General features: G+C 45.4%; 42 protein-coding genes and 2 pseudogenes. 20 read left to right on the top strand and 24 right to left on the bottom strand.

Annotated elements, in window-relative coordinates; translation table 11 throughout:
* Positions 1 to 861: pseudogene (locus QZ918_RS20670) on the bottom strand (hypothetical protein); the annotation flags it as partial.
* A gap of 1069 nt (positions 862 to 1930) precedes the next feature.
* Here QZ918_RS20670 and QZ918_RS20665 point away from each other — a divergent pair.
* From QZ918_RS20665 to QZ918_RS20650, 4 genes and pseudogenes are all read left to right on the top strand, one after another.
* Positions 1931 to 2140, top strand: coding sequence for a hypothetical protein (locus QZ918_RS20665; RefSeq protein WP_293157090.1), 210 nt, complete (start codon positions 1931 to 1933; stop codon positions 2138 to 2140).
* Positions 2141 to 2414: 274 nt separating this feature from the next.
* The gene (locus QZ918_RS20660) at positions 2415 to 2987 is read left to right on the top strand and encodes a hypothetical protein (protein ID WP_293338035.1); all 573 of its coding nucleotides are present in this window, start codon (positions 2415 to 2417) and stop codon (positions 2985 to 2987) included.
* Positions 2988 to 3218: 231 nt separating this feature from the next.
* A complete protein-coding gene (locus QZ918_RS20655) occupies positions 3219 to 3935 on the top strand; it encodes a GUN4 domain-containing protein (RefSeq protein ID WP_293338033.1) in 717 nt (238 codons plus the stop codon).
* 236 nt (positions 3936 to 4171) lie between these two features.
* Positions 4172 to 5271: pseudogene (locus QZ918_RS20650) on the top strand (transposase); the annotation flags it as partial.
* Positions 5272 to 5380: 109 nt separating this feature from the next.
* On the opposite strand, the gene QZ918_RS20645 reads toward QZ918_RS20650, so the two are convergent.
* From QZ918_RS20645 to QZ918_RS20635, 3 genes are read right to left on the bottom strand one after another with little or no spacing between them, the layout of a single operon-like run.
* Entirely contained in the window at positions 5381 to 7843 is a 2463-nt protein-coding gene (locus QZ918_RS20645; RefSeq protein WP_293338031.1) for a CHASE2 domain-containing protein, read from the bottom strand.
* 29 nt (positions 7844 to 7872) lie between these two features.
* Positions 7873 to 8802, bottom strand: coding sequence for a DUF1822 family protein (locus QZ918_RS20640; RefSeq protein WP_293338029.1), 930 nt, complete (start codon positions 8800 to 8802; stop codon positions 7873 to 7875).
* Between the two features lie 31 nt (positions 8803 to 8833).
* Entirely contained in the window at positions 8834 to 9478 is a 645-nt protein-coding gene (locus QZ918_RS20635) for a hypothetical protein (RefSeq protein ID WP_293338027.1), read from the bottom strand.
* Between the two features lie 228 nt (positions 9479 to 9706).
* Between QZ918_RS20635 and QZ918_RS20630 the strand changes: the two genes are divergently transcribed.
* Together QZ918_RS20630 and QZ918_RS20625 are read left to right on the top strand one after the other, a co-directional pair.
* Complete coding sequence (locus QZ918_RS20630; RefSeq protein ID WP_293338025.1) at positions 9707 to 9931, top strand: hypothetical protein; 225 nt, start codon at positions 9707 to 9709, stop codon at positions 9929 to 9931.
* Between the two features lie 56 nt (positions 9932 to 9987).
* On the top strand, positions 9988 to 11409 hold the full coding sequence (locus QZ918_RS20625; protein ID WP_293338023.1) for a CHAT domain-containing protein: 1422 nt from the start codon (positions 9988 to 9990) through the stop codon (positions 11407 to 11409).
* On the opposite strand, the gene QZ918_RS20620 is transcribed toward QZ918_RS20625, so the two are convergent.
* Complete coding sequence (locus QZ918_RS20620; protein WP_293338021.1) at positions 11370 to 11525, bottom strand: hypothetical protein; 156 nt, start codon at positions 11523 to 11525, stop codon at positions 11370 to 11372. The genes QZ918_RS20625 and QZ918_RS20620 overlap by 40 nt on opposite strands.
* A 354-nt stretch (positions 11526 to 11879) precedes the next feature.
* On the bottom strand, positions 11880 to 12113 hold the full coding sequence (locus tag QZ918_RS20615) for a hypothetical protein (protein WP_293338019.1): 234 nt from the start codon (positions 12111 to 12113) through the stop codon (positions 11880 to 11882).
* Between the two features lie 192 nt (positions 12114 to 12305).
* Between QZ918_RS20615 and QZ918_RS20610 the strand changes: the two genes are divergently transcribed.
* Positions 12306 to 12476 carry a hypothetical protein gene (locus QZ918_RS20610; RefSeq protein ID WP_293338017.1) on the top strand — a complete coding sequence of 57 codons (171 nt, stop codon included), beginning with the start codon at positions 12306 to 12308 and terminating at the stop codon, positions 12474 to 12476.
* A gap of 2 nt (positions 12477 to 12478) precedes the next feature.
* On the opposite strand, the gene QZ918_RS20605 is transcribed toward QZ918_RS20610, so the two are convergent.
* Positions 12479 to 12652 carry a hypothetical protein gene (locus QZ918_RS20605; RefSeq protein WP_293338015.1) on the bottom strand — a complete coding sequence of 58 codons (174 nt, stop codon included), beginning with the start codon at positions 12650 to 12652 and terminating at the stop codon, positions 12479 to 12481.
* Between QZ918_RS20605 and QZ918_RS20600 the strand changes: the two genes are divergently transcribed.
* Positions 12651 to 14732, top strand: coding sequence for a hypothetical protein (locus QZ918_RS20600; RefSeq protein WP_293338013.1), 2082 nt, complete (start codon positions 12651 to 12653; stop codon positions 14730 to 14732). The two genes, QZ918_RS20605 and QZ918_RS20600, sit on opposite strands and share 2 nt — an antisense overlap.
* Positions 14733 to 15216: 484 nt before the next feature.
* Here QZ918_RS20600 and QZ918_RS20595 read toward each other — a convergent pair whose 3' ends face one another.
* On the bottom strand, positions 15217 to 16164 hold the full coding sequence (locus tag QZ918_RS20595) for a hypothetical protein (protein WP_293151361.1): 948 nt from the start codon (positions 16162 to 16164) through the stop codon (positions 15217 to 15219).
* Between the two features lie 5 nt (positions 16165 to 16169).
* The gene (locus tag QZ918_RS20590) at positions 16170 to 17792 is read right to left on the bottom strand and encodes a glycosyltransferase family 39 protein (protein WP_293338011.1); all 1623 of its coding nucleotides are present in this window, start codon (positions 17790 to 17792) and stop codon (positions 16170 to 16172) included.
* Between the two features lie 1211 nt (positions 17793 to 19003).
* On the opposite strand from QZ918_RS20590, the gene QZ918_RS20585 reads away from it, so the two are divergent.
* Positions 19004 to 21019 carry an iron uptake porin gene (locus QZ918_RS20585; protein ID WP_293338009.1) on the top strand — a complete coding sequence of 672 codons (2016 nt, stop codon included), beginning with the start codon at positions 19004 to 19006 and terminating at the stop codon, positions 21017 to 21019.
* A 371-nt stretch (positions 21020 to 21390) separates the two neighbouring features.
* Here the strand turns inward: QZ918_RS20585 and QZ918_RS20580 are convergent, their stop codons facing one another.
* On the bottom strand, positions 21391 to 22626 hold the full coding sequence (locus QZ918_RS20580) for an FIST signal transduction protein (RefSeq protein ID WP_527250419.1): 1236 nt from the start codon (positions 22624 to 22626) through the stop codon (positions 21391 to 21393).
* 862 nt (positions 22627 to 23488) lie between these two features.
* Here QZ918_RS20580 and QZ918_RS20575 point away from each other — a divergent pair.
* From QZ918_RS20575 to QZ918_RS20565, 3 genes are all read left to right on the top strand, one after another.
* Positions 23489 to 23725 (top strand): Calvin cycle protein CP12, encoded by a 237-nt coding sequence (locus tag QZ918_RS20575; protein WP_293151347.1) that lies wholly within the window; start codon positions 23489 to 23491, stop codon positions 23723 to 23725.
* A gap of 311 nt (positions 23726 to 24036) precedes the next feature.
* A complete protein-coding gene (locus QZ918_RS20570) occupies positions 24037 to 24657 on the top strand; it encodes a DUF3177 family protein (RefSeq protein ID WP_293151344.1) in 621 nt (206 codons plus the stop codon).
* A gap of 125 nt (positions 24658 to 24782) precedes the next feature.
* A complete protein-coding gene (locus tag QZ918_RS20565) occupies positions 24783 to 26237 on the top strand; it encodes a hypothetical protein (protein ID WP_293338039.1) in 1455 nt (484 codons plus the stop codon).
* Here QZ918_RS20565 and QZ918_RS20560 read toward each other — a convergent pair.
* Positions 26170 to 29631: a response regulator gene (locus QZ918_RS20560; protein WP_293338005.1), complete on the bottom strand. Its 3462-nt coding sequence runs from the start codon at positions 29629 to 29631 to the stop codon at positions 26170 to 26172. The two genes, QZ918_RS20565 and QZ918_RS20560, sit on opposite strands and share 68 nt — an antisense overlap.
* Before the next feature lie 63 nt (positions 29632 to 29694).
* Entirely contained in the window at positions 29695 to 29823 is a 129-nt protein-coding gene (locus QZ918_RS20555) for a hypothetical protein (RefSeq protein ID WP_293338003.1), read from the bottom strand.
* Positions 29824 to 29971: 148 nt separating this feature from the next.
* Between QZ918_RS20555 and QZ918_RS20550 the strand changes: the two genes are divergently transcribed.
* Positions 29972 to 30103 carry a hypothetical protein gene (locus QZ918_RS20550; protein WP_293338001.1) on the top strand — a complete coding sequence of 44 codons (132 nt, stop codon included), beginning with the start codon at positions 29972 to 29974 and terminating at the stop codon, positions 30101 to 30103.
* 199 nt (positions 30104 to 30302) lie between these two features.
* Here QZ918_RS20550 and QZ918_RS20545 read toward each other — a convergent pair whose 3' ends face one another.
* Complete coding sequence (locus QZ918_RS20545) at positions 30303 to 30512, bottom strand: hypothetical protein (RefSeq protein WP_293337999.1); 210 nt, start codon at positions 30510 to 30512, stop codon at positions 30303 to 30305.
* 78 nt (positions 30513 to 30590) lie between these two features.
* On the opposite strand from QZ918_RS20545, the gene QZ918_RS20540 reads away from it, so the two are divergent.
* From QZ918_RS20540 to QZ918_RS20525, 4 genes are all read left to right on the top strand, one after another.
* Positions 30591 to 30797: a hypothetical protein gene (locus tag QZ918_RS20540; RefSeq protein WP_293151338.1), complete on the top strand. Its 207-nt coding sequence runs from the start codon at positions 30591 to 30593 to the stop codon at positions 30795 to 30797.
* 636 nt (positions 30798 to 31433) lie between these two features.
* Positions 31434 to 31580, top strand: coding sequence for a hypothetical protein (locus tag QZ918_RS20535; RefSeq protein ID WP_293337997.1), 147 nt, complete (start codon positions 31434 to 31436; stop codon positions 31578 to 31580).
* A 147-nt stretch (positions 31581 to 31727) separates the two neighbouring features.
* A complete protein-coding gene (locus QZ918_RS20530) occupies positions 31728 to 32009 on the top strand; it encodes a peptidoglycan-binding domain-containing protein (protein ID WP_293337995.1) in 282 nt (93 codons plus the stop codon).
* Positions 32010 to 32079: 70 nt separating this feature from the next.
* Positions 32080 to 32352 (top strand): peptidoglycan-binding domain-containing protein, encoded by a 273-nt coding sequence (locus QZ918_RS20525; RefSeq protein WP_293337993.1) that lies wholly within the window; start codon positions 32080 to 32082, stop codon positions 32350 to 32352.
* 187 nt (positions 32353 to 32539) lie between these two features.
* Here QZ918_RS20525 and QZ918_RS20520 read toward each other — a convergent pair whose 3' ends face one another.
* From QZ918_RS20520 to QZ918_RS20495, 7 genes are all read right to left on the bottom strand, one after another.
* Positions 32540 to 32701 (bottom strand): hypothetical protein, encoded by a 162-nt coding sequence (locus tag QZ918_RS20520; RefSeq protein WP_293337991.1) that lies wholly within the window; start codon positions 32699 to 32701, stop codon positions 32540 to 32542.
* 97 nt (positions 32702 to 32798) lie between these two features.
* A complete protein-coding gene (locus QZ918_RS20515) occupies positions 32799 to 36197 on the bottom strand; it encodes an ATP-binding protein (RefSeq protein WP_293337989.1) in 3399 nt (1132 codons plus the stop codon).
* Positions 36198 to 36555: 358 nt separating this feature from the next.
* A complete protein-coding gene (locus tag QZ918_RS20510) occupies positions 36556 to 39831 on the bottom strand; it encodes a response regulator (RefSeq protein ID WP_293337987.1) in 3276 nt (1091 codons plus the stop codon).
* A 118-nt stretch (positions 39832 to 39949) separates the two neighbouring features.
* Entirely contained in the window at positions 39950 to 41005 is a 1056-nt protein-coding gene (locus tag QZ918_RS20505) for an aliphatic sulfonate ABC transporter substrate-binding protein (RefSeq protein WP_293337985.1), read from the bottom strand.
* Between the two features lie 194 nt (positions 41006 to 41199).
* A complete protein-coding gene (locus tag QZ918_RS33145) occupies positions 41200 to 41469 on the bottom strand; it encodes a hypothetical protein (RefSeq protein ID WP_367275391.1) in 270 nt (89 codons plus the stop codon).
* Positions 41354 to 41611, bottom strand: coding sequence for an IS200/IS605 family accessory protein TnpB-related protein (locus QZ918_RS20500; protein WP_367275393.1), 258 nt, complete (start codon positions 41609 to 41611; stop codon positions 41354 to 41356). The genes QZ918_RS33145 and QZ918_RS20500 overlap by 116 nt, the downstream gene beginning before the upstream one ends.
* Before the next feature lie 227 nt (positions 41612 to 41838).
* Positions 41839 to 42474, bottom strand: coding sequence for a hypothetical protein (locus QZ918_RS20495; RefSeq protein ID WP_293337983.1), 636 nt, complete (start codon positions 42472 to 42474; stop codon positions 41839 to 41841).
* A 137-nt stretch (positions 42475 to 42611) separates the two neighbouring features.
* Between QZ918_RS20495 and QZ918_RS20490 the strand changes: the two genes are divergently transcribed.
* Positions 42612 to 42911: a DUF7734 family protein gene (locus QZ918_RS20490; protein WP_293151314.1), complete on the top strand. Its 300-nt coding sequence runs from the start codon at positions 42612 to 42614 to the stop codon at positions 42909 to 42911.
* A gap of 217 nt (positions 42912 to 43128) precedes the next feature.
* Here QZ918_RS20490 and atpC read toward each other — a convergent pair whose 3' ends face one another.
* From atpC to QZ918_RS20475, 3 genes are all read right to left on the bottom strand, one after another.
* The gene (atpC, locus tag QZ918_RS20485) at positions 43129 to 43536 is read right to left on the bottom strand and encodes an ATP synthase F1 subunit epsilon (protein ID WP_293151311.1); all 408 of its coding nucleotides are present in this window, start codon (positions 43534 to 43536) and stop codon (positions 43129 to 43131) included.
* A gap of 173 nt (positions 43537 to 43709) precedes the next feature.
* Positions 43710 to 45167, bottom strand: coding sequence for a F0F1 ATP synthase subunit beta (gene atpD, locus QZ918_RS20480; RefSeq protein ID WP_293337981.1), 1458 nt, complete (start codon positions 45165 to 45167; stop codon positions 43710 to 43712).
* Between the two features lie 126 nt (positions 45168 to 45293).
* The gene (locus QZ918_RS20475; RefSeq protein WP_293337979.1) at positions 45294 to 45998 is read right to left on the bottom strand and encodes a PEP-CTERM sorting domain-containing protein; all 705 of its coding nucleotides are present in this window, start codon (positions 45996 to 45998) and stop codon (positions 45294 to 45296) included.
* Here QZ918_RS20475 and QZ918_RS20470 point away from each other — a divergent pair.
* Entirely contained in the window at positions 45997 to 46233 is a 237-nt protein-coding gene (locus tag QZ918_RS20470) for a hypothetical protein (protein ID WP_293151300.1), read from the top strand. The genes QZ918_RS20475 and QZ918_RS20470 overlap by 2 nt on opposite strands.
* A gap of 664 nt (positions 46234 to 46897) precedes the next feature.
* On the opposite strand, the gene QZ918_RS20465 is transcribed toward QZ918_RS20470, so the two are convergent.
* Positions 46898 to 47032 carry a hypothetical protein gene (locus QZ918_RS20465; RefSeq protein ID WP_293337977.1) on the bottom strand — a complete coding sequence of 45 codons (135 nt, stop codon included), beginning with the start codon at positions 47030 to 47032 and terminating at the stop codon, positions 46898 to 46900.
* A 388-nt stretch (positions 47033 to 47420) separates the two neighbouring features.
* Between QZ918_RS20465 and QZ918_RS20460 the strand changes: the two genes are divergently transcribed.
* The coding region (locus tag QZ918_RS20460) for a two-partner secretion domain-containing protein (protein WP_293337975.1) at positions 47421 to 54666 on the top strand (7246 nt) is incomplete at its 3' end.

Raw genomic sequence — 54666 nt, 5'->3', positions numbered from 1 at the left:
ACCGGGGTTCATGTCGATACCAATGCAACCGTACATTCTCTCTCTGGAAACCTGCTTCACGGGATTTGGGGTAAACTGCACGGCGACAACCCACTTTCCATTCTTGCGGTAGAAATGCCAGGTCTTAGCACCGCATTCTGGTAATCTGTTGATGTTGTGACTAAAATCACCAATAACAGAGGACACGGTTTTTCCGAATCGTGACTCCAAGCACTTAGGGACTCGGAAAGTTATTTTATCCCCATTCCACTGACAGACTTGATTGCCAAAAGACTCATCCTTGGAGCCGACGACAAAAATATCACTCCTAGGGATGCAAACTTTGACTGGTTTAAGCCTTAAGTGTTTGATTTTATTACTTAATAATGTCAGTTTACGCTTTTTATTGTGAATTTGAAAGCGTAAATTCTGCCAGTTTGTAGATTTATATTTAAGGGAGCAAGCTATGGGGAAATTACAACCTGTTTTTGAGTCGAGCCATTTTTTCTTGGCATAAAACTTGCGAGCTAATGCCAACTTACGCTCGGCTTTCTTCAGCCATATGCCAAGAGATTTTATCTTGCCTTCAAGAGTTTTTAAATGTAAAATTCTGTGTTCTTTGGCGCCGTCTACACGACCCTTGGCAGAACTGATTACACCATTTGCGTGGCGCTTGTTCATGCCGTAGGTTTGCTGTAAGTGCGTGTTCCAATCGGATTTCTTAAACTCTGTATTTGAAAGTAAGCGATCGACTGTTTCAATGCTGGCAGTCCGAAAAATTGGGGCGTAAGCCTCTAAAAACATCTCGAAAGTTGTTTTTCCGAGTTCGTTAAGCTCGTGCACTGGTGTGGGCAAGCCTTTGCAATAAGTTAGGGTAGCCATTGATTCTCCCTGTCAGTGTGGCTAGATTTTTACTATGTTAGACGATATTGCCTGTGTCCACCATCTGTGCCGACGGACTCTCTGAATGCCTTCTCAGGGCGCCGTATCGTCTCAACGCTCTGGCCAATACTCATCAATCTATCGAGTGATTTACCAGGATTTTACTCACTCAATCCTAGGTAAGTCTAGGTAAATTGTCAACAGTCGTTTACCCTAAATCCAGCCAGGAGGGCGATCGTACCCCGACACTTTTTTGTTTGTACTCGTTGACATCCTCGTCTGAATTTTTACTCAATCGGATTGAAAACGGCTAAACGCCATTGGGTTCACATTTTTTTACAATCATACTTTAAAATTCACCGGATGGTATGATGTTATTAGGGAAACTCATAACCGCAGCGCCTTTAAGGTTCTGCCTAAGGTTCTGCCTAAGGTTCTGCCTAAGGTTCTGCCTAAGGTTCTGCCTTCGGGGCTGGCTACCGAATGCCGTCCTGTCAAAGCGCTGGAATGGCTGCTACCAATAAAAAACCCCAGCGTTTGGCTGAGGACTGCTTGAGTGGGAGATATCGTTAATCTGCGTTTTTTTTAGTTGACTTAGATTGCATGGAATTCCATGCCGCTGACACTTCCCGGGCTTTCGCGTGGGGGAATTTTTAAGGACAAACTTTTGGGGATAAATCCACAAAAAGTTTAATTCTTAAAAGCGCTGTCAGTGCGCTGCTAGCCACTGGCTCAACGATTAAAGTTAAGTTTGTGGCTAATTGTAGTAGAAGATGCGCCCTGATGAATTAACTACCCGATAGATGAGCACCCTGATGGCATAACTCCCTGATGGATCGACGCCCTGATGGCCTTAGCCCCACTACCCAAAAAAATCTGGTTGGTGGATGATCGTGGACATAAGTAACACGTCACTTCCGGCGTTTCCGATCGCAAGCGGGTGTGCCTGTCTGTATTGATTATGGCAGGCAGATTTATCAGAAGACAAGTGGGCTATTGCATCAACCCACTTCTGACAGATCGGGTTAGCCAAAGGGTGTCTATCTACGTTAAATCAGGGTCATCGAACATGAAAAACAGCATCTTAGTATTAGCAGTAATTGCCTCCGGTGGCATCAGCTTATTCCATACAAGCAGGGCCAGCGCTTTTGCGATCGTCCCACAATCTTCATCAACCAGCAGTTTGACTGCGGGGGAGAGTCGTCCCGACATTAACTACACTGGAACGAATGAAGATGGAGAGCAAGAAGAGGTAAAGACAGGCAAAGGCCGGAAATAATTAGCCCTCTGGGTGGTTCGCCGGCGCTGCGGTTGTGATTGCGATCGTGTTTGTGGTGTATTTGTTGTCGCCACCACCTTGGCTCAAGGGTGTGAAAACTCTCTCCCAATATCAGTCTACCTAATCCGAGGAGTTGAAGTCTCAACGAAGTGAATGGGAAAATAAACAGGTAAGGCGAGTCTGTCGGTGGAGTTTCCCCGCCTAGGAACTTCCTTACCTTCTGATGTTCGGGATTCGGATCTGGCACAATCGTATTTCATCTCGTAAAAACCCAATGGAAAATACTCTCGAAACTACCCGCAGACAGCGCGTATTGACAAGAACCCAGGAACGGCGTCAGGCAACACCCAAAGAAAAACAGTTAATTCACCTGCTGGCCAATATGGCTTGTAGTTTGATTAACTATGACTACAAACACTCAGCGGGGAAGGAAACTCTCGCGCCTTCGGAACGCAAGCGTTTAGCGGAATGGCATTACCTGCGAGTTCAGCAAATTCGCCGGATCGAACGCTCGTTGGAACCCGTAGCGACGCTCAAGCGCGTGTACTACAAGAGCATTCTCAGTCCGAGGGATCTGAAGTCTTTGAAACTTCTGTGGCTTGAAGAGGACAAAAACCGCGTCAAACGGGTCGATCCTGACTTGGATGACATCCTGAGCGAAGCTTTGGATCGGGGAGATACTTTGAAACAGCTATTTCACTCGATCGAGTCCAAGGAACGGATCTTTGCGGAAACTCCTCGCCCGGGCGTTGTACCGCTGTGGGTGAAAGAGTGGGAAGACTCGGAATATGACATCAACTTTTTTCCGCCTTCGTTCTCTGCATGGGTTTCCATCGTGGACGACTAGATTCAAGAATAACTCTTTTACATGGGAGCGATCGCAAAAATCTGAGGATAAAGCTATTTGCGATCGTTCCCATTGACGGGGAAAGTGCGATCGGCCCGGTTAACTCATCGTGCAGCGCACAACCATTGGAGTACAGAGAAGTAAATCGGAGTCAGTAGCATTGTACAATGGGGAAAAACCAGGGCTTCAGCTAATTGCTGATAGCTGATAGCTGATAGCTGATAGTTTCCCATGACTGACTCGATTTCTACTTCTCCATTAGACTCGGCCGCCGATACAGCCGAACTCCGCTCACAGTTGAGGTCGGGTTCAGAGAAAACTCAACTGCAACTGCTGCAACAACACATAGCAGATGCGGGCTGGGATGTATTGATGGAATTTTTATTAGAGCGCAAGTCGGAGGAACCGACAGCGGTAATGGGTAAGGCTTACCAAATTCTTTATAGTGCGGATTCTGCCAGAGCGAGGGAGTTTTTGCAGGCGAATTTTCCGACTGGAGTTGTGCCGCTGCGATCGAACTCTAACATTGACTACACTCCGCTGCAACAATTATTGGCATTACAGGAATTTCAAGAAGCCGATCTATTGACTTTAAACAAACTTTGTGGGTTGGCGGGCGAGACAGCTTCGGCGAGAAAGTGGCTGTATTTTACAGAAGTTGAAAGTTTGCCGGTGACAGATTTACAAACAATTAATACGCTGTGGAAAGTTCATTCCGAAAACAAATTTGGCTTTTCGGTACAGCGGGAAATCTGGCTGAGTTCGGGGAAGAATTGGGATAAGTTGTGGCCGTTAATTGGATGGAAGAAGGGCAATAATTGGACGCGGTATCCGCAAGAATTTATTTGGGATTTGAGCGCGCCGAGGGGTCATTTGCCGCTGTCGAATCAGTTGCGGGGTGTGCAGCCGTTTGCGGCTTTGATGGCTCATCGGGCTTGGGTGAAGTAAGAGGGCGGTTGAAACCGCGTCTACACAAACAATGTCCGCCGGACGCCGACTCAACAGAATAATGTAAAACGTAATTTTCACCGCCTATTCTTCAACCCGCGTCGGCGGGTTTTGTTTGTATTGCCACGGTTTCAAGAGACCGTTGGCGAATGTCTGAGGGGTTTCAGCCCTTTTTCATCGCCGTCCTGAATAGGCAGAATGATAGTGTAATGAGGCACCAGATTAAATAATTAATTATGACTCTTCACCCCCGCTCCTGGTCATCGATTCCAGAAATGACAGCCTCCGTAGCACGAACCTGATTTCCTAAAGGCAACCCATATATGAAAATGCGGGACTCTCTTAGGAGTGTTGTACGAGGATACAGACTTTATCACCTTGTTTCGAGCCGATTGCGGTCAAAGTGCTTTATCACCCGGACAATTAGCATTAATCAGCGTGATGCAATTTGCAGAGGGATTGACTGACCGACAAGCAGCAGAAGCGGTGAGAAGTCGTATAGATTGGAAGTATGCTCTCTCGACTAGAAATCACTGATAGTGGCTTCGATTATTCAGTTTTAAGCGAGGGTCGAAGTCGGTACATCTTACAGAAACTTGCGATCGAGATTTACCTCATTTAATTACCAATGTGGAAACGACACCTGCAAGCATTGTTTATGTCGAAATGACTCAGGTGATTCATCAATCTCCTTCTGATAAACGCCTGTTACCACAAGAACATCTTGTCGATACTGCTTATGTTGATGCCCAACATTTGCTCACTTGTGAAACAGAATTAGGTATCGATCTCGTTGGTCGAGTACCATCTGATTCTAGCTGGCAAGAAAAAGCGCAGCAAGGCTTCGATCTTTCTTGTTTTACCGTTGATTGGGAGCATCAGCAGGCTATTTGTCCGCAAGGTAACGTCAGCAAATCCTGGCATCCACGCTCGGATAATTATGGCAATCCGACCATTCAAGTACGTTTTCGTCGGCCCGATTGCGCTGCTTGTCCTGTTCGTTCTCAATGTACTCACTCGCCAGCAAGCGCCCGTGTTTTGACTCTTAGCCCTCAACCTCTTTATGAGGCTTTAGCCAAGGGTAAGGCCAGACAACATACCGAGGATTTCAAGCAGCGTTATGCCAAGAGGGCCGGTGTTGAAAGTTCCTTGTCGCAAGGAATTCGTGTTTTTGGTTGGCGCGAGGCTCGTTACATGGGTATTGCCAAGACTCGCTTGCAACATATTGTGACTGCTGCTGCGATGAATTTGTCAAGAATGTGGGCATTTTGGCGCGACATTCCGATTGGTAAGACTCGTATCTCTCATTTTGCGGCTCTTTTTCCCTCTGCCTCATCATAGTTTTTTTCCACGATTGTGGGATGTTTGGTTTCACCCTTTTTTAATTCGCCAACAGTCTCTTTCAACCGCCGAGATTTCTCCGAAATTTCAGCCGCCGAGGCTAATTAAGATCGATCGTACACAAACAAGATACCACCCGTTGCAACTAAAGCCAAAACCGCCGGAACCAAAGGCATCCAGCCACCGAAAGTTAAAATTACCAAAGAACCTTGGTACAGCACAAAAATCATACCACCGCTAGCGATCGCCAACACCAAGAGCGATCGATCCCGCCAAGCCAACAACCCGCCCGTCACAGCCACCAACCACACAAAAACAGCATCTCCCCACTGTATCCCTTGCAATTGCGGCAAAACCCACAATAGCGGCCTTTTATCAATCGCAGCGCTGAGGATTTGACTAACCATGTGAGCGTGAATCCAAACTCCCGGCATTTTACCGTAAGGAGTATCAGATTCCTCCCTCGAAACTTGCGAAGTGTGGCCGATTAAGACAATTTTACCCTTAACTAAATCAGAGTTTATTTTCCCTTCTAATACTTCTTGAAGTGTCACTTTAAAAGCTGGTTTCCGGTTGGCGCGGTAGTTGAGCAATATTTGACTCACTAGCGCCTTTAAATCTTGATAACCTCCTGTACGAATAGCCAATCTTTTAAATGTAACATCAGCGATTCGCCACTCGTGATTGTCACTTATCTGTGATTTTATTCCTTGATTTTCCAAAAAACGCAAAGCTAACAGAAAGCTGAAGCTATTAGAAATTTTACAATTATTAGTAAAAGTAGAAAGATTTGGTTCATAGGAAAGAGATTGACGGCGAATACTGCTACCTTTTTCATGGCGCAATTCATCCGGAGTTAAATCGCTAAAACCCAGTTGATTGGTTAATTTAGCCTTCGACAATTCTGGCGGCGGATCGTAATTTTTATCGGTGGAACCATAGCTGCATACAGTAATAATATTAGGATTGCTATCAAACAGAGAAATTAAGTTTTTTCGTCCTGGCTCCCTTGGCGAATTGCGGTGCATATTCAAACCAATTGCTATAGGTTGAAACTGCTGCAATTTGTCGATCGCCTTTGCTAAAGTAGCATCATTTTGAGGATAGCCGTAATTCTCGGCATCATTGTCTGTCACTTCCACAACCAACAACCGATTGTCGATTAATTCAGGTTGGCGCTGGCTCATTAGTCGATCGAGCATTGACAGTTCCAGCCCCTCCATAACCCCCAGAGAGCGCGCTCCCATCACAGCCAGGGTACAGCCCGCACTCGCCAAAATCACCGACTTCAAGCGCGAAAAACCCTCAACCGGTCGTCTTTTCCCAGACGTGGGAAGCAAAGTCAAATCCGGGGCCACAGCAGGCGAATCCGGCGCCAGCAAAAAATCGTTCCAAACCGCAGGCTTCGCTGCCGGATGCTGCCAAATTACAGGCAACCAACTAGCACAAGGAAATTCCTTTTCCCAAGTCTCCAACCGCCGCCGCGCTTCCCCCGCTGCTGCATACAAAGACTTGCCATTCACAAACTCTTTAAGAAAACATTTTAAAAATTCTTGAGCCACAAAATCCGGCACAAACTCCCGCATTAAAATCATTTGCGGAATCATCTGAAAATCATCTAAATTTCTAGCCAAACCCAACCCATCGCAACAGTTAAAAATAGCCAGTTGCAAACCATTTTTTACCGCTTTCCTCAAGCCGCACCATAACTCATTAATTGTTAAAAAATCTGTTTGATTGATATATATTTTTCCAATATCCTCCTCAGTTTCCCCGTGTCCTGCAAAAAATATAATATCCCAAGATTGCTCCCAAAGTTCGTCGTTGATTTCTTCCTGTTTCGGTTCCACTAGAAACCTCACCTCAGCATTGGGAGACAAATTCTCCAAAATTTTCCTATCTTGCGTGATATCAATCCCAGCGCTGTTTCCCAGAATTGCTAAAATCCTTACCTTAGACTTGCGGATAGGTTGTCCGGGATTTTCCAGTGTTACATAGTTTAATTTACTCAGCGAAGGTTCGGCTTTCGGAAATCTTTCAAACAAATCCCACTGATTCCAAGGCAGTTTGTGCAAGTGTTTGTCATTTGTGCAAATCAGCACCCTTGCCTCTTCATCTGGATTTAAATTGTCCCCAATTATTCTATCTACCCTAGCAAACTCAGGAGACTTCAGCCAATCATTCAGCATCAACGCAAGTTTTTTCCCAGACTCTTTGCAATCATTCACAGGAGTTCTTGCATTAATCTTTTTCGGTTTTATCCGACGAAAAGACAATCCTTTAGCCACCGTCGATTTCACAGCGGTATTTTTTTTGGCATCTTGGTGCAAAAAAGGGTAAATTAAATGCACTAAATTTTCCTGGTGGTGCCGGGAATTTGTTCCCATAGCTCGATATTTTTCCAGCCAATGTTCTTCTTCAAAAGCGGCTATTTGCGGGTTGGCTGGCAATCTTTTACTTTCCGTAAAGTCCGTAGAGGGAAATTGATTGTTTTTCCCAATTTTTACGGTGCAGCGAAAACCTTCTTCGCAATCTCCGTCTAATTTCAAAACAATTAACTTATCCATAATTCACACCCCCTGTTGATAAGTGACAATTAGATTAAAAAATTTTCAGTCACGCTGAAATCGCCCAAAGCCAACTTGACACTAAAATGCTCTCCCGGTTCTCCACTTAACTCAAAGAGCAAATTTTCCGTTTTATTTGCTCTAGCTTGCATCAGAGGTTCACCTTCATCATCCAGCACCATCAACTGCAAATCGTTGGGCAAGTTAGTTTGACCGTTTGTGGGATAAACCTCTACCGAAATATCGATATCTGGTTCGTCGGTTGTCATCAATTCCACAAATAAAGCTACTTGCTCTTTCCCCCACTCTAAGTTGAGTAATTTGCCTCGCTTGACTGGTACGCGTACATCTGCTGAAGCGCTTTTTTCGACAACTTGGGGACTTCGGAAAGCAAACTGCAATTCTGGTTTTGACTCGAACAGCGTTTGGGCTGTATGCCAACCGCTACCGACAATATTGTGCAACCACTGACTGAGATTTACAGGCTTGATCTCGTCTAAGTATTCTAGCAGGTTGTCGATCGACTCCAACTCGCTCAGAGGAACTTTTTCTCGATCGCCATTTTTGACAAATCCCAGCAACTTCACTTCTTCGACAGATTGGCCGATCTCTACAGCAACATAACCGATTCTGTCCGATCGCACTTCTGCCGGAATCGATACACATTCTTCACCAGGGCTTACCCAACGGCATTCCAGCTTGCCAATACCTTGGACAGCCAAATCCGCAATATCCATGAATTTCTGGATCGCAGGATTCCAAATATTGCTGGCGTCCAAATCAGTGTCTATTTCCATGCACTGAAAGTACAAATCGACTGCGTGCACCGCCAAAGCATTGAGATAAACCTGTTTGGCTTTCCCCCGGTCACTTTGTTGCTGTGCAAGGGTTTGAGCGCTGCGGTAGGCTGCTGGGGCGATCGGTATTGTCAAAACTAAATCAACTTCTGTGTTATTCATGATCCATCTCTATTTTTGGGTTTTGAATGTCCTACAAGTATTCTCGAAATCTGGGCGTGAATTTCTCCAAAGACCTCTGGTAAAAACTGCTCAAACTTGAAATACTTACTCCTAACTCTTCGGAGATTTGCTGCAAGCTTGCATCTTCTATCACTCTCTTGACCAGCAACAATTTAAAGTTGACGTGGGCGTGCTTTCTCATCACTTCGTTTTGAAAAATATCGCCCGGATCTTCTTCAATCATCTCGATGAGACCTGCTGCGATTGGACAAGATTTATGTTCTGCCTGCTGCTTTTCCATTTGATTGAAAACGGGTTCCATATCTCCGTAGTATACAGTTGGCAAATCTTTCCTACCTATAACTTTAGGGGTGGTTTCTTGAAAACATTTAACTATCAAGAAGTTTACCCACTGGCTGACCTCTTTTTCAGGTCGGTAGTTGTGAATTTCCCGGGAAATGCGAAACATCAGTTCCTGTTTGGCTTCCAGCAAAATTTCCTGATAAATTGCGTAGGAAAAATCCTTATTCTGCGGACAGTTAATGATTTTATATTTTTCAATTTCCATCACTAATCTAGTCACAGCTTTCTGTCGCCCTAAAGTTTTAGGCTGGTGATTTTGGGCAGCTATAGCTAGCTGTTTCAGCCGATTGTCAATGTCATCCTTAGTAGGCATCTCTTGTTCCAAGGTTACTCAGAAAAATAGTCTCCAACCAGCTATGCAGGCCGCCGGGGTTGAGCGAATGCTCCGAGAGCGACTGGTGCGCCCGCTGTCGGAGCCGCCATATCCCCTGCAATGCCTTCTATTTGCCTATCTGTCGGGATCTGCGATTTTTATGCAAAACTTCTGCATAATTTACAAAACTTTACATAATTCACGAATTTCTGGGCCCGGGGGCGGTCGTTGGTGCGCCAGGAATCAGGCGTTGCGGGCTGTTGGGGCGATCGCAAATGTTTGGCGTTTGTGTGGAATGCTATAATCGCGATCGCCAACAGAGTTAATTATTTGCAGGAAGCGCGATCGACAACCGAGCAGGGCGATCGTACTCCAAACCAACGGTTTTTACTATCCAGAGTGGTGCAGCAGTCAAATAAGCCGTTATTATTGTTTCAAAAAATTCGATTTTAACCATCATTCCCAATTCTTTAATCGCAAATCGAAAATGGTATAAACGCCCCAAAATCATGCACTACCAATCCCAGCAGCACCGTCAAAAACACGCAACTCAGAAAAAAATCAAAAGAGCTATTTTTTACTGTTTGACAGCCATACTTTTCTGCTGGAGCACCGCGAACCTCGCTACAATTGCCCAAAAGCCAGACCCCGGTGGGCTTCAAGGCTCAGAAATGAGAAATATTCTCGATCGCGGAAATCTCACCGAAGCCGTCACCAGAATCGAAAAAGACTGGGAAGAAGACTATCAAACATACTTTGAACAAAACTTTACCGCCCGCGAAAAAACCGCCGAATCAATATCAAAAACTCTTTCCCGCCTAGCAGTTCAAACCAAGAAAAAACCAGCTTTAATTTACGCCATCCCGCGCACAGACCAACTAGAACTAATCTTAATATTGCCCGATCGCCCGCCAATTAACCGGAGCATCCCCTCAGCCAAAAGAGACAAACTGGTGCCAGTAGTCCAAGAATTGACCAGCGAAATCACCAAAGTAGCACAAATTAATACTACCAGCTATCTAGAATCAGCTCAACAACTTTATCAATGGATAATTGCACCGCTAGAAACCGACTTAAAAATAGCAAAAATTGACACCCTGCTGTTCTGCGTCGGCGAAGGTTTGCGAACCGTACCCCTAGCAGCAATGCACGACGGCCAGCAATTTTTGGTCGAAAAATACAGTATGTCGCGAATTCCGGCATTCAAGCTGACAGACATCAATTATACGGATCTCAGAAACTCTCACGTCTTAGCAATGGGAGCAGAAAATTTCTCAGAAACGGCGAACAAACAACCGCTACCGGCTGTTCCGTTAGAATTAAGTGCGATCGGCCGACAGTGGCCAGGTCAATCCTTTATCAACGAAGATTTTACCATCGTTAACTTGCAATCGCAGCGACTGCAACAAAGATACGGCATCATCCACCTCGCGACTCACGCGGAATTCCGCCCCGGAAGCCCAGATAACTCCTACATTCAATTTTGGGATACCCAACTCAGATTATCTCAAATGAGAGATTTGAAATGGAACAATCCGCCACTGGAACTGTTAGTATTGAGTGCCTGTAGAACTGCCTCGGGAGACAAAGAAGCAGAACTTGGATTTGGTGGCTTAGCGTTGCAATCGGGAGCAAAATCTGCGATCGCCAGTTTGTGGCACGTGTCAGATGCGGGGACTCTGGCACTGATGACAGAGTTTTACCAGCAGTTAAAAATCAGCAAACCTCAAGATCCTCCAATCATTAAAGCTGAAGCTCTCAGACAAGCACAAATTGCTGCGATTAAAGGTAAAGTCACCATAGAAAATGGGCAACTGCGAAGTTCTAGGGGAGAAACTCCGTTGCCGCCGTCTATCCCCAAACTTGAGAGCAAAAATTTATCGCATCCTTATTATTGGGCCGCATTTAGTGCGATCGGCAGTCCTTGGTAATTGTGGGGAAAAACAGGCAAGATGTCTGTTTTACAATTGGAAATCTCTAGGGAAACTGTATTGCCGTGTCCGGCGCGGGACTCTACGGATCGCGATCGTCCCGGATCGCGCTTCACCCGAAAGACCGCCAGGGACTCAAGTCCCTGTCTAATAGCGAAAGTCCTCTGAAGAGGACTGATGAGTTCTTCAGTCCTCTTCAGAGGACTTTTGCTTTGAGGCAGGGGTTTAAACCCCTGCCGGACTGCGGGTTTAACGCGATTGTTGACACGACCAAAGACCAAGCCTAAGTCCGGCGCGGGACTCTACGGATCAACAGCTTAGGAATGAGAATTAAATAACTTACAATTTTTATGCTTGTGGGATGGGCGTCCCGCCCGTCCAGAAAGAGCCGCCGAGCGTCCCGCCCACCCCACAAACTTCTGTAAATTATTTAATTCGCGATCCTTATCACCTCGAAGGCCCGCCCATTTCTAGACTTTGGATCGACGAATCAGGACACTAATCACTTGTCCGGGTTTTGGCCCTCGCTGCAACTTACTCCAATCGCCGACGGCTGCAAAGCCCAGCCGGTATAAGGTGTGGATGGTTTCTAACACGGCTTTGTGGGAACCGACAACGGTTATCTGCAAGACTTCCTGTTCCGACTCACAGTCGTCATTTGGACAGTCGGACAAGTTATCGTCAGGCAAAAATTCCTGTGACATAATTATGGTCTCCTAGTTTTTGGTTTTTCTGGTCAGGAAAACCCAAAAACCCAGCCGCCCCGCACGGTAACGCAAAGCAGGGCGGCTACAGAGAATGTTATTCTCGATTAGCCTCCAGACTGCTCGTATCAGTTTGGCGGTTAGCTGTCCTTAGCTGCTGGTAACAGCTTTGGGCGAAGCGAAGCGGAGGGAGTGCAACTAGATTTTCGGGCCACTCTGGCTGCTTCCTCTTCGAGCAAAGCAACCTTAATTTCACAGCGTAGCGGCTTGTGGGGCCGCCGTCAATGGATTTTAGATTTTAGATTTTGGATTGGGTTGGTAAGTCGATCGCTCTACAAGAGCGATAATTGTACGCAACGATAGTTCTAAGAAAACGGCAAGGCCCTTTCCGCTGCGGGATTCTGCCGATCGAGCCTCTCGATCGAAACAGATGATACGCTATAAAACATAAAGTAATTAAATATCTTTAGCTGTCGCTCAACCAACCACCACCAACCTGTGACAAATCGAGCGGGAACCTTCAAGGGGAAACAAAACATGAAAAAATTAGAATTTTTACTACAGAAAGAGGGCGATCGCGCCTGGTTGCCCCTAGAAACCCCCGACGTGGAAATTCTAGAAGGCAAATATCGCGTCGTGGCGCGCATTCAGCACCCCAACACCGACATCGAAATTCGGATCGTCCATACATCCTTTGACGAAACTGCCCCCCAGCGGAAAGTCCAAAGCAGATCCGCCCGCACAAACCCCGAAGGATTAGTCGTGATCATTCCCTACACCCGTCTCAAACCGGGAATGTGGGAACTCTCGTGCTTGCCAGATCCCAACTCAGCACCAGCAAAATCTTGGCAGTACGGCGTGCAATTAGAAGTATTGCCCGCAGAATCGGAAACTTCCGAACCCCTACCCGCGATCGACTCCTCCGAAGCCGCCGCTTCCCCCTCAGCCTCACAAACAGCAGCAGCAGTCGATCGAACACCAACCCAAATCCCAGCCCCACCTCCACCTCCACCACAGCCGACCAAAATCTACCAATTTCCACTTCCCCAAACCGCTCAGCCGCCGCAACCCCCAGCCAAACTCGAACTTGAACTCGTTCTCGATCGAGAAACCTTCATCACCCAACTCGGCCGCCCCTTAATCATTTCCGGCAAAATCGACATTCCCCAACCACCTCAAAAAACCAAAAGAACACCACCTCCCATCCCAGAATCCCAACTTCTAGAACTCCAAAAACTCATCGGTTCAGCACAACTGCAAATTTACCTGCGAGATCCCCAAACCTCACAAATACTCGCCCAAATCGAGCAGCCGATGCCAGAACAAGCTCCCCCCTGTATCTTTGCCTGCGTCACCTACATCCCAGCCGACTGCAAAAGTCGCCTAATTTTAGGAGAAGCAATTCTCAGCAGCGGCGGTGTAACTTTAGCGACCAAACTATTCACAATTACAGCCCGTTTAGAACACCTGCTAGAAGTAATTAAAGACGATTTCATCGAAGAAAAACATCAAGCCGATCCCTCTCCAACAGCAGTCAGACCACCTCGAAAAGAAGTACATCCATCCTTTCTCCGGGTAGCACAAAAAGCGTTAGATCTGCCATCTCCCTCAGAAGTCGCCATCAATGAATCTTTAAGCAATGAATCCCTACCCCCTCAACTAAATTCCCGCCAGACTCCAAGTGCCGGCGGCCTAGAATTGCCAGCATTCGGTAACAAACTGCCCGACAGCAGCCGATCGCAATTGCTCTCAGAAATCACCAATACGTCTAGAACATCCGCCGGGGCGATCGACCAACCAACCAAACCCTCAGACATCGCAACTACCCCAGAAAAGGCCGAAGTTCGGGCGATCGACCAAAAACCCCAAAACACCCCCGAACCAGAAACACCAGCCCCAGAACCTACGCCACCCCCCTCACAAAAGGCATTTCAAACCTTAAACGTCCAAAATAGATTTTGGTCGCGACTGAGCTCCCTAGCCAGCACCGGCGAATCCCCCGAATGGCTGAAAGCAACCAGCCTCTCGCCAACTCCAAAAGCAGCCCCCAATACCAGCGACGCAATTACCGTCGTGGAAGAAAGCAGCCCAACTAAAGTGCAACCAGCCATCAGGGAAACCATTTCCCAACCGCAACCTACTGGCCCGGAAGCGAAAGAATTTGTGGTGTTTGACGAGCCCCCGCAGCCGAAACCAGTTGCCCAAAAAACCACCAAAATAGAAGCAGAAGCAACTCCACCAACTCCCTACGTTTTGTCAGAAGACGAGTCAGTACCGATGCCCATCCTGGAATTGCCGCGCGCCCAAATCCTTGCAGGCCAGGCTGTAACAGTGAAAGTGCAACTACCGGAATTAATGCCGCGGATTTATGTAAAAGTTTGGGTATTCGATCGGCAAACCTACCTAATTCTGGACGGGCCGCGCTGGATTACCGAATTTACAGCTACCGGGTTAGGAAATATGCGAGCAAGTATCGAGTTAGAGATTCCCTACGGCTGCATGGAAATTGAATTTGAGGCGATCGCCGTCGAAATGCAAACTCAGCGGGAAAGTCACAAAGTCAGCGTGCACCGCCAAGTTTTACCGCCAGCCGCGCCCACTTTGCCCCTGGAAGGTTAAATTGTCGATCGCTCGCTCGATGAATAATATTCACATCAACAAGCATAATAAACTTGGTTCGTAGTGAGGACTTTAGTCCTTCTTTCCAATAAAATAGGTTCGTAGTGAGGACTTTAGTCCTTCTTTTCTTATGACACATCAACAAGCATAATAAAATAGGTTCGTAGTGAGGACTTTAGTCCTTCTTTCCAATAAAATAGGTTCGTAGTGAGGACTTTAGTCCTTCTTTTCTTATGACACATCAACAAGCATAATAAAATAGGTTCGTAGTGAGGACTTTAGTCCTTCTTTCCAATAAAATAGGTTCGTAGTGAGGACTTTAGTCCTTCTTTTCTTATGACTGAAATCCTCACTACGAACTAATTGGACTATCGGTAATCTACCGACGATAATTATAAGGACTAAAGTCCTTACTACAAACTTAATTGCCGACGATAATTATAAGGACTAAAGTCCTTACTACAAACTTAATTGTGGTATCTTTTCAGGTCGATCGCACTAACTGCCGAAACTTCTTCTTAAACTTATTCTTATACACATAGATCGATCGCTGCAAATCCTCAACTTGCAGCGACATCTCCGCAGCCAAACCCGTGCGGTTCCAAGCATCCTCCTGACACTTGCGGCGGCAAAAATTCATCGGTTCCGAGTAAACTTTAGATGTCGATAAAGTCGGCTTCGGCCCGCACCAGTGAATCACAGTCGCCGACTCGCGATCGCCCGCAGGCCCGTTTTCTGCCACCGGAAACTGCTTTCTCAGCAAATCCTGGTCAAAATCCGGCACCAATAACTGCATATCCACATTCTGCACCCGCAGCCGATTTTCTTGCGCCGCTCGGAAAATCATAAAGTTCAAAAAACCCATTTCTCCGTACTTAAATATCCCCGGATTGACCTCCGTAAAATCTAAAATTTCTATGTATTCTTCCAAGCTAAAAATACCGCGTTTAGCAAAAAAAGTACCCGTGCAGAAATAGTTCGATCGCGATTCGGCCCACCGAAAGTTCGGGAAATGCTTTTCAACGCCCGGAATATCAAAGAAAAATTCCGAAACATCAGCATCCGAGTAATCGTAACAAGGCTTATCTATCGTAAAATCAAATTCTTTAAAATTAGCCAATTTCAGAACATCGCCCCAGACGATTGTATCGGCATCCAACACCATAAAATTCGACCAAGGGCTTTCCCAGAAAGCAATCATTTTAGTTTTGCCCCAGCCAAAACTCCTCTTTCTGAGAACCTCTTGGGAAACGTTTGTGCGATCGATAACTCGCACCCCGTAAGACTTTTCCAAAGCACTCACAGAAAACGTACCATCAATCAACAGACAAATCGGTACATCTCCCAGGAAATATCGAATGCTAGCACAGCAACCCTTAGCAAACAGATAATCCTGGTCGCAGCAGGCAATAATAATACCAAAATCTTCCATAACTCTCACTCTTTTTCTAACTTGCCAACCCACAACATTTGGATTGTTTGTTTTTTCGGCACATCTATTTTCGAGTTGTGCATTTTTGCCAGCTTAGCACTAAAATTCTGCGTTCGCCCGTAAACAAAAACATCGCTAAAACCGCTGGGAATTTTGGGTATCGTGGGTGCGTCTAGCAACTGAGCTTGACGGCGTCCTTCGGGGTCAAGCAACACCAATTGCCACATCACTTTCGGCTCTAACAAATGACTCACTGACAGTATATTTCCCAGAGTGACTTCCGAGATATCACTGACAACCAGCGGCTTTGGAGCACGATCGATCCTCCGAGCAATTACGGGATTTTCCCGGCCCAATTCCTTCGTCCACCAAGTCTCGGCTTGAGAACTAACAGCATTCGACAACACAGATCCCGTTAGCAGTACAACTGTCAGAACTTTCCACATCTGCCGTTTCCAGCTTGGCACGCCCAGCGCGCTAATTTTAGTCGCTAACAGGTAAGCCACAGATATTTGCATCGCCAAATAAGTCGGAAATAGGTAGCGAGGTTTAGTCGATCGGATTCCTCCCAATATAACATCTGGAAGCATCACTGCCACTGCTGTCACCGCCATCAACACCAGCAAAAACAGCCAAACCTGTTTCTTTGTCTCACAACACAGAAAATAAACCGCATACCCCACGATTGCCAATAAAATCAAAGTCGCTGCCATCAAGGCAATCAAAGATATTGATGCAGCCTGAGAATTTAGCCCAAAATCCCAAAAAATACGACCGATATTTCCGCTCCAATTATTAACTAAAGATAGCAGGCTACTGTCTCCATTCGCCCAACGTGTTGCCTCCGTTGCCGCTTTTTCGTTCACTACTAAAATTGCTATCCAAGGCAGAAAAGCTAACAAAGACAAAGCACTTGCTATCAGGTAATTAACTACCTTATCAGTCAACCTACAACCTTCGATGACGCATACATAAATTCCGTGTCCTAAGGCAACTAACAGGCTAAACAAGTGAGTGTAAAATCCCAGAATAGTTGCTACTGCGTAAATGCTCCAACTCAGTCTAGTTTGAAGCCGCATTGCTCGCAACAGAGACGCACAAGAAACCAAAACCAGCGCCGGCCACAAACTGTAGGGACGAGCTTCTTGAGCGTAAAGCACGTGCAAGGGAGAAACTGCTAGCAATCCCACGGCTATCCAGGCTACTTCCGGTGCAGGAAACAATTCTCGGCACAGCCAGTACAGAGCGGGAAAGGCTAACAAACTCACCCAAACTGAGAAACTTCTGGTCGATAAAGGAGAATCACCGAATAGTTTTCCCCAATACTTGACTGCCAGAAAATATAGAGGTGGCAGTTGAGGTTCTTCAATGGCAATACCTTTAATTGTATCGCCAAAATTTTTTGCGGGATTGGAGCGCTGATATTTCATCAAATCTTGTGCGCCGACTAACTGAACGCTGCTTATTTCATGCAGCACTTCTGTTTGCGTGTATCCCGAAATCCGCAGGGAAGTAAATACTTCATCATACCAATAAAACTTTGTGTCGATGTTGGTGAATCGAAAAAACAATCCTAATATCAATAAGATAACTACTAAGAAGCCCAGTTTGCTTTTAATCAAAGTCATAGATGGAAGGTGTCACAAAAGATAGATGCTGCGCCTCAATGTAACATACCAGAGCGAGGTTGAGTGGATTGCCAAACCTACAGGTTGTAATACCAATTTAAAAAAAGAATGCAACAGTATTCTTGTCCCCCCCCTGATTCATGGGGTTAGGGGGGGGGTCAAAGAGTGTTGCACAATTTTAGATAAATGGTATAAGATCTCCCTCTAATAATTTGTGAGCCTTATTTATTCTGTTAGCAGTCAATGGGGAAAGTCGAGGAGACAATTTTTACTCTGATACACCGTTTTTTTTACTGCGCGCGAATAGCTCGAAGCAAGTATTTTCATCCATTTGACCGGGTTGATGCGTCCAGGAATGCTGAAGGATCAATAGCTCCTTGTTCGGTAGCATAAATCACATACAAAAGGTGATTTGAAAGACATCGGCTGTGCCAAAAAAATAACTGGCTGTAAAACTCCTTCGCAGCGAGGGAACAAAACTTTAATTTTAGGTCACAGATATTCAGTCGGCTGCCACTGTCAGACTACAAAAAAATGTGTTAAAATAGTGGCAAATTAATAGTGGCAAATTAAACCCGCCGAACGGGCTATCTCAAAAATGCCGATCGCGCTGGCAAGTCTCGACTGGTGGGCGCATCAGAACACCCAAATTGGTCAAGACTGGAATTTTGCCCCCACGGGTGCATCTAGCAGCGTTTAACCTTCCGTTCCCCACTGCTGGCGGAAAAATAACCCCGTCCGGGCCGCGAGGTTTAAAGTTAGGTTAAAAAGCTTGACATAATAGGATCGAAAGCTGTATAAGGAATGCGACAAGCAGCCCTAATCCTACCTATAACTGTCTGTTAACTCAGACATAAGCAAGGACTATCAGTATTTGTCAGTTTGAGGCTAATTGTGGTCTAACCCCTACCACCAGTTGTCGATCGCCCTGTCGGAGAAAGCAACTCCAGCAAGTCTGGCGATCGAGAGATGAAATTAGCAAGTGATGGTATAATCAACCGTAGTGTAAAGTGGGCTTGACCTAAATTGAGGTCTGGGCCGTAAAAAGGGCCAGCCTTCTACGTTCAAGCAGGAACTAGACACGCCTACTGTGCATCAACAGTTATGGATAGGTTCTATTCTGTCAGTTATTGTCAACAGGCAAGGAACCACAAAAAGTATCAGTTGGGAATTGCCGATCGAGTTGAATAGAGTGTGAAGGTGTGAGGAAAATGAACAGAACTTTTTGGAATTTACTTCTAGTATCCCCGGCAATTCTGGGGCTATCATCAGTCGTCAGTACCGCTGCGATCGCCGCCGAAACCGCGACAGCAACCGCTGAAGCCAACCAGGTAGCAACAGCGCAGCCATCTGAGTCAAAAATTGTAGAACCAGTTGCAGCAACCCCTGCTGCCCCAGAAAAGCTGGCTTTAAACAGCATCGCTCCGGCGGCCGAAACCGCGATCGCCAACTCCGCAGACGCGGAAAAACTGGCAGCAATCGCACCAGAAACCAGCGCCACAGAACTGCAAACAGCAGCGAGCGACATCAATGCAGCAGCCCCCATCGCCCCCGCCACCACAGCGGCAGCGATCGCTCCGGTACCTGCTGCCACCACAGCCCAACCATTGCCCCAAGCCTCAGACTTGGCAGTGGAAAGCACCCCGACAGCAACCGCCAAAACTGAAGTGCCAGCAATTGCTAGCACCCCAGCCGCCAAGGTAGAAATTGCTCAGACAGCACCCGCAGGCATGGGCGGCCAGATCGTCCCAGCAGCACCCCAAGCCCTGCCCGCCGAACCATCTGGAGCCATGTCCCAAGTGACATCGGTCTCTCAGCTCTCCGACGTGCGGCCGACAGATTGGGCATTCCAAGCCCTGCAATCCCTAGTCGAACGCTACGGTTGTATCGTAGGCTATCCCGACGGCACCTACCGCGGCAACCGCGCCCTGACTCGCTACGAATTTGCAGCCGGCGTCAACGCTTGCTTAGACCAAGTAACCAAGCAAATTAGCTCGGCAACATCGACCTTCGTCACCAAAGACGACTTAGCCATCCTGCAACGCCTGCAAGAAGAATTTGCAGCCGAACTCGCTACCCTGCGCGGACGAGTAGACGGCCTGGAAGCTCGCACCGCAGAACTCGAAGCGAACCAGTTCTCCACCACAACCAAACTGGCAGGAGAAGCCATTTTTCTCGCCAGCGACACCTTCGGAGATGGTATCGGGAAGCACGACGACAAAACTTCCACCACCCTCGGCTACCGGGTGCGGTTGAACTTCAACACCAGCTTCACCGGCAAAGACTTGCTCAGAACCCGCTTGCAAGCTAGAAACGTCCCCAACTACGGTGCAGCCACTGCCACTGGTACGAACATGGCTCGTGTCGCCATCACCGGTGAAGACGGCAGCCAATTCTCCCTCGATCAATTGTGGTATCGCTTCCCCGCAGGCAACGCGACAGTCTGGTTCGGCCCGAAAGGACTGAGGCTCGATGACGTTGCTGAGCTGAGTGCTCCCTTAGAAAGTCCTGGCACCGGCGCTCTCTCCGCCTTTGGACGTTACAACCCCGCAGTGTTCCGCGGCCCCGAAGGAGCAGGTGCTGCTATCAAATACAACTTAGGTGCCGTGAGAGCAACAGTCGCCTATCTTGCCTCCGACGGCGATGCTCCCAACTCAGCTAATGGCCGGGGCGTTTTCGACGGTTCTTTCAGCGCTTTGGGTCAGCTCAACTTCTCCCTGGGCAAATTTATTGACATTGGTGCAACTTACACCCGGAAATACAATCGATCGGGCGATGTTGGCATCATGGGCAGCACCGGTAGTTCCTTGGCTAACCGTCCTTTCGGTCAAGCAGCCACTGGATCGGATAACTTTGGCGTACAAGTTAACTTCAAACCAAGCCGCCGCTTCCAGTTTGGCGGTTGGTACGGTTATACCAAGGCCGAACAACTGCGGAACTCCAGCAATGACGCTACTGTTCAGAATGGTGCTCTTTTCTTGGCCCTGCCAGATTTTGGCAAGCCTGGAAACCTCCTCGGTTTTATTGCCGGCGTACCGCCAAAAGTTACTGACAGCGATCTCAGAAGAGACCGCGACACCTCTTATCACTTAGAGGGTTTCTATCGCTTCCAAGTTAATGACTTTATTTCGGTGACACCGGGCGTTTACGTGATTATGAACCCGGAACACAACAAAAACAATGAGGATATCTGGGTAGGAGTCCTGCGGACAACCTTTAGTTTCTAAGGTTTCTTAAACAGTTGACAGTTGACAGTTGACAGTTGACAGCGAAGAGATAAGAACGGAGATTTAAACTCCGTTCTTATTACAATCTGCCTTCATGCTGGGGCTTCAAACCCATGTTATTCGGTGATATCTAGTTAAAAGTAAAAGCGGCAGTCACCTGCCGCTTTTACTTTTAAGTAATATCAATTCCGGTTGCACTGGAATGATATAAACGGACGACACGGCAGTGCCGTGTCCCTACAATTAATGGGGTAGGGACACGGCACTGCCGTGTCCTCTATCTCATTACGGCGCAGCCGAAATGATAGAATTTGTAAGTTTTTAGTCATTAACAGCGAACAGTCAACTGTCAACTGACAACCGTTCACAAATTAGGAATTTTGGCGGCAAATCCCGAATACGGATGTGTAACCGTGCAGAAATGTGCTGCCGCCGACGGGGCCGATTTCGCCGTTGCAGAAAAAGCCGCTCAAGGGGATGTTTTTGAGGTATCTGCCGAACAGTCGCGAGTCAAAGTTCGATTGACCGTAAAGCCCTTCCCCGCGCCCCAGACAGGAGAACATCAAGGCCCCGGCGCTGGATTTACCTCTGTCCTCGGCCGCTTGCTGATGCCTAGAGAGCAGCATTTCTAGGTCTTCTGCGGAGGTACGGGCGTCCCGCAGGTGAAATTGGATGCGCTGTCCGGGACGGACTCGATCGCCGATCGCAATTGCCCCCACTTTCGGATCTACACCCAACAAATTGCGGATTAAAAAATCCCCAGGCTCTAATGTCATCTTGAATTCATCGCTGACTAAGCCGACAAATAACGAGTGCTGCGCTAATTCTCGATCTGCTTCGCTCAAAGTTTGAACTAACTCTCGCAGGGCGTCTAAGGGCGATCGCTCGATGCCCCTGCTGCTCATATCGTCGGTTTGTTCTTCGAGTTTCAGCAAAATATTGCGCTCTCCTTCCGTCACCCGATAGGGATGCCCGATCGGTCTACAGCCTTGCGCGACGATCGTTTCCAGAACTATATTCCCGCTCAAAGCCACTCCCACCGTCCCTTCTCGGTACAACTGATAGTCGCAAAACAGCGCCGCACCTCTGCCCGCACCGTCCCCGCCGGCCAGTCCTCCTACCTTCGGCGCGCCCGGATAGGCATAATCGAGTCCTTGGAGCAAATCGTTAATTTGTGAGGAAAATGGGTCTGCCAAGATGATAAACTGCGGTTCTTCCTGGGCCGGCACACCCAAGACATTCACCCAAGTATCCGGGGGACTGTCCAAGTCCGGCAATTCTTCTGCACCGACGTGAAATGTTCTGACGTTTACTCCTGGTAAACGGGCCAAACTCAGGCTGACTGCCGGAGAACCCTCAACTTCTTCGGTGAGCCCGCCCCGGTTCGTGCCGATGACTCCTCCCCCACCGCAGCCCAAAATCGCGGGCACGGGCAGCAGTTCTCGCAGTAAAGGCATCAGCCGAGAATACTCGCTAGCAAAGGCAGATGAGATGAAGATCAGCGCTAAATCTGCCGGGCCTTGTAATTCGCGATCGGCTTGTTCTACAACTTCTTTCAGGGCTGATTCTAAAGACGGACGGGTTGATAAAGCACTGACCCATTGCATTTGGTTTTCGTACATAAGGCAAACTTCTCTATAAAAACTATTTCTATATTTAGGCTAACCGGAACAGGCCACTGGCGGGACGGTTTTCTGGGGCGATCGATTCCCCTCCCAGTCCGCGATCGTGTTAACATAAGTTAACATGAGTCGAGACTCAATCTGTTTTGTGTTAAAAGCCACGTTCAGCAAAATCTTAAAAGATAAAGCTCAATACAGTTTGACACACCAACTTCGTGTAATGTTTTCATCAAAAGTCAGGTAGGCTCAACCTGCATTCATGCCTGTGGACTAGAACCCGCCGACGGGATCTCAGTAAAGCAGGAAGTAAAGACGGCTGCTGCGATCGCAGTTATAAAAAAAGTTCGGCAAGCGGAAAACTCTGAGTCTTTAGACCGCTCGATGAAAGTGGCACGGGCGGTTTTAACCGCCGTAAATCTTTCTCAATGCTTAACATTTTTAGCAGTGTAAAAAGGGCTTTTGCCGTTACACTCTCTGATTGGGATGGATACACAGGTGTAAACCACCAGAAGCAAATGCCTACGATATATTAAAGGTACGCGGGGACTCCACGGAACCAAGGGCTTAGCCCCTTAAACGCTTGAGGAGCTTGCTGAAAGGCAAGGATAGCAGCCCACCATTTTTTGGCCATAGGATTGCGCCCAGGAACCCTAGCAATAGGGATATTAAGAACGAAATTTCTTAAGAATCTCAGTCGCCAAGAGCGCTGAGAGTGTCAAGGATGATTTCTATCTGGGCTGCCACAGCAGCACATCTCAAGCTAGTATTAGTTGAGATCGCCAGACAGAAACGGCAAGTCAAACACAAGCTAACATCCAAAAAGAAAACCTTTCATACCAAGAACTTTATGACAACAACACCCGCAGGCAACATCGAAGAAAAAATTGAAGAAGAACTAGAAAGCGCTCGTACCGTCTGTGACTTGAAGGGCGCTACTTCCGGGGAATGTGCAGCAGCCTGGGACGCAGTTGAAGAACTGCAAGCTGAAGCTTCCCACCAAAAGCAAGTCAAACCTAAGAATTCTTTTGAAAAGTATTGCGACGACAATCCTGACGCTGCTGAGTGCCGCATCTACGACGAATAAACGAGCAATTTAGCTCTCTCTCTCTTCGATCCCGCGCCAAAAGTTAATTTTGGCGCGGGATTTTTTTATCGGTTTATCAATTACCTTGGCAAGAAGACCGGGCGGTTGAAACCGCGTCTACACAGACAAAACCCGACGGGAGCGGGTTGAAGAACCGACGCTTAAAATTACGCGATCTTCTTCTTCAGTCCCTCTGAGCTCGGACTTCGTTTTTATAGACGCGGTTTCAACCGCCGTCTTATCTTATCTCTGATTTTTGAGCGTTTTTGTAGTAAAATCTGTCACAAATAAGTAAGTATATTTTCCCAAAGATGTTTAGTCTTTTATTGGCAGCCACCAGACCTTGGTTTCAACCACTTGTGTGGATGGATTACCGGTTATCTGTGTTATTAACCATTTCGATCCCGCTGGTAGTGCTGATTTGGGCTGTTTTTGCCAAAGCTGACGCGATCGCCCGTTTGTTGATGATTTATTGGCGGGTGGCGAGTTTGTTGGCAATTACACTTTACCTGATGATGGCTGCACTGCCTGTAAGCTTTGTGTCGTCGGTGATGGGGAGGGCATTGATTCCTGCTTGTCTGTGGTTTTGGGAAGATTTAAACGACGAAATTGCCGATCGACCGCAGTCGTCTTTAAAGCTGGCTTTTACAGCTTGGCGGTGGGCGATTACTGTTTACAGCGGTTTGGGCGCTCTAGCTCAAATTCCCTTCTTAACCTGTGCCTTTAAATCTCAAATACAAGTAATTGACGAACCTTTTTGCAGCATTTGGTTTGACCCGCCTTGGCTGTACAAACAGATGTTTCATGCCAAGGCAAGCCCTCAATTTTTGGGATTTCTGGGATTGACTGGTTTAGCAATTTATGTAGTTTACTTATCATACTTTGTCCTAATTAGATTGGGAAAACAAGGCAGATCCGCTACAGGGAATTAAGTTGATTTCAAGGAAGTATTTGCTTCCTAAATTCCTGTTAATCTCTTCAAAAAAACTCAGAAATAAAAAACGGGGCAAATTTACGAAAAAATAAAAAGAATAAGAGGATGCTAGAAGTGGGTGTAATGTTAGTGGAAAAGACTGTGATTGATAGCAAAGAAGCATACTTACAATGCTTAGAAAAGCTGATTTGGGCGATCGCTCGCCTCAACGTAGAAGTCGAACCAACCGAACTAGCTCGCATTGCCGAACTTATTGTTCAGCCGATGACCGGGCCCTGGCGGTTTTTCCATACTCCCGAGCATATTTTTGAGGTGGGGGGAAATGAAGATGCGATCGAGGTTTTGGCAGCTTTATTTCACGATATCGTCTACGTACAAGTCGATCGCAGCATTAACTTTAACGTCAGCTACTACATCACTCCTGTTACCAAAGAGGTTAACAAACAGCTACGGATTCGGGAGCAATCTGAACTCTCTGCTGATGCTACCTTAGAAATGGTAATGCTCGTATTCGGTTTTGTACCCGGAGAAGTGCTCAATCCCTTCGCCGGACAAAACGAATTTCTCAGCGCTTTGGTTGCAACAAAAGCTCTAGAACCATTTCTCAAGCCCGAGCAATTGCTTCAAATTGCAGCCTGCATAGAAGAAACAATTCCGTTTCGCTCCGCCGAGTGGGGAGTAACCGCAACTGGGCGCCTTTATGACCGCTTGCAAGCAATAACTAGCCTGTTGCACCTCAGTTTAACTGATGAGCAAATACGGGAAACAGTGAAAAAAGCTGTGCGAATTGCCAACCGGGATGTAATTAGTTTTGCTCACGAAAGTTCAGCCCATTTTTTGGCAAATACCTGGAATTTATTACCGGAAACTAATCACAATATCACCAGCTACGGTTTTTATACCGTTCGCGACTACCGAGTTGCTTTGCTGAAGATGGAGGGTTTTCTGACTTATCTCCAGCCCGAGGTGATTTTTCGGCAGTTTGAGGGATTCCCAGACGATCGCACATATCAACGCTGGGAAACTACTGCTAAGTACAATCTCGAAATTGCCGAGCTTTATCTGGGGTGCAAACTGGTTGCTATCGCCCTCCTGGAAGCTCTTTCTTCGGGTTTGGGACTCGATGTTTCTCTGGCCATGATGATGGGAGAATTGCCAGATAGAGCAGATAAAGGCATCCGTCTGGAAAGCTTTTTTCCGGAAATAGAGAAACCTCACCAACCTCAAACTCCTTTAGAAACAGAAGTATTTAATTTATTAGAAAAGGGGCGGGCGAAAAGCACTTCTAATACCGATTTAGAAAACTCCCCCCTAGCAACGTTTATGGTCAAAATTGTCGGATTTGACGAAATGCGCTATCAGTGCGATCGGGCTAAGCAACTTTTTAGGGCAAATCTGGAAGCCGATGACTTTATTACCGACTTTAACCCCATCGTTACAGAAATTGTCGTTGACTCAATTCTTAAGTTGTTTGAAACCCGCAAATCTACTATCTACCGATACTACGATATCACTTCTGAGTTAAAGTCCAAACCCCAGACCAATTTTCCGGTACGCCCATCTCAATCAAATGATTGACTCGCTCCAAATACAGTGCCGCCGTTTTATCGTCAGGATTAACCGCTAAAACTTGATAAAAACAGATTTTAGCCGCCTTAAATTCGTGAGAGCGATAATGTTCTAAACCCCGTTCAAAATCAGCCTGAGTTTGTAACTTCATTTCCCTAAGCAACTCTGTTTCTGCATCGAGGACTTCATAGATAGAAATTGGCTGCTGTTTTCCCTTGACAATTACTCTATCTAAAAAACGGATTTGATACTGTTCGCGATCCGTCAAATTATCCAAAACTTTCTCAGAAATTATCAAAGATACTCCATATAACTTAGTGAGACTTTCCAGACGAGAGGCTAAATTGACATTATCCGAAAAAGCATCTCCCTGCATTCTCTCCGCTTCCCCAACTATACCCACCATCATGTGACCAAAATGCACTCCTACGCCGACTTGAATCGGTGGATATCCGCTGTGTATGCGATCGGCATTATATTCGTACACTTGTTGCAGTTTAGCGATTCCACCTTTGACAGCATCGTCAGCACCGTTGGGAAAAACAGCCATCATCCCATCTCCTAAATACTTGACAATAAAGCCGTGATGTTCTCTAATTTTTGGACTTACTTCTCGCAGGTAAGCATTAACAAAGTCAAAGTTTTGCTGCGGAGTCATCGTTTCGGAAAGGGCAGTAAACGACCGAATATCGCTAAACATGACTGCCATTTCTTTGCTGACATGATTCCCTAACTGGATATCCACAATGCTTTCTTTTTTCAGAAAGTCTAAGAAAGCATCGGGGAAAAATCGCCCGTAGGCGCTATTAGTTTGCGATAAATTGATGTGAGACTTAATTCTGGTTAACAGTTCGTCTTTCGAGAATGGTTTAGTTAGATAGTCATTCGCTCCGAATTGAAATCCTGATATTAAGTCTGATACTTGATTTTTGGCAGTTAGCATCACTACGGGCAACTCGTGAGATGGGTATTTCTCTCGCAGTTTGGCGCAGACTTCATAACCAGACATTCTGGGCATCATGATATCGAGAATGATTAAGTCAAAATGCGTCCCGCTTTCCAAGAGTGATAAGGCTTGTTCGCCATTGAGCGCCTGAATCACACTGTAATTTTGTAGAGAAAGGTGATTGTTTAAAACTTGCAGGTTAATTGGATCGTCGTCAACTATCAAAAGTTTAAATTTTTCGACTTCTAATAGCGCAGTGGTTTGCTCTAATGGATTCGGAGCGGGTTTAGGCAAATTCCAATCGCAGGATAAATAAGTTTTATTTCTGTTATTTGCGGATTCAGAATCCTGAATTGGCGCTGCTAGCTGCTGATTTATTCCGGATTCGCTAGGATGAATGGTTTCGGGAGAAAGAGGTAGGGTAAATGTGAAACGCGAACCGATGTCGATTTGGGATTCTGCGTATATTTTGCCGCCGTGGAGTTCGACAAATTGTTTGGAGAGTGTTAAACCTAAGCCTGTGCCTCCGTATTGCCTGACTGTGGAACCGTCGCCTTGTTCAAATGGTTCAAAAATGCGATCGAGATTCGCGACAGGAATTCCGATTCCTGTGTCGGAAACCGTGACAGCTATTTGAAAATCTGGGTTTGGTGCTGGGAAATTTGACGGGGAAACTCCTAGAGATGTTTCGCCGTCGGTATCTACAATTGCTGCTGATATTGTTACGGTGCCGGATTCCGTAAATTTAATCGCATTTCCAATTAAATTGTAGAGGATTTGTTGCAGCCGGTTTTCGTCGGCTAAAACTAATGGCAAATCTGAATCGATGGCATTAATTAATTGCAAATCTTTACCAGCCGTTAAAGGTTGGCAAACCGTGAGAATCACTTCGACAATCGACCTCAATCCTACACTCTGAATCTGCAATTCTAGCTTCTGATTCTTGAGTTGGGCAAAGTCGAGAATATTGTCAACAAGTTCGTTAAGCCGCCTGCCGCTAGCAGCAATCATTGAGAGGTTTTGTTGTTGAATTTCGGATAACATTCCGGTGACGCCGTCAATCATTGATTCGGCAATGCCGATCATTCCGTTAAGGGGAGTTCGGAATTCGTGGGAAGTGTTGGCTAAGAATTCGTCTTTGAGTTTGTCGAGTTGCTGCAATTCTTGATTCTGATTTTCTAGGGTAGCGAAGGATGTTTGCAGTTGAGATGCCATGCTGCTAAAGGATTTGGCTAGCTGGCCTATTTCGTCGGTGCGATCGAGATCCAGATCGAGTGTGTGTTCCCATTCGCCTTCGGCAAGGTTTTTGGCTGCTGCATTTAATCGCAGAATTGGCTTTGTGAGCGATCGCGCTGTCAAAGTTCCAATAATTATTGATAGAAATAGGGCAGCGATACAAAGTAAAATAGTGCTGCGGGTGTTGCTGTTGATTTCATCCATGAAATCGTTTTCTGGAATTACTACCACCACCAACCAATCCAGTCCTACCTCGTCTTTATAGGACAGAATATGTACAAAATTAGATTGATTGTTAAGTGGAAATTGCAGCTTTTGTGGTGGTTCAACTAAGCTCAAGTTAAAACTACTAATTATGTGTTTTGCTGCCGATGCAGTTAAGGGATTTGTGCTATCAATTGCTGGCAAGCGTTGCAATTTGCCACTGGCGTCAGTAATGTACGGTTTTTCCTCCGTCGAACTGCCTACTAAAGCGCCCGATCGCTCCATAATAAATACCTGACCCGATCGACTAATTTTGATTTTTCTGAGAAAATCGCTAATTTGACCCAAAAGAATATCGACGGCCATGATGCCGCGAAAGTCCCCCTGAGTATCATAAAATGGCTGAGCCACCGTGATGCCCAAATCGCCTTGAAAAAATGTATAAATCGCAGTCCATATCGGTGATTCGGCTGCGGTTGCACCAATATACCAAGGGCGATTTCGCAAATCATAATTTGGTTCAAAACGCAACAGCTTCGTTCGATCGCCGAAAGCATCTAGTTCATAAAAGGAACGTCGGGGAAAGTTTTCTGTAATTCTGGTAACTAATTGACCAGATGCCTCTCGGCTAACTCCAATAAACTGACCTTCTTTCGTCCCTAAATAGATTTGACGCACCGATGAAAATATTTTTACCTGCTGCCAAAAGGAGCGTTCAGTTTCTTGAAAATCTTCAGGTTTCAGTTTCCCCAGTTGAGCTGCACCTGCGTTGAGTTGGACAATATTATAAGGTTTTTCTAAGTAATGCGCGAGATGTTCTTGAATGCGCCCACTGATTTCGCCCTGCAAGTTGTCTGCGAGTTTTTGAACTGCTTGTTGTCCATTTTTGAACGACAAATATCCAACTGTACCGACTACAGCGAAAGTTTGCACAACGAATGGCAATGTCAACGCTAAACCGAGGGGCATAGTACCAGATATTTTTGCGATCGATCTGCTAATTATTTTCAATAACATAATAAATAGTCTAATTTCTCTGAGATCCAGCCCAAATCCGCAGATTGTTGCATTTGAGCATAATTAGTAATTAGTTTCAGCTAATTGGCGATCGCGAATTCCGCCCAAATTAGCAATACTGGCTGCGTGATGTAATAAAAAGCACCGAGTCAAACATACGCAAATTCCTCGATTTAACGCATTGTACCTCATGATATAAATCTCCGCTACACAATTATTCCCTGCTACTTTACATAATTAAGTGCGGCCTCATAGAATGTCTAATTAAGTCAACGTTCAACTCTCAACTCTCAACATCCATCTGTTACATCCGTTCAAATATATTACCAGAAAGAATTGGTTGAAAGCCCGCCCGCCAGAGCGGAAGAAATTAAAATCAGACTATTCATTACTCCAATCCTCGGACTTAAGGGTAAAGATTCCTCTTAAACTGTCAACTGTCAACTGTCAACTGTCAACTGTCAACTGTTGAAGGAACTTCCTTTCTTCTGTCACTCATCTAAGCTACCTCAAACAAGCGTCACTATAAAAAGCGACTGTTAAACCCCTTTCCCCCACAGCTACAACTGGGGAATAGCAAGTTCAACAACTCGCAAACAACCAAGGTCAAATCAAAAAACCATGCAAAGCACAAACGCAATTCACATTAAATGACCTTCCCGCCGTTATTGTTACTTACTACCTGCAACCATGCCGTTATCAACAATTAAAATGTCCGCTAACTTCAGCGACGGTTGAATGCCAGCGGAGCTTGTTGGGCAATTACTGATAGAGCATTCAGCGGGCTTATTTCCCGCACCACTATTAGAAGTTTGTGACAACGGCAGACGAGCGTGGAAACGCTCAAATATTGATAGCAGCGCATCTAAACTTTGTCGCATAAAATCGCCAAATTAGATTTGTTTTGCAACATAAATATTAATTTTGGCAGTCAACTATCGTTCGCAATTGAATTAATCATGTATAAATCTGATAACTTTTGTTACCGCCTAATTGTTGGCAGTTTAGCAGGCTCGATTATGATTTCACTTACTTTTGGCATGACACTCTCTGTCATGGGCAAGGAAATCCCTCCGCTTTTTGTTGTGATTGGCAGTAATGCGATCGGCGCCATCTCCGGTCTGCTAGCTCCTTCACCTTCAGAAAAAGAAGCAGAAAAAAAATAGGTTGTTTGTGCAGCAAGTCTATTCAACCTTACTGACTAGGTAAGTAGTTGCGCTTCAGCGCGCTCTTTATAAGACAATACAGTTGACTTAAGAAAAATCTGACTTGCCCAAAATGGCTATATTGCCAGAAAATCGTCAGATTAAATTCATCAAAAGCATTAAGTAAACCGTATTGAAATACAATCCACTCCATCAAGAGAAGAGTTTTGAACCACAGAGGGCGCAGAGTATTGCGAGGGTTTTGGATGTCGTAAAAAAACCTTTTATCCCTCCCCTCTCTGTGTTCTCTGTGTTCTCTGTGGTAAAATATTCTTAATATCTACTTCACCTCTTTATAATCCAAAAATCGTCAGATGAAATTCATCAAAAGCGTTAAGTAAACCGTATTGCTTTATAAGATTAGGAAAGAGCGCGATGAAGCGCAACTACATACCTTGGCTCAAGTGCGCCATATCGAGAAAATCCCCAGATCTTAATAGTTGGGGATTTTCGTATTTGAATATGTCATTAAAAAATAGTTGCGAGTAGCGATACTTAAGCTAATTTGAACCAAAAAATCCCGATATTATCTTCGTCAATATAAAATATTTTTTATATGAAATAACCAAGCACTATCTCAATACGCTAAAGAATTGGTTGAAAGCCTCTCTCTTTGGCGTAGAAATTAAAATCAGACGATTCATTACTCCAATCCTCGGACTTCTAGGTAGAGGTCGCTATCCCAGGTCAACTGTCAACTGTCAACTGTCAACTGTCAACTGTCAACTGTCAACTGTCAACTGAACGAACCTCCTTTCTTCTGTCACTCATCTGAGCTACCTCAAACAAGCGTCACTAAAAAAAGTGACTGTTAAAGCACTTTCCACCACAGCTACAACTAGGGAATAGCAGGTTCAAACAACTTGCAAACCACTAATCCCCAATAAAACTATGCAAACCACAAACGAAATTCAGGCTCAATTACCGATGTGCTCTTCCTTGCCCACACTGCGACGAAATGATAGCAGCTCTGCCACCAATAAAGACGTGCGCTATCTCCAACAATCCTTAGTTAAAAAAGGATATCCCGTAGCAACTGATGGATTCTTCGGTGCCAAAACCGAACAAGCAGTCATCAACTTTCAAAAGAAAAATAAGATTACTGTAGATGGCATTGTTGGTCAGCAAACTTGGACTAAATTAGGCGCTTGCGTTAGCGAACCTGCTTGTTAAATAACTGCCAACATTTGCCCGCACTTCTTTGTCGATCGCAATTTGCAAACAATAAATGGAGAATCCAACCATGCAAACCACACACGCAACTCACCTTGAATTACCTTCCTGCCGTTATTTTCCCCTACTCCAACGCAACGATGCTGTCACCCAAAATGAGGATGTCCGCTACCTCCAACGACTTTTAAATGTCACTGGAGCTTCCCTAAATACCGATGGAGGGTTCGGCCCGAAAACCCAACAAGCAGTAATCAGTTTTCAAAAGCAACAAAAAATCGCTGCTGATGGCATTGTCGGCCCGAAAACTTGGAATAAATTGGGTGTTTGTACAACTGTATTTTAAAGTTTGTACTACCGTATTTTAAACAGAGTAGGGCGTGCCGTGCGCGCCCTATCTTTTATAGCAACCGCGCCCGACGCTGAGAAAGTTTTTAATTGCTGACACCAGTGCGATGGGAGCATATCAGTTTTGCATTTACAGTGCTATCCGCGCTCGCGTATTGTACAATACGCGAGCGCGGACGCTCGCACTACAATAAAAAAATGCTTTTTACAAAACAGAGATGCTCCCAATGCGATCGCTTCCTTCTCTCCTCCATAACTAAAGTCTTCTTCCCGAATCCTCTTTTTACCACAAATAATTGGTTGAAAGCCTCTCCCGGAGCGGGAGAAATTAAAATCAGACTATTCATTACTTCAATCCTCTGACTTCTAGGTAGAGGTCGCTCTCCCATGGTCAACTGTCAACTGTCAACTGTCAACTGTTGAACTCTTCCTTAGAAAAGCCACCTACTTTTCCGCCCCGTCTTCCACCCCAGACCATCCCTCGGGTACTCCATACATTCGATACTTGCGAGAGCGCTTGAAATATAGCGTGGCTACCAGATCCTCAGGATTGATTTCTAAAATATTCTCAAATACTTTTTGAGCAGCAACAAATTTTTTCTGGTAGTAAAAATTGAGAGCTTCTTGAAAAATCTCCGCAGTTTGCTGTTTGAGGAGAATGCTTTGTTCTGTTTCTGCATCATAAATTTCAAACACCGACACAGCAGTTGTCTTTCCTTTCACCGTTACTCGATCGACAAATCTGTAGTTATATGTTTCTGAATCGTCCAGGCGATCGATAATTTCACCGCTAACGAGAATTCCCGAGCCGTAAACCTTCGTCAATCCTTCCAAACGAGACGCGAGATTCACCGCATCAGAAATCACGGTACTTTCCATCCGTTCTCGCTCGCCAATTGTACCCAACATCAAATTGCCCGCGTGCAAACCAATGCCGATCGCGATCGGCAACAAGCCGTTTTGTTCTCGCTGCTCGTTGTAGATACTCAATTCTTTTTGCATATCAATGGCTGCTCGCACACCATCTGATGGAGATGTCGGAAACAAAGCCATCACTGCATCGCCAATATATTTATCAATAAACCCGTTGTTTTCCCTGATTGCAGGGCTAACCCTTCCCAAGTAACTATTGATAAATGCAAAGTTTTCGGCTGGTGTCATCTGTTCTGAAAGTACCGTAAAAGAGCGAATATCAGCAAAAAGTACAGTCATATTCTTTTCCTGATTGTCGCCTAATTTGACTTCAATAATACTCGGTCTTTCAAGCAACTTTAAAAAATCGTGCGGCACAAACTTGCCGTAAGCTGCATTCAGTTTTGCGAGACTAATTTGCGTCTTGATTCGGGCTAACAATTCCTTTTTGATAAAAGGTTTAGTTATATAATCATTCGCTTCTGAGTTAAAAGCTTCTACCAAGTCACTCGTTTGATTTTTGGCCGTCAGCATCAGAATCGGCATTTCCAAAGGTGAGTATTGTTGGCGAACTGCTCGACAGACTTCATAACCAGTCATCTGCGGCATCATTACGTCGAGTAAAATCAAGTCGGGCTTAAATCCTGATTCAATCAGATTTAAAGCTTCTCTACCGTTGATCGCTTGAGCGATCGCATAGTTTTCCAGAGCGAGATTATTGATAATGACCTGAATGTTAATTGGTTCATCATCGACCACTAAAACTTTTACTTTTTCACCTTCTTCTATCAAGTCCATTTTGGTTAAGATAGTAGAATTTACTAGAGATAATTCGGGGTCTAATTCAGGAGCGATTAAAATCTCCTCGCCCTCGGTTAAACCAGGTTGTTTGCTGCTAAAATCAGGCTGACTTTCAGAGACGGGTAAAGTAAATATGAATTGGGAACCTACGCCTACACTTGAAGATACCGAGATTTTACCGCCGTGTAATTCCACTAATTTCTTGGCAACAGCCAACCCTAAACCCGTCCCACCATATTCTCTAGCAGTGGAACCGTCAGCTTGTTCAAAGGATTCAAAAATCTGCTCTAATTTATTTTCGGGGATGCCAATTCCTGTGTCGGATACAGTAATCGCCAATTGGGGATTAGGTGATGATTCTTCATGGCTCGCTATCAATGCTGCTGAAATCTCAACTGTGCCGCTTTCAGTGAATTTAATCGCGTTGCCGATTAAGTTATAAAGTATTTGCTCCAAACGATTCTCGTCGGCTGCTATTGGTGGCAATTCCGGAGCAACTGAGTTAATCAATTGCAATTTTTTTGTGCCTACCAATGGCTGACATAATTTGAGAATCACAAAGACGATTTCTCGGAGGTTGACTGACTTAGTTTGCAGTTCAAGACTTTTGTATTTGAGCTGAGAAAAGTCGAGGATATCGTTTATTAAAGAAGCCAATCTTTTTCCTGACGATGCAATCAAAGCTAAGTTGAAATTGGTCGTTTCTGGCAGTTTCCCGGTAGCACCGTCTATCAAAGATTCTGCAATCCCAATAATGCCGTTGAGGGGAGTGCGGAGTTCGTGGGAAGTATTGGCTAAGAATTCGTCTTTCAGTTTGTCCAGTTGCTGCAATTGGGTATTTTTAGCTTCTAAGGCACTAAAAGATGTTTGCAGTTGTGCTGCCATGCTGTTAAAAGCAGTAGCAAGCACGCCCAACTCGTCGGAACGATCGAGCTTGACAGTTCTGTCAAATTGTCCTTGAGACAAATCTATTGCTGCATCTTTTAATTTTAGAATTGGTTTGGTAATCCAGCGAGAAGTGCAAATTCCGATCGCAGTAGCTATAGCCAAAGCTGCCAGACATAGCAAGATTGTAGTTCTATTGCCGGCATTTATTTGTTCCATAAAATCTGCTTCTGGAACGACGACGACAATGAGCCAATCTAAACCTTTGCCATCTTGGAATGGCATAACTTTTAAAAATTGCTGCTTGCCGTTGATTTCAAAATGGATTAGTTTCGATTTGGTAATTTGCTGCAAGTCTTGAAAGTGACTTTCTAAGTATTTAGCTGTACTCTGGGTTACGATATCGCTGCTTTCTTTGACTTGAAACTGTTGTTTTTTACCGTTTTTGTTGCGGAAAGGTTTTTCTGGGGTGGAAGTTGCCAGCAGCGTTCCCTTTCTTTCGATAATAAAAGTTTGACCGGATTTGCCTATTTTGAGGCTGTTTAAAAATTCACCGATACTGTCCAGACGCAAAGCCGTAATTAATACTCCGTCTAGCTGTTTCTGGTTGTTGTAAACTGGTTGCAGCGCGCTGACAACCAGTGTGGGTTCTAGCAAGGAGACATCAACTGAACTCCAAGTGGTTTTGCCTGCTACAGAGGCATCTTTGTATAAAGGGTTCTGTCGGATGTCGAAGTTTTTGATGGTGGCTGCTATTTTTGTGCGATCGCCACTATCATTAGTATTGTAGGAATAAAAATTAAATTTGGTAGACGGGCCGGAGGCGTTAATCAATAAAGTCCCATTCGACATCTTTTCGCCAGTGCGGTATTCTCCATTGCGATTGGCGATCGAGGTAAAATTGATATAAGGATATAATTGCACTTGCCGCCACAGATACTTTTCCCAAGCTGGCAAGTCTTTGATGTTCACAAAACCCAGCTTCAGTGCATCCAGCTTGCTTTGATTGATCTGGTGCGGAGTTTGCAAATAAGTTATCAAATTTTGCTCAATGCGATTGCTCACTTCCCCCATTAACTGATCTGCAAGATCGTTCACGGCTTTTTGAGAGTTCTTAAATGATAAATATCCCACAATTCCCACTGCCGCAAATACTTGCAAGACAAACGGAACTATGAGTACAGTTTGCAGCGGCATTTTTCCTGAAAGTTTGGCAGCTAAGCGATTAAGAGAAAAAGTTGACATAACATTAATTTAGATTAAAAGACACGGTTTATAGTCGGAGGGAAGCTACACCGCTGTTAAGTATTGTAAACCTTGTTGTAGTTGAACAAAAGTTACACAATAACAGCCTGATTCTAGGTTGTTTCCTGAATCGCTGTCAAACCTGAGATTTTTTATAGAAACCAGGTTTTTTTTCGCATAGCTTTACGCATTATATTCGATTATGAAGTCAAACCTAGCGAACTCTACAGCGGATTTTCGGGGAAATTCCCCATTTTGGGTCTTCAGGCTTCGGTATGAATATATTATGACTGAGACTAGCTCCAGAAAAATCGATAAAGACCTGAAAATTTCTGACTTCAGATTGATGCTACTTTTACTACTTTTCATCCAAACATTCTATCCCCGACCATCCTTCTGGAACTCCATACATTTGATGTTTCAGAGAGCGCTGGTAGTAGATTGCTGCCAACTTATCTTGAGGATTTGTTTCGCAAATATTCTTAAAGATTTTTTGCGCTTTAGGAAAATTTTGCTCGACATAAAGCTGTATACCTTGTTGAAATGCAGCAGCAGTTTCCTGTTTTAGCTGAATGCTTTGTTCTGTTTCTGCATCATAAATTTCAAACACCGACACGGCAGATGTTTTCCCTTTTACTGTGACTCGATCGACAAATCGGCACAGATATTGCGATCGATCGCCCAAACGCTCTAAAATTGATTCAGTAACGAGAATTCCAGAGCCGTAAACCTTAGTCAATCCTTCCAAACGAGACGCGAGATTCACCGCATCAGCAATCACGGTACTCTCCATCCGTTCTTCTTCGCCAATCGTACCCAGCATTAAAGTGCCCGCGTGCAAACCAATACCGATCGTAATTGGTGCGTAATCCCTTGTTTGTCGGCGATCGTTGAAAAGAATAACTTGTTTTTGCATTTCCACTGCCGCGCGAACAGCATCATCTGCCGACTCAGGAAATAGTGCCATAATCGCATCGCCAATATATTTATCAATGAAACCTTTGTGATCGCGAATTACCGGACTGACTCGACTGAGGTAGCTGTTGAGAAAATTAAAATTTTCTTGGGGAGTCATAGCTTCGGAGATAGTTGTAAAGGAGCGAATATCAGAAAATAAAACTGTCATTTCTTTCTGGATTTGATCGCCTAGTTGAACATCAACAATACTTTCGTGTCCCAAAAATCGCAGAAAGTCGTGGGGTACAAATCTACCATAAGCTGCATTGATTTTTGTGAGACGGATGTGAGTTTTGATTCGAGCTAGCAATTCATTTTTGAGAAAGGGTTTAGTTAAAAAATCATTGGCTCCTGCATTGAAACCTTGGACTAAGTCAGATACTTGATTTTTGGCGGTTAGCATGACGATTGGCAATTCGCTAGCCGTGAATTTCTCCCTGACTTTATCGCAAACTTCGTAACCAGTCATCCGTGGCATCATGATATCTAGCAATATTAGATCGGGTTTGTAGCCTCTGTCGAGAAGAGCTAAAGCTTCTCTACCGCTGCTAGCTTCGGCGATTGTATAATTTTCAAGAAGTAGATTGTTAGTTAATACCTGAATATTTACAGGTTCGTCATCTACAATCAAAATTTTTACTTTTTTATTATCTAAAGGGAGCTTAATAGCACTAGAACTGTTATTGTTAAAACTTGGTGGAGCAGCTTCATTAATTATCAACTTGCGCTCTTCTGTTCTCGAAACTAAAGAATGTCGAGCAGTTGCTGGCAACTGCTTGTCATCGAGATATTGATTTTTAGAAATTGGCAAACTAAAGGTAAACTGGGAACCAACACCGAGTTCTGAAGATACTTGAATTTCGCCACCGTGCAGCTCGACTAACTGCTTTGTAACTGCCAAACCTAAACCAGTTCCTCCGTGTTCTCTAGCAGTGGAGCCGTCTGCTTGTTCAAAGGATTCAAAAATTCGTTCTAACTTATCTTCAGCAATGCCAATTCCCGTATCGGATACGGTAATTTCCAGTTTTGACCTCACAATTAAAGATAGAAGCTGGCTCGTTACTGAACTTTCTTTTTTTGCCAACTGCGGCGATTCCAAGCCGATCGCATTCGCCGAAATTTCTATGGTACCATTGTCTGTAAATTTAATCGCATTGCCGATCAAGTTGTAAAGAATTTGTTGCACCCGATTTTCGTCGGCATCCACCAGGGGAATGTCGGGAGTGACTGAATTAATCAACTGCAAGTTTTTTGTGCCAATTAGAGGTTGAGAAAGAGTTACTACGATATCGACAATTTCTCGAATGCCGACGGGCTTGATTTGCAGTTCAATATTTTTGTGTCTCAGCTTGGAGAAATCGAGAATGTCGTTGATGAGATTTGACAGTCTTCTACCACTAGATGCAATAATTTCTAGATTGGAAATAGTCAGTGCTGGTAATTGTCCTGTAGCACCATCGATCAAAGATTCTGTTAAACCGATAATGCCGTTCAGTGGGGTGCGGAGTTCGTGAGAAGTATTGGCTAAAAATTCGTCTTTGAGTTTGTCAAGTCGCTGCAATTGAGCATTTTGATGCTCTAATTTTGTGAAAGATACTTCCAATTGACCGGCCATGCTGTTGAAGGCATTAGCTAATTTTCCTAGTTCGTTAGATGCGACAATATTTACCCGAGTTTCCAATATGCCGCTAGTCATTTCAGTAGCTGCGGATGTTAGAGATTTTAAAGGATTTGTGAGCGATCGCGCAAAAGCGACTCCCAAGCCCACCGCGGCGAGGGCGCTGACGGTGGTAACTGCACCCATGACGTAGATGAGCGATCGCACGGGAGCGTAAGCTTCGGCTGTAGGTAGCTCTACAACCACCATCCACTGTACCCTGCGGACGATCGCACCCGTGCCCATGACTTCCTCCCCGCGCCAGCCTCGATAAACCAGCGGAGATTGCATCCCCGAAGCTAAAGCTAATTTCGATAACTCTCCCACAAACGATCGCCCTTTCAAATCTCCGAGTAAATACGGATTAACCTTGTTTCCTGTTTCCGAAATCAGCACCGAGCGGTTGTCGATAACATAGCTGTATCCAGTTTTTCCAACTTGCGATCGGGCTGCAATTTGAATTAAAAAGTTTAGACTTACTCTCGCAAATAATACTCCAGCAATTTTATTTTTACTGTCGCGAATAGGCACGGACAAATTAACAACATTAACCGTTGTCTTCATATCGACATCTACTGAACTCACATAATTTTGAGCCTGTCGAAACGTCTCCCAAAATAGAGGCGAATCTCCCGAAATACCTGCTAAACTCAAGCTAGATGTAGAGTATGATTCGTAAGGCGACATTACTTGTACGACTTGACCGTTATTGTTTAAAATTCCCACCACTTCGTAGGCGCTATTGCTATTGATTAATCCTTCAAGAATGCTGCGCTGAGTTTCAGCATTGAATTCTGTTAAGCCACGCAATTCTGACAAATAATTGAGTTGGCGCTGCAAGTTATCCAGATAAGCGCTAATTTGGGCAGCCGCAGCTTGCGATCGCTCGTACTGAAACTGTTTTGTCTGTTCTATTTGTCCCCGAAAGCTGAGGTAAGTTAACGTACTCCCTGCCATCAATACGCTTGCCACAACAATCGAGACAAAACCATAACGCAGTTGATTGGCAATTGAGGACATTTGATTCTGCTACTTAACAGTTTTAACTCTCTCTCTAGAATACACCTAATTTCATTTTTCGTAGCGCCGCTACAATCGCCACCTTTAATTTATCGTTACCTTTGGCTAACTTGTGGTTTTATAAATCTAATTTTTGTTTCCAGATCCGATCTTCAATCCAAATTCGATCCGGCAGGATTCCCAACCTAAAGAAAATTTCAGCAATGCGTTGTTGTTCTTCAACTGCCCTGTCTTGAATTGGTAACAAATCGTAGGTACGGCTTTTAGTTAAACTTCTAGCTGTGGTTTTTTTCATTCCGGTTCGAGCGGTGATAAATTCTACTGCTCGCTCGGGATTTTTAGTTATCCAATTAGCCATCTGTCGCGTTTCTCCCATGACTGTTTTAACAATATCGGGAAAGTTGCTAGCAAAAGAGCGACTTGCCAAATAAAAGTTTCTGTCATTGATCAGTTGCTCGCTATCAGTCAGGAAATGAGCAGGCATAGTTTCCTGTAACTTAGCTAAAAACGGCTGCCAAACCGCCCAAGCATCAACTTCGCCTCTCAGAAATGCTTCCTGAGCTTTTGGCGGAGACAAATCGACTAATTCGGCATCTTTTAACTGCAAGCCGCCTTGAGTTAACGCCCGAATTAACAAATAGTGAGCTGATGTTTTCCGAGTGGCTGCTATTTTCTTGCCTTTAAGATCTGCGAGAGTCCGAATCGGAGAATTTTGGGGAACTATGATGCCAATGCTGCCAGGTAAAGCTGAATCATTAGCAATATAGACGAAAGGTACGCCGTCTGATTGGGCAAAAATTGGCGGCGCAACTCCTGCATAACCCAGATCGATTTTTCCTTGTCCTATTGCTTTTAAAATTGGTGGCCCTGTGACAAATTCTATCCATTCTACAGACCAACCCATTTTTGCTAAACGGGTTTCCAAAGATCCTTTAGCTTTGAGATAAAACAATGCTCCGAAAGGCTGATGGCCGATTCTTACTATTTTTGTTAAGTTTGAGAATGAGTTCGTTTTTTTTTCTGTAAAGCTATTTATCAGATCGGAGTTGCAACTTGCTACAGTTAAACTCAAGCAAAAAAATAGTATAAATAGCAGCGAATATTTCCAAGCCAAATGCTGTTTAATATTTTGAATCAAAAACGATAATTGAAACCTCGGATTTTTGTGGCTCATAAAATATCGTCGAAGTAGGTTTTGCAGGAGTAATATCTTCGAGATCTTTTTGACAGGACTTATGTTATGTCCGCTGATTCCCAGGTGTTAAAAACGGTCTAATTAAATAGAAAATTTTGGCTGGCCGTCTCTGAAATGAGCGGCAAAATTAAGCTATATTATAGCAGATTTCAGGAAAGTAAACTACCCCACGCCTAGAAGGCGATGGCTTTTGGTAGCCCTTCAGTTATCGTGCAAGCCAACAACTGAGAACCTCTGGGCTGGTTTACACTCAGCCCCACTAAAGCAATCATCTTTGAGCCATTAACATCGGCGCCTCCAATCGGGCCACAGGCTTGATTGCTGCACTTAAATTGCTTCTGGGTTCTGACACCGATATGCTTGCCAACAATGGCAGCTTTGGCTTGTATAGGCTGGGTTGACGGTAACCACCGATACTCCTTCCTTAATTCCTTTATATTCAAGAAATGTTTTTAACTGATAAAAAGCCCAAGAATTAGACCGGCTTCTTTCAGTTTTGTTTCTAGGTTTCGAGTTGGTTCGCTCGCGAATCCCTGTTAAATCTTCGATAGAAACAAAGGATTGAGTTTGTTTTGCCTCTTGAATAATCGCTTTCGAGATGTTGTGGGTGAGCCATGCTTGGTATCTTCACATCAAGTCCCGATAACCGTTTCAAAATCTGTCTAGCTCTACGTCTAGTTGATCTTGTGCCTTGAGATGCTTTCTTTTGAAGAGAAGTTCTAACACGACTATATTTGTCTCTAGTTTTTTGAATCTCCTTTCCTGACCAGGATTTCCCCGTGCTTGTAACAGCTATATCTCGTCTACCCAAATCAACCCCAATTACACTTGCCGATGCAAGAGGAGTTGGCGTTTGGGACTTGAGCTGAAGATGAACGTATAGCCTTTCTCAAAAAGATGAGGTACGACTGACAGCTTACATAACCAGTTCCACTAAGAGGGCCCAAGCCCAACAACGTCCGCGAATCTTTCTGAAAACCGCTATACCAATCCCCATCACGATGTAAACAGATTTGAGCAGAGGTAGGTTGTTGGTCTTGCAGTTTGTCGCGATGGTAGCTACTCGCTCTAATGGGTGCAGTTAACCTTTTACCAATAGTGCTAATACTAACCGTCCAGTTAGACTCAATGAAACGAAAAGTTCTCGCATCACAATCAAAGCTCGTTGGTTGAATAGATTTAACCTTTTTACCTTTGTGTTTGGCGGTTAAACGATTGGCAGCTATTCTGGCACAAGCTCTAACTACATGATTAGCTGTTAATTGAAACTGTTCTTTTACTTCTTTGTAACAGACGGCTTGAACTGAGTTTCTGTTAGTCAAACCTGGATTGACATTTTGATTTATCCAGTTACAAGCTGACGCAAAAGCACTAGCTGTATCAATCAACATTTGCTGCTGATTAATATCTACTTGAAGCTTGACAACTAGCGTCAGAAATTGTTTCATACCCAATCAAAACTCACCTAAGTGCATTATACTGTCAAAGCGGATGTCCTGTCGGACGTTTAATTAATTGGCGCGACGTTCCTTCCCATACTGGAAAGATGGGGACTTCCCTTCGCGCATTATCGGTGATATTTGCTATGGCTGACTCTATTGCTCGCCGCTTGGAACAATACACGATCGCCCGATCGCACGAAGTGTTAATCGTGAAGGCCGAAATTGACGGCGAATTCGACGAAATTGCTATTTTTAAAGGGTTTTCTAGCTCCCTGGTGCGATCGACCGCGAGCGATCCAGAAGTGCCAGTTTTGCCGGAGACAGCAAAGATTGTCAGTGTCGATCGGCTCTATAGTCCCTACAATCCAAATAACCCCCGCTATATCGAGCAAGGGCTATCTTGGGAAACAATGCAATTTCTATTGTCCGAGGCCGGGGTTTAGCACTCACACTAGGAACACAACAATGTTGATTGGTGTCAACTTAAGTCTAAAACCCTTAAGAAATCTCGTTGATCCCTGAGTCTAGATCCCCCTAAATCCCCCTTAAGAAGGGGGACTTTGAATACTCTTGTCCCCCCCCTTAAGAAGGGGGGTTAGGGGGGATCTAGACTTGGATACCAACCAGAGATACAAAAGCACCGTGTCCCTACCCTGAGGACTAAATCGTGCCGCCGGCCGCTTGAAAACGAGCTCTCGCACGTTTGATTGCTTGCTTAGCTTGAATTTGCTCTTGCAAAGTGCCACTAGCAGAGCTTTCCAAACGAGCTTCTGCTTCGGTGTAAGCAGTACGAGCAGCTTCTTTATCAATCGTTTCGCCTTTTTCAGCGCCGTTGACAAGGATAGTTACTTGGTTTTCTTGGATTTCTGCAAAGCCGCCCATCAGAGCAATAGACACCCATTCCTTACCAGGACGGACGCGCATCACTCCGGTATCCAAAGCAGTCAACATCGGAGCGTGACCGGTCAAGATACCCAATTGGCCTGTCGTGCTTGGCAGAATTACTTCTTCAGCATTAGAATCCCAAACAGTTTTGTCTGGGGCCACTACGCGCACAGTTAATGTCATAAATTGTCCTTAGTCATTAGTCAGCAGTCATTAGTCATTAGTTGTTAGTCATTAGTTGTTAGTTATTAGTTGTTAGTTATTCGTCATTAGTCAGCAGTCATTAGCTATTAACTAATGACTGCTGACTAATGACAACTGTCAACTGTCAACTGTCAACTGTCAACTGACTAAAATTACTTAGCGTCAGCCTTCATTTTTTCAGCTTTGGCGATCGCCTCATTGATATCGCCAACCAAATAGAAAGCTTGTTCAGGTAACTCATCAAGTTCGCCAGCCAAAATCATTTGGAAGCCCTTAATGGTATCTGCCAACTTGACGTACTTACCGGGGGAACCGGTGAACACTTCTGCTACAAAGAACGGTTGAGACAAGAAGCGTTCAATTTTGCGAGCGCGAGAAACAGTCAAGCGGTCATCTTCAGACAGCTCGTCCAAACCCAAAATCGCAATAATATCTTGCAATTCCTTGTAGCGTTGCAGAGTAGACTGCACCTGACGAGCAACACCATAGTGCTCTTCGCCAACAACGCTAACTTGCAACATTGTAGAAGTAGAATCCAGCGGGTCAACAGCCGGATAAATGCCCTTCGCAGCCAAACCGCGAGACAACACAGTTGTAGCGTCTAAGTGAGCAAAAGTTGTAGCTGGAGCCGGGTCAGTCAAGTCATCCGCAGGTACGTATACAGCTTGTACCGAAGTAATCGAACCTTCAGTAGTCGAAGTAATCCGTTCTTGCAAGTCGCCCATGTCTGTACCGAGAGTCGGCTGATATCCCACAGCCGAAGGCATCCGACCCAAGAGAGCGGATACTTCAGAACCAGCTTGTACGAACCGGAAGATGTTATCAATGAACAGAAGCACGTCTTGCTTGCTGACATCGCGGAAGTATTCTGCCATCGCCAGAGCCGACAGGCCCACGCGCATCCGAGCACCAGGTGGCTCGTTCATTTGACCGTATACTAGGGCAATTTTCGACTTGCTGCGGTCTTCTTCGTTAATAACCCCAGATTCGATCATTTCCTTGTAAAGGTCATTACCTTCACGGGTGCGCTCGCCCACACCGCCAAACACGGACACGCCGCCGTGAGCTTTAGCGATGTTGTTCACGAGTTCCATCATAATTACGGTTTTGCCGACGCCTGCGCCGCCGAACAAACCGATTTTGCCACCGCGACGGTAGGGAGCCAGGAGGTCGATGACCTTGATCCCAGTTTCAAACACCGAAGGTTTGGTTTCCAGTTCGGTGAAAGCCGGCGGGTTGCGGTGAATGGGCATACTCTCGGAAGTATTGACCGGGCCGAGGTTGTCTACGGGTTCGCCGATGACGTTAAAAATACGGCCGAGAGTTGGGATGCCAACCGGAACTTGGATCGATTCTCCTGTATCTACTACTTCCATGCCGCGCACTAAGCCGTCGGTGGTACTCATGGAAACTGCACGCACTTGGCTATCTCCGAGCAGTTGCTGAACTTCGCAGGTAACGGAAACGTCTTGACCTGCTTCGTTTTTGCCGGAAATTGTAAGAGCGTTATAGATCTGGGGCAGTTTGCCACCTGGGAATTTTACGTCTACAACAGGCCCGATGATTTGGGTGATGTAGCCTACGTTCGTTTTTGTTGCAGTGGATACCATGAATAGTGCCTTTGTTAGGATTCTATTTTTCCCGTTGTGGAAAAAGTCTTAACATTTAGAAATGCTATTTCTCAGAGTACCACTGAACAGACGCACTATTTAGATTTGTATGGGGATGCTTAAGAGTCATTTTTCTGGTTGCTGCTGTCGCTTTTTTTTCCCGCGAGCCGCCGCCAAAGCCCCGATCCCCAGCATACTGCCGAATATTGTTACCGGCTCGGGTGCCAGCTCGGCCGAGACGGTGAAGTCTTGGAAGTCGCGATCGTTTCCATCTCCGGCATCGTCGAAGGAAATTCTTGTACCCTGAGCCAGTTGGGCCATTGTGACCGATGAATATTCTTCTGGGCCTTTACCGCCGTTGATGCTTGTAAATGACTCGGTGGAGCGGGGGTTGAGCCCAAAGTCGCCAAATACGGCTTGCTGACATCCAGACACCAGACAGTCATTTCTGCGAAATTGGGTGTTGGCGGCAAACCATTCGGGGCTGTTCATGAAGGTGCTGCTGGAGGCGTACTGCTCGAATTGTTTGCCACTACCGCTGTCGCTCCACAGCAGCAGGGCATAAACTTGATCCTGCAAAAAGGTGAAGGTTTGAGTTGGGGAGCCGTTGTTCGAGCTGACTGAGTTGCCGAAGGTTCCTTTCCATTCATCGGCGCTTCCGTTATCTGAGGGTTTGAACTCGTAAAACAGTCGGGTGATGTTGCTGTAGCCATTGACTCCTGTCTGAGCTTGGGCTACCCACAAGCTAGACTGGTAAGCGCCGTGAGATTGGTCGAATGTAAAGTTGATATTGGTATCTCGATCGAACTGGATGCCGCTGGTGCCAAACATGAAAGCTCGGGCGGGCGTACAGATGCTGAGCAAGATTGTGGTTGCCAAGCTGGCGACTGTAAAAGATGTTTTTTTGACTAGCGTTAAGGTAGCCATAACCCTGATTCCTCCAGTATTGTTAGTTAGTAAGGTGCTAAATCCTAGCTTGTATCTTGCCATGACGGGAATAGACGATCGCGACCCTCGGATATTAAGGGCGATCGTCAAACCGACCAAACAGGCTCTACACCAGTGACTCTAGAGACTGATATCACTTAGGTGTGTTTTTGAGTCAATGAGTGCTTGTTCTAAGAGTTTTCACTGATACTCTAGTGGCAGAATATTTTCATCAGAAAAATGGGTTTGAAACCCCGTCCTTTTAGGACGGCTTTACATTTGTTGTTACTACCGCCGGGCGAGTCGCAAGAGTTCGGTGTGATGAAAGTGTTGCACTTTCAACGGGACAATTACCGTTTCAAATTTTGCGACCCTGTACGCATAGTGTTTGCTACCGAAAAGTTACGGTAAGCCCTATTTCTAGGTGTATATTTCCCGCTAGCCACTGACTGCCAAAGTGGTTAAAAACGCTGCGGTGGCATTCTTAACGTTTTGGGGGATACCACAAGGAGTGACAGTTCAGTTTGTCTTAAAGACGTAGGCTAGACACTGGTTTAGTCCTGAATTTGTGAAGGTGCGTAGTCCGATTTCAAGCCCCATGCCTTGATAGCTGGGGTTGGTGACCTGTCACAGCCAGATTTTTACTCAGTATAGATTTACAAGCTACTACATCTATTGGTATCGCTAAGTGTCTCAAATTGACTGGAAGACTTGCAAATATTAGCTTTCATCAAAATTTATATATTTTTTTTGTCAATTTTTGTGAAATTTTGGTAAAGCTCGTCCCAAAATTATAAAGTTTCTCAGAAAATTTTGGCTGTTGGGTGAGTTGCTTGGCTAAAGCGAGCTGGGATGTGGCGGCGGCCGGGAGTAGCGATGGGAGGGAGTTGTTTGGCACTTGACAGTTGACAGTTGACAGTTGACAAGCTGTGGAGCATTTAAAATGCGTATTGTAGGGTGCGTCAGTTTCAAGGTATTTTCCATGTATAGTCAGTGTTGTAGCTGACGCACCCGGAGCTGGATAGTTAGGGGTTTAAATCCTCCACAGCTTAGTTAATATTTGATAGTTAATATTTGATAGTTGATAGCACTTGACAAAGGAAAGAAGAGGATTGGAGTAATGAATAGTCTGCTTTGAATTTATCCTTAAAAGGGTTCCAGCTTTAAAACAATTATTTATGGTGATTAAATAGATAGATTTCCTGCGGATTTACTATATTTTTCTGAGGGGAAATAGTATCAATCCTATTGACAGGAGGAACCTTCATGAGTCAGAATAGGGAAAGATAAATACGATCGCACTTTTAGCACAAATCTTTAACCACAATGGCAGCCAACAAACTACATTTGCTCGGATGGTTATTCATAGTTGGCTGCCTCAATGCAGCGGCCGGCTCGGCTTCCGCGCAACCCATCACCCCCGCACCAGACGGCACGAACACAGTCGTGACACCCAACGGCAATCGCTACGACATTTCCGGGGGGTCATTGGGCGGTGACAAGGCTAACCTGTTTCACAGTTTTACTCAGTTTGGTCTCAGTTCCGGTCAAACGGCAAACTTTTTAAGCAATCCCAACATTCAAAATATCTTAGGAAGAATTAACGGAGGAAATCCTTCTGTAATCAACGGCTTAATTCAAGTGACAGGTGGAAATTCCAACCTGTTTTTGATGAATCCGTCGGGGATAATTTTCGGACAAAATGCCAGCCTCAACGTACCGGGTTCTTTTAACGCCACGGCGGCCACAGGTATCGGTTTTGGGAACAATCAGTGGTTTAGTGCGATCGCCAATAACAACTGGGCAGCTTTAATCGGGAATCCCAACAGTTTCGCATTTACCAGTCCGCAAGCAGGAAGCATTGTAAATGCAGGAAATTTGACCGTGGCACCCGGTCAAAGTTTAAGTTTGACGGGGGGTACAGTTGTCAATACAGGTCAGTTAACGGCGCCGGGAGGTAACATTCTGATTGCGGCTGTACCCGGTCAAAATTTGGTGCGGATTTCTCAAGCGGGAAATTTATTGAGTTTGGATGTTCAACCAACAGCAACTGGGGGTTCGCTGCCGAATAATTGGACGCAGCCGGTGTTATCTTTGCCGGAGTTACTGACGGGTAAAGGGCAGGAACAAGCAACGAATTTGACGGTAAATGCGAATGGGGATGTTGTGCTGGCGGGGAATGTGGCAGTGCCTGTAACTGCGGGAACTGCGATCGCCAGCGGCAGTATCAACGTCTCTGGCAATACTGGCGGTAATGTTAACATTTTAGGCGATCGCGTAGGCGCGATCGCGGCTAACATCGATGCTTCGGGTATTAACGGCGGCGGGAATGTACTGATTGGCGGAGATTTTCAGGGTTTGGGGACTGTACCCAATGCTGTGCGGACGTTTGTGAGTGCAGATTCGACAATTAATGTGGATGCGATTAGCAACGGTAATGGCGGGCGAGTGATTGTTTGGGCTGATGAAACTACTCGTTTTAATGGGAATATTACTGCGCGAGGTGGCTTGTTTTCTGGGAATGGCGGGTTTGTGGAGGTATCGGGAAAACAATCGCTGGATTTCGCTGGGTTGGTGGATTTGCGATCGACTGTCGGCAGTGCCGGAACCTTATTGTTAGATCCTACTAATATTACTATTAGCACAGGTGCGGATGCAGGCGGTGCATTCGGGGGAGGAGTGTTTGCTCCCGGTATCGCTGCGCCTACGGCTACAATTAATAACGGGACGCTGCAAACGCAATTGGGTTTAGGTAATGTCACTATTTCTACTACATCTCTTGGTGCGAGTGCAGGGGATATTACAGTTAGCGCTCCGATTGCTTGGGCCAATAAAAATTCCCTGACTCTGAATGCCAGTAATAGCATATTTGTTAACAACAATATCACAACTCAGGGAGGCAATATCACCGTCAATGCAGATGCCGATAATTTCACCGGTGGTAGTCTCACCATTACCAATGCGACCATTAATACAAATGGTGGCAATTTTACCGGTATTGGCCGCGGGAATACTGTCAATGGAAATGGGATTAATATTAATGGTGGTACAATTAATGCTGGTGGTGGAAATATTGATCTCACTGGTAGTAGTGCAGTAAATTCGTCAGGTAACGTCGGCATTCAAGTATCTGGCGGAACCGTTACACCTGCTACAACAGCTACTTTAGCAACTACTGGAACGGGAAAGATTACCCTTAGCGGCACTAGCGGTGGTAGCCTCAATAGTTCCGGGATAGTTTTGCGCGGGCCTACGATAAGTTCATTCAATGGTGAGATTACACTGACTGGTAACGGCAGCGGATCTGGATACGGAATTCAGATGTTGGGTAATGCCGTGGTGGAATCAACGGGAACGGGAAAAGTCGGCCTGACGGGTACGGGTGGCAATGGGATTAATGGCAGCAATAGAGGGATATCTCTTGAGACAAATAGCAGCGTTAAATCGCTCAATGGAGATATCAGTCTTATTGGAAAAGGTGGCAGCAGTGGCAGCAGTAATTACGGTATTGCGATCGACAACGCGGCCTTAGTGCAATCAACTGGAAGCGGCAGTATTTCTTTCAGCGGTACCGGCGGTGCGGGCACAAACAACAATCTCGGGATATTGATTAACGCCAGCAAAGTGCTATCAAACAATGGAAACATCAGTTTCGCAGGGACAGGTGGTGGCACTGGAAGCGGTAACCAGGGTATTCGCATGGAAAACCTGCCGTCGTCAGATGTACCACTTCTAAATGGATCGTTAGTTGAATCAACTGGAAGCGGAAGTATTTCTTTCAACGGTACGGCTGGTGCGGGCACAGACAATAACAGCGGGATATCTGTTGCTAATTCTAACGTGCGATCGGCGAGTGGAAATATCGCCATGACTGGCACAGGTGCGGGGACTGGTATCAATAAAACAAATTACGGCATTATTGTTGAGGGTAATTCAGCAGTAGAATCGACGAAGGCAAGTATCGATCTGAATGGTAAGGCAGCAATCGGTTCGGCGGCAATTTTTCTGAATAAGAGCTCGCTCAAATCGACGGTGGGAAATGTTGCTCTGACTGGTAATGGGCCAAGCGGTACTAATGAAATTAACCTGAATAATAGCAACATTAACCTGACGGCGGGAACCGGTAATGATGTTACTTTGACCAGTGATGCAATTACGGTTTCACCCACGTCTCAAGTCAGTGGGAAAGGTACGATTCTGTTGCAACCCCTGACTCCAAGTTTAGGTATTACTGTTGGCACTGCTGGTAATTCTACTGATTTGAATCTCAGCACTACTGAACTCGCAGCTTTCAAGGGATTTTCCCAAATGATTGTCGGGCGGGCGGACGGCAGTGGGACGATCGCAATTGCTGACCCTACTGCTGTTAGTTTTGATTTTCCGGTCACATTTCGCTCTCCCCAAACTAGCGGCACAATTGCAGTCAATGGCAACATTAAAGGGATAAATAATGCTTCAATTAGTTTTGATGCTCCCACTACTAACTTAAATGCAAATGTTGTCACCAACGAACAGAATATTAAGTTTGGTGGTAAAGTGTCTCTCGTTCAGGGTTCTAATGTCACTCTCGATACTGGGTTAACGAAGGCAGGCGATATTAATTTTGGGGGAACTGTTGACGGTGATGGGAAGCTAACTTTGACTTCGGGAACAGGTATTATCAATCTCAGCGAAGCAATTGGGGGGACTGTGCCTTTGGGTTCCCTGACAATAGTTAATTCTCTGAATGTTACCAATTCTAAATCAAACCCGATCGCGATTACCACTACTGGCGATATTACTACAGGCAATATTACGAATCCCGGACGGGCGATCGCGCTTACGAGCAACAATGGTAATATTACGAGGAGTTCCACAGGGGCGATCGATACCAGTTCTACTACCGGAATTGGCGGCCCGATTGCACTGAGTGCCAACAATATTAGTCCTGGTAATCTTAACTCTAGTTCTACCGCTGGCTATGGTGGAAAAATCACCCTCACGGGCAAAACAGGCAACATTTTAGCAGATCCCGGAGTAGTTTGGAACTCTAGTTCTACGAACGGTGCGGGTGGCGATATCGCGATCGCCACACCCAATCTAGTTCGGATCAATATCATTGATGCTAGGGGATTGCCCGGTACGGGAAATATTAGCATTAGCGGTAATGACATGAGCTTTTCGGGAGGCCCAGATTCCGTACAGGGTAAGGGTACTTTGTCAATTGCGCCGTCTTCGCCCAATGTCGGAATTCGCTTCCAGGATGCACTTGCTGACGATCCGAAGGCGATCGATTTAGGAAAACAATTTTTATCGTCCTTGGCTAATGGATTTAGTGGAATTGCGATCGGAACTAATTCTACAACAGGCAATATCACGGTAGACAATTTGCCTGCTGTTTTCAAAGATCCTGTGACTTTTAATACTCAAGGCACAATTGTTGTAAATAAAGGTCAAGCAATTTCGGGAACTGATGATGCTTCAGTTACTCTCAACGCTACTACTAATAACCTGAATGGAAATATTACCACCGCAGCTCAAGATATCACAATTAAGGGTAATGTCTCAGTCGGAGATAGCGTCTTAATCGGCAATGGAAATTCAGCAAGTGGCAAGATTCTGTTGAATGATAATATTGATGGCAGTGGCAATCTCACTTTAGAAACAGGTACGGTAAATATTGCGGTGAAAGGTGCTATAGGTAATACCGCACCCTTAGGAAATATTATTGTCAACAGTGGTGGTACGGCTACATTTAATGCTGTCACTGCTAGCAGTTTCACTACCAATGCTGGCGGTAAAACTGAATTAAATGGCAATGTGACTACCACCGGCGCTCAAACCTATGGAGATGCTGTCACAATTGCCAACAATCCAATTCTCGCAGGCACCGGCGTTACTTTCAAGGATACTGTGAACGGTAGCAGCAATTTGACTGTGAATGGGGGTAGCGGTAATATTACATTTAGCGGTGCAGTTGGGACTCTAAGTGCGATCGGCAATCTGACTGCTAACTCTACAGGTATAACCACATTTAATACTGTCAGTTCTGCTAGCATCACTACCAATGCGGTTGGTGCAACTATACTCAAGGGGAATGTCATTACAACTGGCGCTCAAACCTATGGAGATGCTGTCACAGTTGCCAACAATCCGATTCTGTCAGGTAGCGCTGTGACTTTCAATAATAGTGTTGACGGTAGTAGCGATTTGACTGTGAATTCGGGTAGTGGGAATATTACATTCAGCGGTGCAGTTGGGGCTGCAAGTGCGATCGGCAATCTGAAAGCTACTTCTCAAGGAATAACTGCATTTAATCAAACAGTCAAGGCGGCGAGTTTGACTACAGATGCGGGTGGTATAACTCAAGTGAAGGGAAATGTCACTACAACCGGCACTCAAACCTATAACGATGCAGTTACGATTGCCAACAATCCGATTCTGTCTGGCAGCGAATTAACTTTTAACAATACTGTTGACGGTGGTGGCGATTTGACGGTGAAGGCGGCTAGCGGTAATGTTACCTTCACAAGTGCGATCGGCAAAACAACTCCTCTGACAAGTTTAACTACCAACAGCAAAACATCTTTAGGTGGCAGCGTCACGACAACTGGCGCTCAAACTTATGCAGATGCAGTGACAATTGCCAACAATCAGATTCTCGCAGGCAGCGACGTTACTTTCAACAAGACTGTTGACGTAGCTGGCAATCTCGGTATTGCTGCTGACAATGTTAATCTCAAAGGAATTGTCACAACCAACAATGACGGCACGCTCACAATTACCAATAAGGTTAATCTCAATATTGAGAAAAACCTGAATTTAGACGGTGCATTCAGTCAAAAAGGGCCGGGAAGTGTTGCGCTTAGCGACAATGTCACCACAACTAATGATAACATCAGTTTTCAAGGCCCGGTGACACTAAAAGCTCCTGTAAGTTTGACACCGGGAGATGCAACTATTGCTTTCGGTTCGACTTTAGCAGCAGGAAGTAACTCGCTGAATTTAACAGCAAGTGAAATAAATTTTTCCGATAAGGTTTCAGGTACAGGCGCGCTAACGTTGCAACCGACAAAGGCAGGACAAAATATTGTGGTTGGTGGCACCGACAACACTACTCCCGCTTTAGATTTGACGGCATCGGAAATTAATTTGATTCAAAAGGGATTTAGCTCGATCGCGATCGGGCGATTCGATGGCACTGGCAATATTACTATTCCTAACGATCTCACTTTTACCGCCCCAGTCACGATTCAAGCGGGCAGTGGTACGATCGCACTTAACGCCAATATTACCGGAAATGACAACAGCAGTATTGCTCTTAACGGCAATAATGTCAAACTCGGCAATGATGTCGCTCTCAGCAGTGCCGTCGGTAATGTTAGTGTTGCAGGTGCGATCGATGGATCTCGGCGCTTGAACATCAATGCTACTAAAGGCAATGTGCTGCTGCAAGGAAATATCGGAAACACAACACCACTGACAGGTTTGAATGTTACTGCCTTAAATACTAAATTGGGTGGCAACGTTACCACGAATAACGGCAATATCAATATTAACGGTACTCTCGGGTTGACGAAAGATGCTGTATTGAAGACGGCTGGGGGGAATATTGGCTTTGGAGGTGCGATCGACAGTATAGATGGCGCCCGGAATCTAAATCTCGCAGCAGGTAGCGGCAGCATCACTTTCAATGGATCGGTGGGCGCAACCACAGCCCTAGGAAATCTGACAGCCAATGCTGCGGATGTGACAGCAAACTCGAAGATTAACGCCCAAAGCTTGCAAGTAAATAGCGCCGGAAATATCAATTTGTTGGGAAATGTCACTGCTTCAAACGGGGCAAATGGAGGGACAATCGAGCTGTTGAGCCCTACCGGAAAAGTGAATGCTAGAGATTTGAATACAGCGGGAAATACTGGCGGGAACATTACCGTTAAAGCTTTAAATTCAATTACGGCGGGAAAAATTACCTCCTTCGGTACACCCGGAAATGGTGGTAATGTGTTCTTAGATCCGATCGGCGATCTGCAAGTAGAGTCAATTAATGCCCAAGGCGGTACAGGTGGCACTGGTGGCGATGTCTTTATTTCGACGGGGAATTTTTTCCGCGCTACAGGTGGTTTTTCCACCTCACTTTCGCCAACAGGATTTGCTAGTATTTCTACTGCCGGTGGCGCCGGTGGTGGCAAAATTACAATTGTGCACGCTGGTGGAGATCAAGGGCCGCCGATTCAACCGTTTGTCGTGGGAGATACTACTATTAACGGTACGGCGGGTGCAATTACAACTGGACAATCTAGAATTACATCGCAGTCGTTTCCGCGTTCTAGTATTGTGGGTAATATTGTGTTGTTGACTGACGACGGCAAAGATCCAGCGCCAACAAATCGGCAGCCAATCCCGCCGACAAATGAGCCGAACCCGGGTATCATTCCGCCGACAAATGAGCCGAACCCGGGTATCATTCCGCCGACAAATGAGCCGAACCCGGGTATCATTCCGCCGACAAATGGGCCGAACACTGGTATCATTCCGCCGACAAATGGGCCGAACACTGGTATCATTCCGCCGACAAATGGGCCGAACACGG

Origin of the sequence: Microcoleus sp. CAWBG58, from assembly GCF_020883045.1 — a bacterium.
Taxonomy (GTDB): domain Bacteria; phylum Cyanobacteriota; class Cyanobacteriia; order Cyanobacteriales; family Microcoleaceae; genus Microcoleus.
Note: the sequence above shows the minus strand (reverse complement) of the source record. Positions and strands in the feature narration are given on the sequence as shown.

Bases quoted from the DNA above. Each gene is read 5' to 3' on its own strand.
- QZ918_RS20665 (WP_293157090.1), top strand. From the start codon at position 1,931: ATGAAAAACAGCATCTTAGTATTAGCAGTAATTGCCTCCGGTGGCATC.
- QZ918_RS20660 (WP_293338035.1), top strand. From the start codon at position 2,415: ATGGAAAATACTCTCGAAACTACCCGCAGACAGCGCGTATTGACAAGA.
- QZ918_RS20655 (WP_293338033.1), top strand. From the start codon at position 3,219: ATGACTGACTCGATTTCTACTTCTCCATTAGACTCGGCCGCCGATACA.
- QZ918_RS20645 (WP_293338031.1), bottom strand. From the start codon at position 7,843: ATGGATAAGTTAATTGTTTTGAAATTAGACGGAGATTGCGAAGAAGGT.
- QZ918_RS20640 (WP_293338029.1), bottom strand. From the start codon at position 8,802: ATGAATAACACAGAAGTTGATTTAGTTTTGACAATACCGATCGCCCCA.
- QZ918_RS20635 (WP_293338027.1), bottom strand. From the start codon at position 9,478: ATGCCTACTAAGGATGACATTGACAATCGGCTGAAACAGCTAGCTATA.
- QZ918_RS20625 (WP_293338023.1), top strand. From the start codon at position 9,988: ATGCACTACCAATCCCAGCAGCACCGTCAAAAACACGCAACTCAGAAA.
- QZ918_RS20615 (WP_293338019.1), bottom strand. From the start codon at position 12,113: ATGTCACAGGAATTTTTGCCTGACGATAACTTGTCCGACTGTCCAAAT.
- QZ918_RS20600 (WP_293338013.1), top strand. From the start codon at position 12,651: ATGAAAAAATTAGAATTTTTACTACAGAAAGAGGGCGATCGCGCCTGG.
- QZ918_RS20605 (WP_293338015.1), bottom strand. From the start codon at position 12,652: ATGTTTTGTTTCCCCTTGAAGGTTCCCGCTCGATTTGTCACAGGTTGG.
- QZ918_RS20595 (WP_293151361.1), bottom strand. From the start codon at position 16,164: ATGGAAGATTTTGGTATTATTATTGCCTGCTGCGACCAGGATTATCTG.
- QZ918_RS20590 (WP_293338011.1), bottom strand. From the start codon at position 17,792: ATGACTTTGATTAAAAGCAAACTGGGCTTCTTAGTAGTTATCTTATTG.
- QZ918_RS20585 (WP_293338009.1), top strand. From the start codon at position 19,004: ATGAACAGAACTTTTTGGAATTTACTTCTAGTATCCCCGGCAATTCTG.
- QZ918_RS20580 (WP_527250419.1), bottom strand. From the start codon at position 22,626: ATGCAATGGGTCAGTGCTTTATCAACCCGTCCGTCTTTAGAATCAGCC.
- QZ918_RS20575 (WP_293151347.1), top strand. From the start codon at position 23,489: ATGACAACAACACCCGCAGGCAACATCGAAGAAAAAATTGAAGAAGAA.
- QZ918_RS20570 (WP_293151344.1), top strand. From the start codon at position 24,037: ATGTTTAGTCTTTTATTGGCAGCCACCAGACCTTGGTTTCAACCACTT.
- QZ918_RS20565 (WP_293338039.1), top strand. From the start codon at position 24,783: ATGTTAGTGGAAAAGACTGTGATTGATAGCAAAGAAGCATACTTACAA.
- QZ918_RS20560 (WP_293338005.1), bottom strand. From the start codon at position 29,631: ATGTTATTGAAAATAATTAGCAGATCGATCGCAAAAATATCTGGTACT.
- QZ918_RS20555 (WP_293338003.1), bottom strand. From the start codon at position 29,823: ATGAGGTACAATGCGTTAAATCGAGGAATTTGCGTATGTTTGACTCGG.
- QZ918_RS20545 (WP_293337999.1), bottom strand. From the start codon at position 30,512: ATGCGACAAAGTTTAGATGCGCTGCTATCAATATTTGAGCGTTTCCAC.
- QZ918_RS20540 (WP_293151338.1), top strand. From the start codon at position 30,591: ATGTATAAATCTGATAACTTTTGTTACCGCCTAATTGTTGGCAGTTTA.
- QZ918_RS20530 (WP_293337995.1), top strand. From the start codon at position 31,728: ATGCAAACCACAAACGAAATTCAGGCTCAATTACCGATGTGCTCTTCC.
- QZ918_RS20525 (WP_293337993.1), top strand. From the start codon at position 32,080: ATGCAAACCACACACGCAACTCACCTTGAATTACCTTCCTGCCGTTAT.
- QZ918_RS20520 (WP_293337991.1), bottom strand. From the start codon at position 32,701: ATGAATAGTCTGATTTTAATTTCTCCCGCTCCGGGAGAGGCTTTCAAC.
- QZ918_RS20515 (WP_293337989.1), bottom strand. From the start codon at position 36,197: ATGTCAACTTTTTCTCTTAATCGCTTAGCTGCCAAACTTTCAGGAAAA.
- QZ918_RS20510 (WP_293337987.1), bottom strand. From the start codon at position 39,831: ATGTCCTCAATTGCCAATCAACTGCGTTATGGTTTTGTCTCGATTGTT.
- QZ918_RS20505 (WP_293337985.1), bottom strand. From the start codon at position 41,005: ATGAGCCACAAAAATCCGAGGTTTCAATTATCGTTTTTGATTCAAAAT.
- QZ918_RS20495 (WP_293337983.1), bottom strand. From the start codon at position 42,474: ATGAAACAATTTCTGACGCTAGTTGTCAAGCTTCAAGTAGATATTAAT.
- QZ918_RS20490 (WP_293151314.1), top strand. From the start codon at position 42,612: ATGGCTGACTCTATTGCTCGCCGCTTGGAACAATACACGATCGCCCGA.
- atpC (WP_293151311.1), bottom strand. From the start codon at position 43,536: ATGACATTAACTGTGCGCGTAGTGGCCCCAGACAAAACTGTTTGGGAT.
- atpD (WP_293337981.1), bottom strand. From the start codon at position 45,167: ATGGTATCCACTGCAACAAAAACGAACGTAGGCTACATCACCCAAATC.
- QZ918_RS20470 (WP_293151300.1), top strand. From the start codon at position 45,997: ATGAAAGCTCGGGCGGGCGTACAGATGCTGAGCAAGATTGTGGTTGCC.
- QZ918_RS20475 (WP_293337979.1), bottom strand. From the start codon at position 45,998: ATGTTTGGCACCAGCGGCATCCAGTTCGATCGAGATACCAATATCAAC.
- QZ918_RS20465 (WP_293337977.1), bottom strand. From the start codon at position 47,032: ATGCTCCACAGCTTGTCAACTGTCAACTGTCAACTGTCAAGTGCCAAA.